At 39.3% G+C, this 49,635-nt stretch carries 43 protein-coding genes, 1 pseudogene, 1 CRISPR repeat array and 1 riboswitch; of the genes and pseudogenes, 31 read left to right on the top strand and 13 right to left on the bottom strand.

Translation table 11 applies throughout. From position 1 onward, the window contains the following. Position 1: 1 nt before the first annotated feature. Together FB379_RS18840 and FB379_RS15810 are read right to left on the bottom strand one after the other, a co-directional pair. Positions 2–1,099 carry an EndoU domain-containing protein gene (locus FB379_RS18840; protein ID WP_242009349.1) on the bottom strand — a complete coding sequence of 366 codons (1,098 nt, stop codon included), beginning with the start codon at positions 1,097–1,099 and terminating at the stop codon, positions 2–4. 99 nt (positions 1,100–1,198) lie between these two features. Continuing rightward, positions 1,199–1,708 (bottom strand): hypothetical protein, encoded by a 510-nt coding sequence (locus tag FB379_RS15810; protein WP_144598376.1) that lies wholly within the window; start codon positions 1,706–1,708, stop codon positions 1,199–1,201. 555 nt (positions 1,709–2,263) lie between these two features. Further along, positions 2,264–2,620: a CRISPR direct-repeat array (repeat unit 30 nt; unit sequence GTTTTTATCTTAACTATAAGGAATTGAAAC). A gap of 82 nt (positions 2,621–2,702) precedes the next feature. On the opposite strand from FB379_RS15810, the gene FB379_RS15805 reads away from it, so the two are divergent. The 10 genes and pseudogenes from FB379_RS15805 (at position 2,703) to FB379_RS15760 (ending at position 13,494) form a co-directional block, all read left to right on the top strand. Next, on the top strand, positions 2,703–2,903 hold the full coding sequence (locus FB379_RS15805; RefSeq protein WP_144598375.1) for a hypothetical protein: 201 nt from the start codon (positions 2,703–2,705) through the stop codon (positions 2,901–2,903). A 607-nt stretch (positions 2,904–3,510) separates the two neighbouring features. Continuing rightward, entirely contained in the window at positions 3,511–5,193 is a 1,683-nt protein-coding gene (locus FB379_RS15800; protein ID WP_144598374.1) for an AraC family transcriptional regulator, read from the top strand. Positions 5,194–5,256: 63 nt separating this feature from the next. Continuing rightward, on the top strand, positions 5,257–6,249 hold the full coding sequence (locus tag FB379_RS15795; protein WP_082830327.1) for an ABC transporter substrate-binding protein: 993 nt from the start codon (positions 5,257–5,259) through the stop codon (positions 6,247–6,249). Between the two features lie 20 nt (positions 6,250–6,269). Further along, a complete protein-coding gene (locus FB379_RS15790; protein WP_144598373.1) occupies positions 6,270–7,277 on the top strand; it encodes a FecCD family ABC transporter permease in 1,008 nt (335 codons plus the stop codon). Then, positions 7,270–8,295, top strand: a complete 1,026-nt coding sequence (locus FB379_RS15785) for a FecCD family ABC transporter permease (protein WP_063388261.1) — start codon at positions 7,270–7,272, stop codon at positions 8,293–8,295. Before FB379_RS15790 ends, FB379_RS15785 begins: the two co-directional genes overlap by 8 nt. 349 nt (positions 8,296–8,644) lie before the next feature. After that, a complete protein-coding gene (locus tag FB379_RS15780) occupies positions 8,645–9,511 on the top strand; it encodes an alpha/beta hydrolase (RefSeq protein WP_066248444.1) in 867 nt (288 codons plus the stop codon). Positions 9,512–9,800: 289 nt separating this feature from the next. Continuing rightward, a pseudogene (locus FB379_RS19385) lies at positions 9,801–10,466 on the top strand (ABC transporter substrate-binding protein). 488 nt (positions 10,467–10,954) lie between these two features. Next, the gene (locus FB379_RS15770; RefSeq protein WP_144598372.1) at positions 10,955–12,469 is read left to right on the top strand and encodes a cobyric acid synthase; all 1,515 of its coding nucleotides are present in this window, start codon (positions 10,955–10,957) and stop codon (positions 12,467–12,469) included. A gap of 115 nt (positions 12,470–12,584) precedes the next feature. Next, a complete protein-coding gene (locus FB379_RS15765; protein WP_063388252.1) occupies positions 12,585–12,881 on the top strand; it encodes a 4a-hydroxytetrahydrobiopterin dehydratase in 297 nt (98 codons plus the stop codon). Between the two features lie 427 nt (positions 12,882–13,308). Further along, the gene (locus FB379_RS15760) at positions 13,309–13,494 is read left to right on the top strand and encodes a helix-turn-helix domain-containing protein (protein ID WP_063388251.1); all 186 of its coding nucleotides are present in this window, start codon (positions 13,309–13,311) and stop codon (positions 13,492–13,494) included. Between the two features lie 270 nt (positions 13,495–13,764). Here the strand turns inward: FB379_RS15760 and ade are convergent, their stop codons facing one another. The 4 genes from ade to FB379_RS15740 form a co-directional block, all read right to left on the bottom strand. Beyond that, the gene (gene ade, locus FB379_RS15755; protein ID WP_144598371.1) at positions 13,765–15,507 is read right to left on the bottom strand and encodes an adenine deaminase; all 1,743 of its coding nucleotides are present in this window, start codon (positions 15,505–15,507) and stop codon (positions 13,765–13,767) included. Positions 15,508–15,556: 49 nt separating this feature from the next. Beyond that, positions 15,557–15,658: riboswitch (purine riboswitch) on the bottom strand. 128 nt (positions 15,659–15,786) lie between these two features. Further along, positions 15,787–16,326: a chromate efflux transporter ChrA gene (locus FB379_RS15750; RefSeq protein ID WP_144598370.1), complete on the bottom strand. Its 540-nt coding sequence runs from the start codon at positions 16,324–16,326 to the stop codon at positions 15,787–15,789. Beyond that, positions 16,323–16,889, bottom strand: a complete 567-nt coding sequence (locus FB379_RS15745; RefSeq protein ID WP_063388248.1) for a chromate efflux transporter ChrB — start codon at positions 16,887–16,889, stop codon at positions 16,323–16,325. Before FB379_RS15745 ends, FB379_RS15750 begins: the two co-directional genes overlap by 4 nt. Before the next feature lie 18 nt (positions 16,890–16,907). Continuing rightward, positions 16,908–17,384, bottom strand: a complete 477-nt coding sequence (locus tag FB379_RS15740) for a chromate efflux transcriptional regulator ChrS (RefSeq protein ID WP_063388247.1) — start codon at positions 17,382–17,384, stop codon at positions 16,908–16,910. A 220-nt stretch (positions 17,385–17,604) separates the two neighbouring features. Here FB379_RS15740 and FB379_RS15735 point away from each other — a divergent pair, with 220 nt between their 5' ends. The 3 genes from FB379_RS15735 (at position 17,605) to FB379_RS15725 (ending at position 22,524) form a co-directional block, all read left to right on the top strand. Then, positions 17,605–18,840, top strand: a complete 1,236-nt coding sequence (locus FB379_RS15735; protein WP_144598369.1) for an MFS transporter — start codon at positions 17,605–17,607, stop codon at positions 18,838–18,840. Continuing rightward, a complete protein-coding gene (ggt, locus tag FB379_RS15730) occupies positions 18,837–20,417 on the top strand; it encodes a gamma-glutamyltransferase (RefSeq protein ID WP_144598368.1) in 1,581 nt (526 codons plus the stop codon). The genes FB379_RS15735 and ggt overlap by 4 nt, the downstream gene beginning before the upstream one ends. Before the next feature lie 1,303 nt (positions 20,418–21,720). Then, entirely contained in the window at positions 21,721–22,524 is an 804-nt protein-coding gene (locus FB379_RS15725) for a DNA-methyltransferase (RefSeq protein WP_144598367.1), read from the top strand. 89 nt (positions 22,525–22,613) lie between these two features. Here the strand turns inward: FB379_RS15725 and FB379_RS15720 are convergent, their stop codons facing one another. The 5 genes from FB379_RS15720 to FB379_RS15700 are packed head-to-tail and all read right to left on the bottom strand — an operon-like array spanning position 22,614 to position 26,785. Then, entirely contained in the window at positions 22,614–23,840 is a 1,227-nt protein-coding gene (locus FB379_RS15720; protein WP_144598366.1) for an ABC transporter permease, read from the bottom strand. Continuing rightward, positions 23,833–24,768 carry an ABC transporter ATP-binding protein gene (locus tag FB379_RS15715; protein ID WP_144598365.1) on the bottom strand — a complete coding sequence of 312 codons (936 nt, stop codon included), beginning with the start codon at positions 24,766–24,768 and terminating at the stop codon, positions 23,833–23,835. Before FB379_RS15715 ends, FB379_RS15720 begins: the two co-directional genes overlap by 8 nt. Before the next feature lie 2 nt (positions 24,769–24,770). Continuing rightward, entirely contained in the window at positions 24,771–25,646 is an 876-nt protein-coding gene (locus FB379_RS15710) for an ABC transporter ATP-binding protein (RefSeq protein WP_144598364.1), read from the bottom strand. Next, positions 25,646–26,044, bottom strand: a complete 399-nt coding sequence (locus tag FB379_RS15705) for a GntR family transcriptional regulator (protein ID WP_144598363.1) — start codon at positions 26,042–26,044, stop codon at positions 25,646–25,648. The genes FB379_RS15710 and FB379_RS15705 overlap by 1 nt, the downstream gene beginning before the upstream one ends. Positions 26,045–26,059: 15 nt before the next feature. Then, on the bottom strand, positions 26,060–26,785 hold the full coding sequence (locus FB379_RS15700) for a hypothetical protein (RefSeq protein ID WP_144598362.1): 726 nt from the start codon (positions 26,783–26,785) through the stop codon (positions 26,060–26,062). Positions 26,786–27,219: 434 nt separating this feature from the next. Between FB379_RS15700 and FB379_RS15695 the strand changes: the two genes are divergently transcribed. The 12 genes from FB379_RS15695 (at position 27,220) to FB379_RS15640 (ending at position 41,034) form a co-directional block, all read left to right on the top strand. Beyond that, a complete protein-coding gene (locus tag FB379_RS15695) occupies positions 27,220–28,407 on the top strand; it encodes a glycosyl hydrolase family 18 protein (protein ID WP_144598361.1) in 1,188 nt (395 codons plus the stop codon). Positions 28,408–29,370: 963 nt separating this feature from the next. Further along, positions 29,371–29,553, top strand: a complete 183-nt coding sequence (locus FB379_RS19050; RefSeq protein ID WP_144598360.1) for a DUF255 domain-containing protein — start codon at positions 29,371–29,373, stop codon at positions 29,551–29,553. Between the two features lie 70 nt (positions 29,554–29,623). Beyond that, positions 29,624–31,504, top strand: a complete 1,881-nt coding sequence (locus FB379_RS15685; RefSeq protein WP_144598359.1) for a thioredoxin domain-containing protein — start codon at positions 29,624–29,626, stop codon at positions 31,502–31,504. Positions 31,505–32,171: 667 nt separating this feature from the next. Continuing rightward, entirely contained in the window at positions 32,172–33,677 is a 1,506-nt protein-coding gene (locus FB379_RS15680) for a 4-hydroxyphenylacetate 3-hydroxylase family protein (protein WP_144598358.1), read from the top strand. Positions 33,678–33,697: 20 nt separating this feature from the next. After that, on the top strand, positions 33,698–34,183 hold the full coding sequence (locus FB379_RS15675; protein WP_063389616.1) for a flavin reductase family protein: 486 nt from the start codon (positions 33,698–33,700) through the stop codon (positions 34,181–34,183). Positions 34,184–34,200: 17 nt separating this feature from the next. Beyond that, a complete protein-coding gene (locus FB379_RS15670; RefSeq protein WP_144598357.1) occupies positions 34,201–35,061 on the top strand; it encodes an FAD synthetase family protein in 861 nt (286 codons plus the stop codon). A 29-nt stretch (positions 35,062–35,090) separates the two neighbouring features. Next, a complete protein-coding gene (locus FB379_RS15665; protein ID WP_199757352.1) occupies positions 35,091–35,516 on the top strand; it encodes a GlcG/HbpS family heme-binding protein in 426 nt (141 codons plus the stop codon). A gap of 61 nt (positions 35,517–35,577) precedes the next feature. Next, positions 35,578–36,492 carry a catechol 2,3-dioxygenase gene (locus tag FB379_RS15660; protein WP_063389734.1) on the top strand — a complete coding sequence of 305 codons (915 nt, stop codon included), beginning with the start codon at positions 35,578–35,580 and terminating at the stop codon, positions 36,490–36,492. A 480-nt stretch (positions 36,493–36,972) separates the two neighbouring features. Beyond that, positions 36,973–37,830 (top strand): alpha/beta fold hydrolase, encoded by an 858-nt coding sequence (locus FB379_RS15655; RefSeq protein ID WP_144598356.1) that lies wholly within the window; start codon positions 36,973–36,975, stop codon positions 37,828–37,830. Between the two features lie 459 nt (positions 37,831–38,289). After that, the gene (locus FB379_RS15650; RefSeq protein WP_277874811.1) at positions 38,290–38,535 is read left to right on the top strand and encodes a 4-oxalocrotonate tautomerase; all 246 of its coding nucleotides are present in this window, start codon (positions 38,290–38,292) and stop codon (positions 38,533–38,535) included. 319 nt (positions 38,536–38,854) lie between these two features. Beyond that, entirely contained in the window at positions 38,855–39,124 is a 270-nt protein-coding gene (locus FB379_RS15645; RefSeq protein ID WP_063389622.1) for a 2Fe-2S iron-sulfur cluster-binding protein, read from the top strand. Positions 39,125–39,141: 17 nt separating this feature from the next. Continuing rightward, the gene (locus FB379_RS15640; RefSeq protein WP_144598355.1) at positions 39,142–41,034 is read left to right on the top strand and encodes a XylR N-terminal domain-containing protein; all 1,893 of its coding nucleotides are present in this window, start codon (positions 39,142–39,144) and stop codon (positions 41,032–41,034) included. A 538-nt stretch (positions 41,035–41,572) separates the two neighbouring features. Here the strand turns inward: FB379_RS15640 and FB379_RS15635 are convergent. Further along, entirely contained in the window at positions 41,573–42,274 is a 702-nt protein-coding gene (locus FB379_RS15635; protein ID WP_082829469.1) for a Crp/Fnr family transcriptional regulator, read from the bottom strand. Positions 42,275–42,448: 174 nt separating this feature from the next. Here FB379_RS15635 and FB379_RS19045 point away from each other — a divergent pair, with 174 nt between their 5' ends. The 5 genes from FB379_RS19045 (at position 42,449) to FB379_RS15605 (ending at position 47,166) form a co-directional block, all read left to right on the top strand. Then, the gene (locus FB379_RS19045) at positions 42,449–43,234 is read left to right on the top strand and encodes a hypothetical protein (RefSeq protein ID WP_277874810.1); all 786 of its coding nucleotides are present in this window, start codon (positions 42,449–42,451) and stop codon (positions 43,232–43,234) included. A gap of 231 nt (positions 43,235–43,465) precedes the next feature. Continuing rightward, on the top strand, positions 43,466–44,155 hold the full coding sequence (gene yknW, locus FB379_RS15620) for a YknW family membrane protein (protein ID WP_158640210.1): 690 nt from the start codon (positions 43,466–43,468) through the stop codon (positions 44,153–44,155). 7 nt (positions 44,156–44,162) lie between these two features. After that, a complete protein-coding gene (locus FB379_RS15615) occupies positions 44,163–45,290 on the top strand; it encodes an efflux RND transporter periplasmic adaptor subunit (RefSeq protein ID WP_130157970.1) in 1,128 nt (375 codons plus the stop codon). Beyond that, positions 45,287–45,976 carry an ABC transporter ATP-binding protein gene (locus FB379_RS15610; protein WP_130157972.1) on the top strand — a complete coding sequence of 230 codons (690 nt, stop codon included), beginning with the start codon at positions 45,287–45,289 and terminating at the stop codon, positions 45,974–45,976. The genes FB379_RS15615 and FB379_RS15610 overlap by 4 nt, the downstream gene beginning before the upstream one ends. Next, positions 45,973–47,166: an ABC transporter permease gene (locus FB379_RS15605; protein WP_144598353.1), complete on the top strand. Its 1,194-nt coding sequence runs from the start codon at positions 45,973–45,975 to the stop codon at positions 47,164–47,166. The genes FB379_RS15610 and FB379_RS15605 overlap by 4 nt, the downstream gene beginning before the upstream one ends. Before the next feature lie 103 nt (positions 47,167–47,269). Here the strand turns inward: FB379_RS15605 and FB379_RS15600 are convergent, their stop codons facing one another. Further along, the gene (locus tag FB379_RS15600; protein WP_063389628.1) at positions 47,270–48,439 is read right to left on the bottom strand and encodes an FtsW/RodA/SpoVE family cell cycle protein; all 1,170 of its coding nucleotides are present in this window, start codon (positions 48,437–48,439) and stop codon (positions 47,270–47,272) included. A 213-nt stretch (positions 48,440–48,652) separates the two neighbouring features. Here FB379_RS15600 and FB379_RS15595 point away from each other — a divergent pair, with 213 nt between their 5' ends. Further along, positions 48,653–49,507, top strand: coding sequence for a DUF4349 domain-containing protein (locus tag FB379_RS15595; RefSeq protein WP_158640209.1), 855 nt, complete (start codon positions 48,653–48,655; stop codon positions 49,505–49,507). Positions 49,508–49,635: the final 128 nt, after the last annotated feature.

Genomic DNA, 49,635 nt, shown 5'->3' with positions numbered 1-49,635 from the left:
TTTAGCACACTCTTTCAGAAAAGGGGAGAAGAACATCCCGAAGGAATTTGCAAAAAAGAAGGCTTTTTATGCGGAGATAAAATGATAATTTACAGGAATCTAATCTCATTTGTATTCTCATACCATTAGGTAATGTACCCTCATACAAGTTATCCTTAATTAATCTCTTATTTTGATAAACCTGTTTGATAGCATCGACTACTTGAACTCTATTCCAATCTTTAGGGAAGAATGTTGATGGTACTCTTTTTCCCTTTCCTTCTATTTCTACTATTGCGCGATACACACCATACTGATTAGGAGGATCAGTCACCTCAATGATTTTTCCACCCATCATACTCTCATGGTGATACCCTACAGCATTACGTTTCTTATTAACTTCTCCGTGGAATATATGCTTAATAGCACCTTTAGAGAATATACTATCATTACCTGTACCCTTAGTGCCAAGTTCAACGCCATCGTTTCCTACTTTACCTACACCTGAATTTACCTCTGTCTTCTCACTTAGATAAGCTCGAACTTTATTCTCCAATCCATTGGTGTTTTCGAGCGGAACCTTAACGTTCTCAATCCCTTCCATGGCCAATCCCATTTGCCGGTCAGGGATTGAATTTTTCAGATTGGTCAGGGCGTTGTCTACGAACCGGGCGGTTTTCAGTGCACTGTTTGCGCTTTTGTTTTTCAAATGGTGCGGGATTTCTTTTGCCAAGCTTTTAGCATTTCTGATGCGGGGGAATATGCCTTTTTCCGCACGAACCACCATATCCCGGACAAATGATTTGGACTGCAAGCCCGTTTTCGTCGCTAATAATTTTAAATCACTGGCTTCTCTTAGATGGGAGAAACGGGCGGCGCTGCTGAATGTGGAAAGCCCCTTTACGCCAGGGACGATATCCAATGGAGAAAGGACACCACGGAATACTCGTTCGTCTGTTTTCAACTCTCTCCCTGAAATCCAGTCTTTTCCGGAAACGGCTGAGCTTAATTCTAGTGTACCATAAGCTGCCCCCAATGCCATCCCTGCTGGCGGACAAATGAAGGAAGTGCCTACTATGACAGCAAGTGCTGTTATTTGCCCCCAAAACTCTTTGTTCATCTGCCCGTCTTTGATCGATTCATACTGGAAAGCTCGAGAATTCAATGCTTTCTGTATATATTCTTGTTTCGAAAAATTTGCTTTAGGGTTCAGTTCTTTCTATAAAGCGTATTCCCGTTCCATCAGCCTAGCATAGTAGTTGCTGCCAATGAACAGATCTTCCAGTCCGACCTCGGCTTTCGGCACATCGATTGTTTGTTGTGTGCCGTATGCTCCGGGAGCGACAACTGTTTTTTTGGCGCCAATGTGGTTTTTCGTTTTGATCTTTGATATGGATAAGTTGTGCATCGCTTCCACAAAAGCATCGATCTCTTGATAAAACGGATCATCTATGGTGCGGTCAACAATCTCTCCGACACGGCTGCTAAAGCGGTGCAAGACGAGATAATCTTCATATAATTGTTGATATTGTTTTTTTCGGTCTGTGTGGGTGAAAGAGATGACACCATCTGTGTCATATTTGGCGATGTCTGCTTGAACGTCTTTGAGAAGATCGTTCAGATCTTTTAATTTATCAATCATGCCTTTGCCCCATACACCGAGACCGACCAGATCGCCAATGCCTTTCTTGGTCTTTTCCCATTCAGAAGGGATATACTTGACATCCACTGCCTTCATGCCTCCGATTGAAACGAAATGGATTCCAACATGTGGAACAGCTTTCTGTTTCATTATAAGAGAAAATATGAAACTTTTGGTAAACAGAAAGAAAAAAAGGGAATTTTAAGTAAAAAATACCAATCATTTATCAGATCATGTTCTTATTTTAGGTCATAGGAACCGATCGAATAGACCTAAACCAATTTTTCCTGAATGAAATGTTAAATATGGTCTCAATCTTGCTTCAAATGAATGAGAAGGATAAACCTAGAATATAAAATGAGCCGGATGTTTACTTTATTAAAACAGATGGATCAGGTAAAATGATTGATAAAACATGGATTTCATTGTCGGCAGGCAAACTTTGAAATCTGTTTTAAACGGAAATAAAAAAGAGTCGTCGACCCCCAATCGTGCAAAAATCCCCGGGGATCGACGACTCTTTTAAATCTTCATTGAGCCCAAGCAAATCAAAGATTTGATAAAATTTCCTCCTTTCGTTAAAATAAAAATAACCAGTCAAGCATTAAAAATGAAATGCTTATTTAACTACGTTTTTTGGGGGTTTTTATCTTAACTATAAGGAATTGAAACATGCATCAGCTTATCCAAGAGAAGTCTTCTTCCAATGTTTTTATCTTAACTATAAGGAATTGAAACAAAACTAAGTCACCATTTACAAGTTCCAAAGTTTTCGTTTTTATCTTAACTATAAGGAATTGAAACTCAAATGTGTTTAAATATTCTAGTTTGATTTCTGGGTTTTTATCTTAACTATAAGGAATTGAAACGTTAAGGACTCCTTTATTTCTTTTATTTTCATAGTGTTTTTATCTTACCTATGAGGAATTGAAACCTTGGTTATGAAAGCCAAAATGGATATTACTACCAGTTTTTATCTTAACTATGAGGAATTAAGCCCCTGTATCTAAGAAAATATGCTAGACTACTAAAAGGTGAAGCTATGAAAGAGCGCTAGACGAATACCAAAGGAGCGCAAGAAATGACGTGTAAAGAACCTAAATTTGCAAAAAGTCCTTTCTTCGTTGATGAACCGGGTAACTGGCACCTAAAGCCTGGAGCGCCGGAAGACATAGTAAAAGAGTTTAATGAATACATGGAAGCCCAAAAAATATGTGTAGAAGCTCCGAAGTTAGACGAAGCAGAGTTAGAAAAAATCCTTTCAGAGCTAAAAAAACTTTGAACGACTCTTTTTTCTACTGGCTGCTTCCCGTACAAGTATCAATAGGGTCTTGAGGCAGTTGTGATGGAAACGCACAGAATTTCACATTCAGCGCTGTAAAGCAGCTGGTTTAATCTTAACGAAGCTTTGGCATTGTCAGGGAAACACATCATTTATATCGGTGTGTATTCTTTCATAATACATTAACAAATCCTTCGGGTAAAAAATGTTAAAGTGGAGCGAATAATTGCAAAAATATGAGTGATGAAAACCGTAATGATTGCAAGGACCAATTAGTAACAAATTGGCAAAAGAACCTAATCTGTGAATCAACGCCACAACGCGTTGATTCTTTTTTTCGCGCTTTTCGATATGAAACAAATTTGTATTTAGCGTTTCCTAAATCGAATTCTTGAGTCCAAAGTGATAAACATTAAGCTAAAGAACTGTCTCGTCATTTAACTTTTAAAAAAGAGAAGAATTTGGTATGATTATAAACAATAATGATAATCATTATCATTTATAATCTTTGTGTTAAAATATTTTCCTTGCTGTTCCTCCAATATTTGAAAAGAAATGAACATGCTAGTTGACATAAAGATACAACTAATTAGGAAGGTGGAAGCTGATGAGTGGACATAGTTTTGTTGTAAATGAGGCTTCGAATAATTTATCTTTAGATGACTTGTCTTTTAGACTTCGAAATATTGAGTTATTAAAACGGAATGGAAATTTGCAAATTGAGCAGCAGCTAACCTTCTCATATGTTCTTATCATAGTGGTGAACGGACATGGACAATTGACGCTGGGCACAACCGAGTATAGGATTCAACAAAATCATGTGTATGCGTGTATACCTGGAGAGACTTATGGAGGTGAAATACAGGCTCTCGATGAAACAGAAATCTACCTGTTGAAGTTTGAGGTGTTCCGATCAACCGATCAAAGGTATGAATGCATGGTAAATGAGAAAGATGGACGTTTATTTTCTCTGCAAGGTGAAATTCAAGTGTTCCCTTTTGATCAACTCACCTCATTGTGCAAATCGATCTTTCAATATTGGGATAGTGATGACGAGCTGGAACGCTTCCGCAGTCAGTTTACTTTCCAAAAATTGCTCTATATTATTTTGAAAAGCCGATCTTTTTTACATAACGGATCGTGTGCAGCGCTTGAACTGGCAAAGGACTATATGGACCATTATTATTATGAAAATTTGTCCATCGAGCAATTGGCAGCAATCGCAAAAATCAGTCCGAAATATTTTGTCGATTTATTTAAAAAAACGTACGGAATTAGTGCTATCGACTATTTGACAGAGCTGCGGATCAATAAAGCAAAACAGCTTATGGCACAGTCTCATGCCAAGCTAAAAGATATTGCCCATCAAATCGGCTACAACGATGAATTTTATTTTAGCCGCAAATTCAAGAAGCAGGTTGGAGTTACACCAACACATTATATGAAAAGACGACGCCGTAAAATAGCTGCTTATCGCTCTCCCATTACCGGTCAATTGCTGGCTCTTAAAATCATCCCGTATGCTGCGCCGCTTCATCCGAAATGGACCGCTTATTATTATAAGGAGTATCGTACAGATATTTCTGTCCATCTCAATGCTTATCGGAATGGGCAAAAATGGGAGTCCAACATCGAAAAGCTGCTTCAAGCAAAACCTGAAGTAGTCATAAGTACGGATGATCTAGATGAAATGGAGAAAGAAAAATTATCTCGGGTTGCTCCAATTTATTATATTCCGTGGCAGGAGAAAAATTGGCGGGAACAGCTGCTGCTGACAGCTGAATTTTTAGGTGAAACGCAAGAAGCTGAGGACTGGCTTAAAAATTATGACAGAAAAGTAAAGCATGCACGAGAATGGGTGAAAAATAAAGTGAAGGACGATACTTTCCTCATTTTACGAATTTCCAAACAGAATATGTATGTTCATTGCAATCGGAGTATTTCAGATATTTTATTTCATGATTTGCAGCTGGCATCTGCGTATAATTGCAATCAATTAGCCCGCGATGAACGAATGACAATAGATCAGTTAATTGAATTAGATCCTGATCGGCTTCTCTTGTTAATTCGCCAAGAAGAAGAAACGTTAGCTTATTGGAAAACTTTGCAATATTCGTTGCCATGGCAAGAATTGAGCGCAGTTCGAAATAATCGCGTTTATTTCATTTCCTCAGATCCATGGCTGGAGTATTCTGCCAGCGCGCACGAACGAATAATTGACGAAATGGTAAGTCTTTTTTCTGGAAATCGTCCAAAAAGAATTCTGGATACTGTCCATGGTCATATATAAGAAAGACTTTTTATAATTAAAAATGATAATTATTATCAATTGGATGATAGGAGGACATTCTATATTATGAAAAGAAAACTGCTTTACTATGGACTTATCACGCTAATTATTCTTTTATTGGCGGCTTGCGGCGGTAATAAGGAACAAACCAGCAGCACAGGGGGAGATTCAAGCAGTAAAACGGAGCAGAAGAAGGAAGCTGAGTCAAGTGAAACGAGAACGATCAATTATCTCGGCAAAGAATATACGGTTCCTAAAAACGTAGAAAAAATTGTAATCACCGGCAGTATGGAAACGATGGAGGATGCGCTCGTATTGGGCGTTGAGCCTGCTGGAGGCATCACGGTTGGGGGAAAGTTCCCGGAAATGTTCAAGGATATTACAGCTTCAACCGTTTCGATTGGAGAGAAGGCACAGCCAAACATTGAATCGATCCTGAAGCTGAAACCGGATGTTATTTTCGCAACGACAAAGTTTAAACCAGATGTTATTGAAAAATTAGAGAAAATTGCTGTCACGATCCCGGTTTCCCATATATCAACAAATTGGGAAAATAACCTGCGATTATTGGCTGAACTTACTGGGAAACAGGATCTAGCAGAAAAAGTTTTAAAGGAATATCAAGATGACCTCGAAAAGGCGAAAGCACAAATAGGCGAGAAGTTCAAAGATAAAAAAGTAGCTATCGTTCGTATTAGAAGCGGTAATATTATGATCTATTCGAAAGATATATTTTTCAACCCTTCATTATACGAAGATTTAGGATTTACCGTACCGGAAGAAATCCAAAATGCCAAAGCGCAGGAAGTGATTTCGTTAGAAAAATTTAGCGAAATGAATCCAGATTATCTCTTTGTCCAATTTTCAGAGGATGAGAACCAAGAGAATCCAAAAGCACTAGAGGAATTGCAAAAGAATCCGATCTGGAAAAGCATTAATGCGGTTAAAAACGACAAAGTATTCGTAAACGTTGTGGATCCGTTGGCACAAGGCGGTACAGCATGGAGTAAAATTCAATTCTTAAAAGCAGCGACTGAAAAATTGGCAAATGAATGATGCAGGGCGGGAATCATAATATGCGCTTAAAGATTCCTATATCCATTCTCATTTTATGTTCTTCACCTATTGCGTTTGTGCTCATAGTTCTATTATCTATACTTTATGGAGCGAAAGATATAAATTTCGAAACGGTTTGGGAGGCATTCTTTCATTTTGATCCGGAAAATGTAAATCACCAAATTGTAATACATTCCCGTTTGCCAAGAGCGATTGGAGCACTTTTAATCGGAATTTTCTTGGCCATATCTGGATCGATCATGCAGGGAATGACGAGGAACTATCTTGCCTCCCCTTCGATTTTGGGAGTTTCTGACGGATCGGTTTTCGCTATTACACTTTGCATGATTTTGATGCCGGATGCATCATCTTTGAGCATGATAATATTTTCACTACTCGGTTCAGCCATTGCTGTTGGCTTCGTCTTCGGCGTGGCGTCGCTTATGCCAAACGGAATGTCACCCGTTCGAATGGCGATCATCGGAACTATTATTGGAACGTTTCTCAGCAGTATTTCCGCTGCCTTGTCAACGTATTTTCAAGTATCGCAAAACATCAGTTTTTGGTATAATGCCCGGCTGCATCAGATGGATCCCTTTCTAATAAAACTTGCGATTCCTTTTGCAATTGTCGGGATCATAATGGCTCTTTATATTTCCAAATCGCTCACAATTCTTTCTTTAGGTGAAGAAGTTTCTGTGAGTTTAGGACAGAAAACGGTGTTGGTCAAAGCGTTAGCAATGGCCAGCACCGTCATTTTGACTGGTATTTCTGTTGCCCTGGCAGGAAATATTGGATTTGTTGGTTTAATCATTCCGCACATAACCCGATTTTTAATTGGAATCGATTATAGGTGGGTTATTCCTTGCGCCGGAGTACTTGGAGGTATTTTTTTAGCACTGTCCGATATTTTAAGCAGATTTTTGAATTACCCGTTTGAGACTCCTATTGGAGTTGTCACTTCCCTAATCGGAGTTCCTTTCTTCCTCTATTTAATTTACAAGAGAGGAGGAGGAACATATGCATAAACAAATGGCGAGACGATTTTGGACAGTGATGCTGATCAGTATAGTCTTTATTTTTGCTGCAATATATGTCAGCTTAACAAACGGTGAATTTGATATTAAAGTTATCGATATAGTAAAGACTTTGCTGCGGGTTGATCCCAATTCTGAGCATGATTTGGTCATATTTGAATTTCGCTTGCCCCGTATTTTAATAGCTTCATTGATTGGATTTGGTTTCGCAGTGGCGGGTGCAACCTTACAGGGGATCAGCAGAAATGGACTTGCAGACCCTGGCGTTTTAGGAATCAATTCAGGGGCAGGAGCCGCTATCGTTATTTTTATGCTCTTTTTTGAAGGACAAATAACGGGAAGCGGATGGCTGTCAACTTTGGCAATGCCGCTGTTTGGTTGGATAGGCGGACTGGCTTCAGCACTATTGATTTATTTATTCTCATGGCGAAATGGAAAACTAGATTCCGAACGTGCGATTTTGGTTGGAATTGCAATAGGATTTGGGTTTGGGGCCTTGTCTATGTTTTTATCCTTGAAAATGAACCCTCAGGATTTTGAAATGGCGACAGTTTGGTTGAATGGAAGTATATGGAATGCTAATTGGAAATACATTGTCTCTATTTTGCCTTGGCTCGTCATATTAGTTCCTATTATTATAAAAAAATCGTATATACTCGACTTGCTTCAATTAGGAGAAGATAGAGCAATAGGACTGGGAATTCGTACGGAAAAAGAAAAAAATGTGTTCCTTTTATGCAGTATCGGAATTGTGAGCGCTTGTGTCTCTGTGGCAGGAAACATTGTATTTGTCGGTTTGATAGCACCGCACATCGCCAAGCGTTTGGTCGGAATCCATCATTTTTGGCTAATTCCCGTCAGCGGAACGGTCGGCATGCTTATGGTCATTGTCTCCGATTATATTGCCAGAACTGTTTTTTCTCCAGCTGAATTGCCAGTCGGGATTGTCATTTCCATCATCGGTGTTCCTTATTTCATTTATTTATTATTTAAAGATAGTAAAAAATGAAACGTGGAATTGTGTAAATGATTCTTAAGTTCAAAGGTCATCCTGCATCATCTTACCTAATTATTTTCATATAGATGAGAATCATCGTTCGGCACCATTTTGGCATTACTAAGCGATGTCTTAAATACTAGGTAAAGTCTTATGAACCATAGAAGGTGATCCATTCAAAAAAATCGGCTACCCATCAGGTTGTTTTAATGAAGGAAGAGCCCGTTTGCCCATCAGAAAATAGAGTACCAGTTGCGAATACATATGTTTGTCGGCTTTGGAAAAGAGATTGAAATGTTCATTTGGAGGGTTGTAATTTTTGCCCCGATGATATCAATCAATGATATGGAGGCGTTTAACCATGCATAGGAAAAAAGATAAACAAGCTGATGTGATGGACAAAGATACTGCTGGCCGAGAAGTTAGCATTCCGAGTACTGAACAATTTTTAATACGTTCAAAAGAAAATCGGCAATACAAAATTTTGCTTGGTATACCTGATGTGCCTCCTCCTCCTTCAGGCTTTCCAGTTATTTATTTCTTGGATGCTAATGCTATATTCGGAACAATGTTTGAGGCAGTCCGTATCCAATCAAGGCGGCCCGAAAGGACAGGAATCGTTCCAGCACTAGTAGTCGGCATCGGTTACCATATCGAAAAACCGTTTTCTCCTGAACGCTACTATGATTTTACACTGACTCCGCCAGCTTCGGAATTGTATTCGAGACGAGAGGGGACAGACAGACCAGAATATGGCGGAGCGGAACAGTTTTTGCAATTTATTGATGGGGAGCTTAAACCGCTGATCGAAAGCAGGTTCAAAATTGATAAAGACAGACAAGCGATTTTTGGTCATTCACTCGGGGGCCTCTTCGTATTACAAACATTGTTTACAAAGCCGTACGCCTTCAATACGTATATCGCAGGCAGCCCGTCCATTCATTGGAATAAATCGCTTCTACTTGATGCAGAGCAAAAATTTATCTCTAGTTTAGAAAATGATAAGCATCATATACGATTATTAATCACTGTAGGAGAATTGGAAAAATTCCATAAAAGCGGTATGAATGCGAACGCTAAAGAGCTTGCAGAACGACTATTACGACTCGATCAAAACAATTTTCACGTGGAATTTAAAGAATTTGAGGATGAAGGCCATGTGTCCGTGCTGCCGGCGTTGATTAACCGTGCTGTGAGGTTTGCACTAAGCGAAAAGCAGGGCACATAATCTGTCAAGGCTCTTATCATGCTTAATAAAGAGAGCGAACTTTTTTCAAAAAATTGAACTGAACCCAAAAAGTTAGACACGGAAATTTAGGCAACTGTTTGGGCATGAATTCGGTATTAAACCGGACTCATGCCTTTTAATTTTGCCTTATATGTGATTCAAAATGGATTTTTTGGAAGAAACTCATCAATTTTTGGGGTAGGAATGTCGAGAAATAAATGGATATTTCAAAAATATGTGATCTTGAATTATTTTTGTTCGAAATAATATTTACAAAAATAGCGAATATATGTATGATAGGAAAATAAAAATAGTAATCATTACGATTTATGAAGGTGAGAAAATGTTTCGATATTTTAAAAGCATATTAATACTTTTAACAACAATTTTTTTGCTTGTCGGATGCTCACAGTGGCTTGCGAAAGAATGGGAAAGTAAAGATGGGAAAAACTGGACGTTTAAAATTAGAGAGGGTGTTACATTCCATAATGGGTAAAAAGTTGATGCTCAAGCGGTGAAGGCCTCGTTAGAAAGAGCAATTAACGATAGTCCATCTGTTCAAGCGGCATTAAAAATAAGCAAAATGGAAGCCGATGGTCAATTGTTAACGATTTAAACGGAAGAAGTATTCCCGCAATTTCCTTCAGAGCTCGTACATCCAAATACAGCGATCGTCGATGTTGATGAAAAAGATATTGATAAAAAGCCAATCGGTACGGGGCCATTTAAAATTTCTTCTTTTGAGCCTGGGGTAGAGCTGAAGGTCGAACGATTTGAAAAATATTGGGATGGCAAAGCAAAGCTTGAAAAAGCAACATTTACTTTCAACGAGGATGCCAATGCACGGCAAATGGCGCTTCAATCAGAAGATGCGGACATTATTTTTAGACCGCCGGTAGAAAATCTTGAAAAATTAAAAGAAGAAAATGTAAAAATAGAATCTGTTCCAACATAGCAATTATTTTTGATCATCTCGTGCATCATGATACTAGCGGAAAATGAAGGATGTTATAATACTTCAGTCATCATCAATTTTTGAAAAGGGAGCATGAATGAGTTGGAAATAAATCATCGTTGTTGAAACAGTAGAATCCAACCAAAAAGTTACCGTGTAAAAATGTTGGAAAAGAATCATCATTGTTGGAACGGCAAGCAATGTCGGGAAATTGGCATCATGTGGGCGAGTTAAAAATGTGCGACAAAAAAGCAAGCAAGAGACCGACTTTCCCGTGGAATGTACGTGATGATTCGTCAAAGATCTGCTGCCAAAAATTTGCCTGAATTGATCGGCGTGATCAATGAAAAAAATAGCCACCGTGTTTTTTTTCGAAGATAAAGGATTTACATGCAGTCCTGATTTATTGGCCCGCCTTTTCATACGGCGGTGCTTCATACTCGGAATTTGCGAAACATTTGTGAATGATTGTGAGAGGAGAAAAACAGATGAATAAAGCATTGCCCATCATGATTCAAGGTACGCATTCCGATGCGGGAAAAAGCGTGATTGCGACAGGTTTTTGCCGAATTTTTGCGCAGGACGGATATCGAACGGCGCCGTTTAAATCACAAAATATGTCACTCAATTCGTATATTACCGTTGACGGCAAGGAAATCGGCCGCGCCCAAGGAGTGCAGGCGGAGGCGGCAAGAACGGTCGCAACGGCGGATATGAACCCGATTTTGATCAAGCCTGTGAGCGATCACACTTCACAAATTGTTGTGAACGGTAAGCCGTATCAAAATTATAAGGCAGCAGCGTATCGGCAGGAATTTTTTGAACTTGGTTTGCAGGTGATTAAAGAAGCGTATCATCATTTGGCAAGTACATATGAGCGAATCGTTATAGAAGGAGCGGGGAGCCCTGCGGAAATTAACTTAAATGATCGCGAGCTTGTCAATATGCGCATTGCCCGGTTAACAAACGCTCCTGTCATTCTTGTCGGCGACATTGACAGAGGCGGTGTATTTGCGAGTTTAGTAGGAACATTGCAGCTGCTTGAGCCTGAAGATCGCGATCGCGTAATTGGGGTAGTGATTAACAAGTTTCGCGGGGATATTTCCTTGCTGGAGCCGGGACTTCGCTGGTTTGAAGAGTATACAGGCAAACCGGTTTTAGGGGTCGTACCATATATTTCTAATTTAAACATTGAGGCGGAAGACGCCGTCATATTAGATACGTTTCCACGTACAAATGAGAAAACTAGCGAGATTGATATTGCTGTTATTCATGTTCCTCACATTTCGAACTTTACCGATGTTGACCCGTTTCTATATGAAAAGGATTGCCATGTTCGCTATGTAAAGGAGGCAAATGAACTCAGAGAACCGGATGTTGTCATTTTGCCGGGAACGAAAAATACAATTGAGGACTTATTGCTTTTGCGAAAATCCGGCTTTGCGGATGCGATAGAAAAGCTTTATCGTGCGAAAAAATCAGTCATTGTCGGCATATGCGGCGGTTATCAAATGCTCGGAAGGGAGATTTCAGACCCTTATCACGTAGAAACATCGATAGGGAGCGCAAACGGATTCGGTTTTTTCCCGATTCGCACCGCCATGATGAAAGAGAAAAGGACGACTCTTACAACAGGGATGGCCCACTTGGCTGATTGTAATGTGCCGGTGGAAGGCTATGAAATTCATATGGGAACAACTTCTTATGAAGGGGACGTATCGCCATTTATTACGACGGAAGAAGGAGTTGACGGCTGCATAAGCCAAGACAGCCTCCTAATTGGAACGTATTTTCATGGCATATTTCATAACGATGAGTTTCGGACGGCATTTTTGAATTTGATAAGAAAAAGAAAAGGTCTTCCGGCGATTTATGAGCGGCCATCAATGAAAAACATTCGTGAAGAAGCATTTGACCGGCTTGCCGATTGTCTCCGGAAGCATGTGGACATCGAGTGTATTTATCGGGAAATGGAACGGTTTCAAAGCAAATCTTTTTTCTAAGAAAATAAACGGAAATCTGATATGTTTGTTCGCCTCTTTATATTCATATGGCAATCTTTTTTGCACTGTGATTTTAGCTGTCTGTTTTTTTATAAAAATCCGGGAGGAAACGGTCATGCGGTTAACAGATGAAGAAGTGCAATCTCTTTTACAAGAGATGGAAGATTGGAAGCTTCTTGAAGAGCGATGGATTGCAAGAAAGTACCTCTTTCAAGACGATTTGCAAGAAATCGAATTCGTGCGGCAAATTTCGGACATTTCTGAAGAAGTAAACCATCATCCCTTCATTTCTATTGACTATAAGTTCATCACGGTAAAAATTTCGTCTCAGAGAGCGAAAGGACTCACAAAGCTTGATTTCGAATTGGCGAAAAAATATGATGAAGCTTATGAAAAAATAAAAGCAGGGTAAGAACGGAAAAAAGTGGATTATATGTGAAGCGGATGACGTGAAGAAAGCCGCATTTTCCGCCGCACCATAAGTTACGATATAAGGGACTTCTTTCCTCTTGAGAAGGAGAGCGGTTTTCAAAAAAATGATGCGATTTAAAAGGCATCCTGTTTTTCTCGAATAGATGGGCAGCTGAAATGATGCGGAGCTGCAAGAAGCGTGTATATGGTCTTTTTGGGGAAAATCTGCATTTATGGATAAAAAAAATGACGAAATTTTGCACACACAAAGCAGGCAACAAGGATGTTAGTTGATGTTGGTGAAGGAAAACTTTTAAGTGATCGGATCATGTCATAGCACCATTCAAAATATCAATTGACAATGTTGAAGGAAAACAACCTGCCGAATTTAATCGTATGACCATGACCGAAGCGCTGCAAAAATCCTTTTGATTTACCGCGAAGCTTCGAAAGAATTATTTATACACCGCAGCACACTTGAATATCGCATTGAACGTGTTGAAGAAATACTCAATGTTGATTTAAATCATGCAGATATGCGCTTTGAGCTCATGATGGCATACAAGCTGTATAATTTGTTTGATTTTGACCGGAGCGAGCTGGCAAAAAGGTGAATTCTATTGATCGAGCAAAGGATTTTAGAACGGGATAAAGTCCGGCGGAAAAAACGGTTAAGCTATCGGGCAAGCGTGTAAAAAACATCTCCTGCGAATTTATGAATGAATCATTTCTGACACGTATTGGAAAGCTTTAGCATGCTTAAAGAATTTAAACTCTAAGCAAAAAAAGGCAAATGAAACTCCGGCAGAAGAGCCAATCTCCCTTGCCGGAGTTTTCTTTTTTTATGTGTTTTGCTGCCCATACAATCATTTTCTACACGATATTTAAACGCCGTGCTCGGATGCAACTTCTATGTGCTGAAACGTTGTGACGTCAAATAATCCTAAATCTGTAATTTTGAGCTCTGGAATGACAGGCAAACTTAAAAAAGAGAGCGTGAGGAAGAGATTGAAATGCCGATGTTTGCTCACTTTGTGCAAGCTGCTGTTCAATTCATCGAGTTGATGGGCGACGATTGGATATGCTTGATCTGACATCAATCCGCCGATCACAAGCGGCAAAGAGGCGAGCGTTTTTCCATCATTCACAACTACTAGCCCACCGCCGATTCTCTTTATCTCTTGAATGGAGCAGATCATATCCTCATCGTTTGTGCCGGCAACGATCACATTATGGGAATCGTGGGCGACGGTTGTGGCGACTGCACCGCCGATTAAGCCTAATCCTTTTACAATGGCAAGGCCAATGTTTCCAGTATTTTTATGGCGTTCGAGTACAGCCAGTTTTGCCAAATCTTTTTCAATGGAAGGGATGAAGCAAACACCGTCGCTCGGTACTTCCATCATTCTTTTAACCGTTTCTATTTGATTCGGAATAATTTCTATTACATGCGCTTTTTGGTTATTTTTCACGTGTATGGCCAACCGTTCTTTTGTAACCTCGTTTATGTTTAGATTGACAGAATTTCTTGATAAAACGGAAGGTGTTGGTTGGTCTATAGATCCTATATATTGACCGTTTTCCGCAATCACTTTTCCGGCTTTCAAAACTTTTTCAATCGTAAAAGCTTTGAAATTATCTACTATGACAAGATCTGCTCTATATCCAGGTGCGATCGCTCCTTTTTGCGATAGTCCGAAACATTGGGCGGCATTAATCGTCGCCATTTGAATCGCTATGAGAGGATCAAGTCCATGCTCGACGGCTAGACGAATATTGTAGTCAATGCTTCCCTCGGCAATTAAGTCGTCTAAATGCTTGTCATCCGTACAAAATAGACAGCGGTGGCTATTTTTTTCATTGACCACGCCGATTAGTTCTGGCAAATTTTTTGCAGCAGATCCTTGACGGATCATGACGTACATTCCGCGAGCAAGGCGGTCTTTTGCTTGCTCTTTTGTCACACATTCATGATCTGTTTGAATGCCGGCCGCTCTGTAAACATTGACTCCTTCAATGCCAAGACCTGCGCCGTGTCCGTCGATCTTATATGCTGATGCCGTTAAAAGCTTGTCAATGATGCGGTCATCTAAATTTTGAACACCTGGGAAATCCATCACTTCCGCAAGCCCGAGCACCCGAGGATGCTTGTAAAAAGGTGCAAGTTCATCATCATTTAACACAGCGCCGGCATTTTCAAACGAAGTCGCCGGAACGCAGGAAGGCAGCATGCAATACACATCTAAATCTAAGCCTTCTGAATCCTCCAGCATAAAAGATATACCTTTCGTCCCGGCGACATTCGCAATTTCATGCGGATCTATAATAACGGTTGTCACACCGTGGGGCAGAACTGCTTTGGAGAACTCCTTCGGTGTCACCATCGAAGATTCAATATGGACATGAGAGTCGATGAAACCTGGAACGATGAATTTATTCTCGGCATCAATGATGTTTACCCCATCATATTCTCCGATTCCAGCAATCACTCCGTCCGCAATGGCGATGTCTCCATGCAAAATTTCTAAATTGAAAACATCGGCAATTTTTCCGTTTTTAATCACAATGTCTGCCGGAATTTGTTTGCTAGCCACTTGGATTCTTTTCTTTAAAATGTTTTTGTCCATTCTCACTTTTCCCTTCTGTAGTAAACTCGCGCGTTGAGTTTGACAGGGAGAGTTGTGTATCGTCTCTCGTAGTCAAACTATTTACGGTAGTTTGGTAGAAACGTTTGGACCGTATTTCCAAACTTATACGAGAAAATCATTCGTATTTTTAAAAAGAGATTATACGACTCTAATTGAAACAAAGCAAGATAGTTGGCGCATTTCTTGACAGAAAAATTTTCTCAGGTATTGCGAAAAGCTGAGAATCACAGTTTCTCTGGTGCTCCAAACAGACCGATTTTAAAAATTGGGCAGAACAACTCCTCCATAAACAAAGGAAATCATAATGAGAATGGCAGGGTGAACCTTCCATTTTTCTAAGGCAAAGAACGATACAGCAGCAATGATGAGCGATTGGATAATTCCGAGCGAATGGACAGAGTCTTCTATCATTTCCCATGTTAAAAGCAGCATCATGACCGCAATAACAGGCTGTACAAGCAAGGTCATTCCTTTCACAACTAAAGATTCCCGGTTGCGTTGAATCAGTTTTAACAACAGAATCAAAGCGAAAGCTGACGGAAATACGGTCGCAAACAAGGCGATGAAAGCCCCCCACCATCCGTACACATCATAACCGACATAGGCGGCGATCTTCGTCGCAATAGGGCCCGGCAAAGAATTTCCCAGTGCGAGCATATTGGAAAATTCTGCATTTGTCAGCCATTTGTAATGATTGACAATCTCCTCATACATAAGCGGAATGGAAGCGGGTCCTCCTCCATAACCGAGTATGTTGGCCAAAAAGAAACCGATGAATAAGCTGATCCAAATTTTCATGCAGACATCTCCTTACTTCTGCTCTTCCGTTTTAAATGGAAAGCTCCATATGTTAAAAACATTAGAATTACAATAGCTGGATGAATCGAAATCACTTGCAGCAGGCAAAACGAAACAATCATCAGCAGGACGCCAAGCCATTTTCCCAATCCTTTCACGGCCTTTGCGGAAAATTCGTAAGCCAACTGCCCAAGCATGGCGGCGATCACCGGCATAACAGCAGAAATCATACCGTGGATAACAGGTGAATCGCTTAAAGCTGTGACCATTTTGAATAATAGAATCATGGCCAAACATGTAGGCAAAATATGAGCTGCTACGCAAATAAAAGCGCCTAATGCCCCTTTTTGTTTATATCCTAAGTAAGCGGCCATTTTTGTCGCGATCGGACCGGGCAGGGTATTGGCAATCGCCAATATTTCTGCAAATTCTTCATCTTTTACCCAACGGTATCTGGAAACTGCTTCATAACGGAAAAGCGGTATGACGGAAGGACCGCCTCCGAATCCAAAAATTCCGGTTCTCAGCATAGCCATGATAAGACTTTTATAAGAAGTTTGCATATTTCTCCCCCTCATCCTTTATAATTTCATTCCCATGCGGCTCTTGTATCGTTTAATGAGAATTTGACAGTCAACGCTGACGACACCGCGCATCGGATACAATTTTTTTGTTAAAAAATTTTCCATTTCTTGATTATTTTTAAAGATTCCATGCATATGGAGCTTGCTTGGTCCAGTCATATGGTACAAGCTTGTAACGGCATGCTCCTCCGCCAATTGTTCTGCCACTTCCTCTAAATATTGCGGTTCCACTTCAACGTTGAAAAAGGCGGAAACATGAATGCCGATTTTCGTCGGATTGATAACCGTCGTAAATTTCTCGATAATTCCTTTTTCAATTAAGTTGTTTATTCTCGCCTGAACGGCAACTCGAGACAAACCGATTTCTTTTCCGAGATCGGTATACGATATCCGGCTGTTTTCATGCAGCTTCTCTAAAATTTGTTTATCAATATGGTCTATGTCTAAATTCGGAATGTTGTATTCGAATGCCATTCATACCACCCTTTATTTCGTTATGTAGTTAATTTTCTAATTATAATTTCCTTTAGTATACAAAATATGTTTTATGATTTCTATAAAAAAATGAAAATATTTATTTGTTTACGAAACGAAAAAAACTTTGTTAAAAAAATTTACAAATTCAAGGAACTTTCCTCAGCAGCTTTCTATAATGAAATCAAATTTTTAAAAAAAGTTGAGAGGGGTGAAGAAAATGAAACGCACACATCCAGCCATCGTTATTTTCTTGTTTTTTCTAGGATGGGTATTTATGTATGCGGATCGAAATATTTTGTCGCCAGTGTTGGGAGAAATAGGAGAGCAGTGGAATTTAAACAATAGTCAATTAGGTTTGATGTCCACTGTATTTTTTATTGCCTATTCGATCATGCAAATTCCAACAGGATTTTTGGCTGATCGGTTTGGAAGAGTGAAAGTTTTAGTAATTGGTTATATATTATTTGGCATTACCACTTTTTTGAGCGGATTGGCATCTTCATTTGCATTGTTTTTGCTGATGCGCGCTTTAACAGGTATTGGAGAAGGCACTTATTACGGTTCGCAATACGGAATTTCTTCCAACATTACCCCTAAAAAATACAGAGGGATCGTTTCTGCAGTGATCAATAGCGGAATGGCTTTCGGCATTTCTCTTGGTTTTATTGCTGCTAGCTATTTCACATATACCTTAAACAAAGGATGGCAATTTTCATTTTATCTATTTGCCATTCCAACTATTATTGTTGCCATTTTGATAGGAATATGTGTACGAGATCAATCCAGCCATGAAAAAAAACAAGAAGTTCCTCATATGAAAAATAGCCAAAACTTAAAACGGTTGTTTACAAAAAATCATCTTTTCGTTTACATTCTCATCTTCTGCTCTTTATATGGATTCTTCGGAATGCTTACTTGGTTGCCTTATTATTTGCAGACGGTAAAAGGGGTAGAAGGCTCGCAAACAGGGATCATATCTTCTTTAGTGCCTTGGGCTTCGATTCCGGGGGCTATTTTCTTTGGATATGTTTCAGATAAAGTAAAAAATAAAAAGCCGCTGATCATCTTTTTAGCTTTTGCTGGAGCTGTTTGCCAATTTGTCATCCCTTATGCGGAAAATTATTCTTTGCTGCTAGCAGGATTAGTTTTTTACGGACTGCTAGGAAAATTGGCGCTCGATCCCGTATTAATATCTTATATGGCTGAAATTACGCCGTCATCCATGTACTCCAAAGTGTATGGTTTTTTCAATTTCAGCGGAATGCTTTCTTCAATTTTTGCACCTTATATTACGGGCTATTTTGCCGATATCACCGGCAAGCTTGAAATCGGCTTTTATTTGTCAGGTGTTTTGCTAATCATCGGTGCTGTTTTATTTCTATTTACGGAAGGTTCAAATCGCATGACCCATTTCGTTCAATACTACAAACCGGGGGAGGAACAAGTAAAATGAGCCAATCAATGATCGGAACGAAAAGTATGGTTGTCAGTCCGCATTATTTAGCATCGGCAGCCGGTTGCCGCATACTGCAAAAAGGGGGCAACGCCTTCGATGCAGCGGTAGCGGTCAGCGCCTGCTTAGCGGTTGTTTATCCGCACATGACAGGGATCGGAGGAGACTCTTTTTGGCTGTTTTACAGCAGAAAGGATCAAGCAGTTCGTGCGTATAACGGCAGCGGCCGGTCAGGCTATAACGCCACGCCTGAAAAATACGAAGGTTTACCCGCCATTCCGTATCGAGGCATTCAAAGTGTTATCACCGTGCCGGGAATGGTTGACAGTTGGGATGCCATCATAAAAGAATACGGAAGACTTTCATTGGCGGAGGTTTTAGAGCCTGCTATCGAATATGCGGAAAATGGATTCCCTTTTTCAAAGGATCAATATGTCAACACGCAAAAAAATGTTCAAATTCTGCGAGAATTTCCGGAAACATCATCGATTTTCCTGCCTCATCATCGAATTCCGAGCATAAATGAAAAATTTATTCAGAAGCAATTGGCGGATACATTGAAAGAGTTAGCGAACAAAGGAAGAGATCATTTTTACAAAGGCAGTTTAACAAAACGCATTGTATCAAGCCTTCGAGAAAAAGGCGGGATTTTAATAGAGGATGATTTTGCGGATCATCACGGAGATTGGGTCGAACCGCTGAGCGGAACTTACCGCGGTTATACCATGTATCAGGTTCCGCCCAATTCACAAGGCTTTGCCGGGCTAATGGCGCTAAATATTTTAGAAAACTTTGATTTTAAAACGATTCCGCACGGTTCTTTTCAGTATTATCACCTTTTGACAGAATCATTGAAAAAAAGCTTTCAAGACCGAAACAAAGTATTGACAGATCCCGAATTCTACCAGATTCCGCTTGATAAATTGTTAAGCAAAACATATGCGAAAAAGCTGGCCGAATCGATCAGTCTGACAAATGCAAGCGAAGTGAAGACTCAACCTGTCGGAAACGACACTGCCCATGCGGCTGTCGTGGATGAAGAGGGGAATGCGGTTTCCTTTATACAAAGTCTTTATTTTGAATTCGGTTCATGTGTTGTTGCTGGTGACACAGGGATTTTAATGCAAAACAGAGGATCGTTCTTTTCTCTTGATCGGTCGCATGTCAATTGCTTGGCGCCGAGAAAAAGAACGTTCCACACGCTGATGCCTGCAATGGCTTTTAAAGATGGAAAGCCGCATATTTTATACGGAACACAAGGAGGAGAAGGGCAGCCGCAAACACAAACAGCTATCATTACAAGAATGATTGATTATCGAATGAGCCCTGCAGAAGCAATATATGAGCCAAGGTTTGTGTGGGGAAGAACGTGGGGAGAAGAGACGGAAGAATTGAAGATGGAAGGCCGCATCTCAAAAGAAGTGATCGAATCGATGATCAAAGCTGGCCATCTTGTGAAAGTTGTTGAACCTATTGATAAAATAATGGGGCATGCCAACGCCATATTAATTGATGAACAAAGCTTTTTACATGGCGGGGTTGATCCAAGAGGAGACGGTGCGGCAATCGGTTGGTAACGGCGAATTCATAAAAAGCGGGGATTATGCTATCCGTTGTTTCATATATTGGAGAAGGGTTTACGGAAAGTATCCAGCTAGGGCAAAGCCTGCAGAATTCATTATTGGAATTCTACAGGCTTTTATCATTTGAAGAGGTTCTCACATCGGTTTATCCAACCCTGGAAATAAATTAGGAGAAGTTACAGCCAAAAGAAAGGTTTTAGTAGAAATATATAGGGAAGCTAAAACACCAACGATTGCAACAAGCTGTTTCGTGGACTAAATCTTTCATCAAACCTCCTTAACAAAACTTACGTTGATTTCCAGCTGCTTTTCGTCAAAAACAAACAGCAAAATGAAATTTTATATTCCGCAATACTGGTCCATATAATTGCTACCAAATAGCCAAAAATGCCATGATGACCATTTTAATCTCCTTCACCATCTACACAGGCAATCATATTAGAACATTTTTTATGTATTTTTACTTATCAAATTTGTATTTGATTATTTACAAGTAATAATAAGGGGTATAACTAATATATAAAAAGAAAATTTTTAACAGCGCTCATTACGTTTGTTATTTCTACTTTTATCATAGCGATTTTATTTCGCCAGTAGCATGTCTTTCTGACCAACAAACAGGATCTTCTTTTCACGATCTTCTCATGATATCTTTATACGTAAGCGTTGGGCTGTTCTTTTATGGATACCCATATCGATAGCAATTGATTTCATTACCAAAAGGTTTTTCGCATTTGCTTTACATATAATCTTCGGAATATTGCCTGCTATCATATTATGGATTTTTGCAGTTTTTTCTTTAGCTATTTCCGTTTTCTTCGTTGACGAAGTCATTAAATATGGAATAAATAGGGGCTTAATGGTTGAATCCTCATGAAACAGAATGAAACACCGGGAAAGTTATTCTTCAGTTTAGGACTGTAGCCAATTGAGCAACATACATCTGAAAGTGAGTGCTGAAAATGTTTCAAAATAACAAAAAAACCGGAGAGCTTTGGAGTGCATGATAAATACCTTGGCTGTAGTATGGAAAACTTTGATTGGACGAGCAAACTGGACAGAGATCAAGAAGGAAATAACGTCCCCAGAGGATTATGCGGAGAAGGTCATAAGCATAATCAGATAATCTGCACGCGATAACGCCCAAATACGAAAATTAAAATAAATAGGCAAGACAACAATCCACTGAAAGTCGCTGCGCCAAATGCTAGATACGAGCTAAATCGGTTGAGAATGTACGTTCTTCTATAGTATGATAAAATAGTTATCTCGTTTATTTTTAAAAGGGTGTTTGGATATGGACACAGAAACTGCATCTGTGAGAACGTTTAAATATGGAAACAATCTCGAAGTAAAAATTGAACTAAATGATTGCATATCCTTTTTAAAGTCTTTAAAAGATGAAAGCATCGACTTGATTGTAACAGACCCTGCTTATTCTGGAATGAATAACAAGCTGAAGCTCGGGAAGGGCAGAATCGTCGGTGAATATAAGCAAAAGGGAACGGAAAATGGGAAATGGTTTGCGGAATTTGAAGACAGTGAAGAAAACTATCATCTCTTTTTACAAGAGTGCAAGAGGGTGCTGAAAAAAGATACAGGGCACATTTACATCATGTTTGATTCTTTTTCTTTATTAAGCTTAGGGCATTTAATGAGAGAGTACTTTGACGTAAAAAACATCATCACTTGGGATAAAATCAATATGGGAATGGGGCATTATTTTAGAAGAAGGCACGAATATATTATTTTTGCTACGAACGGAAACAACCGCAAAATTAGAAACCGGTCTTTTCCGGATGTATGGCGGTTTAAACGAATTCACCATTCGAAATATCCGACTCAAAAACCGGTTGAGCTGTTCCAAGCGATGATTTATGCAAGTGCCGAAGAGGGATTTACGGTTTGCGACCCGTTTTTAGGGAGCGGATCGTCAGCTATTGCAGCCATAAAAAACAACTGCCGCTTTTTAGGATGCGATATCGCAAGCAATGCTTTTACAGCCAATGTAGAAAGAATTCATCACTATCTTAAAACAAAAGAAGACATCTATCAGCCCAAGCCTTGCCATATCGAAGGCGAACCGGTATTTTGGGAATAAAGATCGATCATAACTACGCAGCTTGCAAATGTTATTCATCTTCACCAAACCATAAAAAAATCGGCGTTTAGCCGATTTTTTTATTTTGATCATTGTCTGATCCAAGTCCATATTTCTTTTGGCGTGGCATTTTTTCCGTACATTAAGATGCCGACTTTAAATATTTTTCCAGCTAGTTTCATAAAGATCCAAACACTTATTATTAAGATTGCAAGTGATATGACAATTTCCGCCCATGGCCATTCCTCTAATATCGACAAACGAAGAATCAAAACAGCGGGTGATGTGAATGGAAGATAGGTGCCGATTTGCGCCCATAGCCCGCTTGGATCTGTCAGCACAGGTCCGACAAAAACAAATGACAAAAATGGCAGCAGGATAACTAATCCTTGAAAGTTGCCGGTGGTATATATATCTGCCATTGTGGCGCCGATGCCGACAAAAATTGACGAAAACAGCAAGTAGCCTAAAAGGGCAATCCCGATGAAAAGAAAAAGATGAGGAACGAACAAATAGTGAAATATCGGAACATCAATTTTCCATAAAACGATTGGAATGATAAAAATGAAAAATACAACAACTTGTAACATTCCTAATAGGAAATAACCAATAATTTTACCTTGCATGAGGTCTTTTGGCGTGACCGATGAAAGAATGATTTCCGCAATTTTATCTTTCTTTTCCTGCGAGGCGCTTTGAAAAATCATCATGCCGCTAAAAACAATGGATAGTAAAATGATGCTGGCAAAGGCCCCTGGTACAATGCGTTCTAAAATTTTTTCCGTTTCTCTTCCTCCGCCTTCAGTTTTTGAGATTTCACTAACGGTCGATTGTTCAAAGACGATTCCTTTCGAAATGGCTGCTAATTGATTTTTCGATAAACCAAGCTGCTCCAGCTGCAAAGCTTTTAACGGCTCTGCCAGCAGCTGAATTTGATTGGCAAACATCGGGCTAATCACATCGCTTGTGTAAACAGGGACAACGCCATCCGTTAATGACTGTTCACCGATAAACAAATAGGCTGTATTCTCTCTATTTTTTAGCAAATCTTCTATCTTATCTTCCGCGATGCCAGTTTTCTGAAGCTTGAATGGAAGGGTGTGAAGCTGTACTGCTTCCTGCAAGGCTGGCAAAATATTCAGCTTATCATTGACATAAACAGTTGTTACACTTTGATCCTCATCTGAATTGGCAAGATTTCCGAGCAGGAAAAAAGCTAAAAAGAGAATAGGCGTTATAAACAAGCTGATGATAAATGATTTGTTTTTTAAATTCCGCTTTATTTCCCATTTTGCTATTTTTATAGTATTACTCATAATTTTCACCAGCTTCCTGTAATAAATTTTGATCTGTGGCAACATCAATAAAGATTTCATGCAGGGAAATGCGGTCAAGCGATAATTCTTGAATTATCATATATTCCGGAAGGTTTTTTAACCATTTGGCAGGTTGAATGTCTTTTGTTAAATAAAGAGTTGATACATCTTCATTTTGTTCTATTCGTTGAACACCAGAAATTTGTTCTAGTACGGCGCGGTCATTTTTTCCGCGGATGACACATTTGAAATTCGCATATGTTTTCTTTACTTCCTCTATCGATCCATAAACCACCTTGCGGCCGCGATGGATCATAAATAATCTGTCACACATCTCTTCTACTATATTCATTTGATGGGAAGATAGAAGAATCGCTGTGCCGTTATTAGCTAAGCTTCTTATTTCTTTTTTAAATAACTCCTGGCTCACAGGGTCTATTCCGGAAAACGGTTCGTCTAAGATGAGCAGTTCAGGCTCATGCAGGATCGAAGCGATAAACTGTACTTTTTGTCCCATCCCTTTTGATAGTTCATCAATTGATGACTGTTCTTTTCCTTCTAAGCCAAATTTTTTTAAATAGACTTTAGCCCGCTCTTTTGCTTTTTTTAATGGGTAGCTTTTTAAATCTGCTAAATAAAGGAGAATATCCATTACTTTGACATTTTTATATAAACCGCGTTCTTCCGGCAAATAGCCAATTTTATGGCGCGGGATCATATTTTTTTGGCTATTGTGGAATGTAATGCTTCCTTCATCTGGATACATAATCCCCATAATGTTGCGAATGATCGTTGATTTTCCAGCCCCGTTCGGTCCTAATACCGCCATAATTTCCCCTTTTTTCACTTCAAACGATATATTTTGGATAATCGGATGATGTTTGAATGATTTTCCTAATTTTTCGACTGTTAAAACCGTTTCGTTCATATTTATGTTCCTTTCTGATAAATTGGTTGATTGAGCATAATCGTGATAATCTCTTCCAACTCTAACGATTCTGCTTTGATCCAATCGTATTGATGCTCTATTAAATACTGTTCTGTATTTTCTTGTTGTTGAGTGATGACAATTTGCTTTCCTTTTCTTCCAATTTCACCCGGTATCGGTTTATTTGGCAGAGGCTGCTGCAAAAAGTAACGTTTATATCTGCTGGCTAATTCTTCTTTTTCAAATTTTCCAAGCAATTGTCCGTTTTTCAGTACAATTAGATAATCAGCAAGCTTTCGAATATCATCTGTTTGATGGCTGGCAATGATCATCAGCTTTTCGCTTCTTTCCATCCATTCTACGAGAATATCCATCAGCATTTGTTTTGAAGGGATATCCATATGAGCGGTTGGTTCATCAAGAATCAAAATGTCGGTATCGCAGGCTAAAGTTAAAGCGATGCTTAATTTCTTTTGAACACCTTGTGATAAATTTCGATATAGCTTTCTTAAAGGGATATCGAACATTTGTACAAGCTGGTCGAAATATTTCTGATCCCATGTTGAATACCAATGGGAAGTGAGCTTCATCAATTCCAATCCGGTAAAGGAATTGCATCCAATCAACGTCTGCGGCAGGTACGAGATGTGCTGCTTCCAGCTTTCATCACGATTTTGTATTGATTGACCAAATAAGCGGATCTGCCCCTCATCTTTTTTCGCAAGATTCATCAGCATTTTCATTAATGTACTTTTACCAGCTCCGTTTTTCCCAATGAGTGCATGAATCGTTTCAGGCTCAAATGAAAGATCAATTGGCCCTAATTGAAAATCATCGATCGTTTTTCTTAACTGCATGATTTCTAACCAAGGCTGCATTAAGAACCCTCCTTTTCTCGCAATTCAACCATTACTTGTTGAAAGATTTGCTCAATCTCTGCAAACGTATAGTCATGGCGGAGCGCCGTTTGTACCGCGGTTTGAATAGCTTTGTACACCGTTTCTGTCTTTACTTTTTCTTTTTTAGTATCGTCTATGTCAGCTACAAACGTTCCTTTCCCTTGTGTTGTCTGGATAAACCCTTCATATTCAAGATTTTGGTAGGCGCGTCTAGTCGTAATCACACTAATTTCAAGGTCTTTTGAAAGGGCGCGGATCGAAGGCAGCGGCGAACCAGCAGGAAGCTGACCGCTTGCAATCAGCGCTTTAATTTGTTCTTCCAATTGATAATAAATAGGCTCCGGAGAATCTTTTGCTATCTGAATAGGAAGCTCCATTCAACTTCCTCCTTCTTAAAATAAATAATCCATTTTTTCAATTTTTTTGGACATATATTTTTGCGAGTAGAGCACGCCTATAGCAGCGAAAAGAACTGACGCAATAATACTTACTAGAGGCCATTTTTCCGCCATGAGCATCGTCAAAGGCACAAAGCCGTTTCCATATAAAACGTTAAATATCGTAAAGATAAACATGAATCCAAAAAATAAAGCGAATATATAAAGGACAAAATTCACCGTCGAAAGCCGGTAGCCGACATCACTAGCTGGAAACGAAGCTCCTAAATGAATGCCGATACCAATCCAAATCATGATAAATGCGAAATATTCCTTTAAGTCCAACGCTGCTCTAAGATCAGGAGAAAACGCATAGGTAAGAATAGATATTCCTAAATAGTAAGGAACGGCAAAAGCGAAAAAAATAATAAATCTGCTCTTAATGAGCACATCCTTTTGGATCGGCAGCTGCCTAAGTGTAATAAAAAAAGGAGATGCCCAAAAGTCGCCGCCTATTTTTTGATGATTAAATTCTTTCGGTTTGATCCATGCAGTTCCAAAACCAAATACAATAAAGAAAAAAATATCTAGCATAACGGTGCTTCTTTCCATATTTTTCGGAATGACAGTGGCGAAAAACATCGAAAACATGATGGCCATCAAGGCAAGCATTGCAAACCCTGATTTCAATTTTTTTAATTCAAACTTTGCTAGCCAAAACGCTTCCTTCCAATCGTTCATATTGATCTCCTCCAAGTGAACTGTTTTACTGTGTATATCTATATACACACTATATAACATTTTGTTAAATTTGACCAGTCTTTTTTGAAAAAATGTATGGATAGGCATCAACAACATTCGTTCTAAAAATTTTTAAGTAACTCCAAACGGTATGTAGAAGGACTGCAAAAAAAAAATTGCAACTTCTGGAGCTCAGGATGTAAATAAAAAAATTCGAAGCAGCTGATGAAAAAAATGTACGGAGAAACACGCAGCAAAATGGAACTGTAAAAAGGTCAACAGCAGATGAAAAATTCCTATGTAATTTTGCGACAGTCTTTTTTAAATACTTTTTCCAGCGCATATTTGCTGAATCTATGGACAGAAGTGAAAAACTCGGGAATATTCATCCTCTTGTTTAGGAAGTATAAGAAAAAACAAGAGGAGATGTTGTGATGAGAAAATTTGTCATTTTGCTCTGCCTTTCGCTCGCTCTTTCTGGATGCGGAAATGGAAATGATAAAAAGCAGGGCGCTTCTTATGATCAACAGCAAGGAACGACAACTCAGAATGAAGGAGATAGCTCGCTCATTAGGATACAGCATAGCCAATCTCCAGCAAAACGAATCCAAAAGGTAAACCCTGATCAGACGGCCCGCGACAAAAGACCTATTAACTCAATTGGATTTCTTGAGCCGATCACTCCGCAGCAATCCGTTTCTGACTTAAAAGGTGTCAGCCAGCATTTATCATATGTAGCTTTTTTCAGTTACCGAGTGAACGCCGATGGAAGTCTTGTTCCAATTGAAGACAGTGAAGCACTCGCAGCTGCTAAAAAATCCGGTGCGATTCCGATGATGGTCATCACCAATTTTACAGAAGGAAATTTTTCACCGGATATTGCTCATCGGATCTTTACAGATAAAACAGCCTTTAAAAGTTTGATCAATGGCGTTATTCAGACGATGAAAGCAAAAGGATATAAAGCTTTAAATATCGATTTTGAACATATTCGGGAAAAGGATCGTGAGCTGTATAACGGCTTTCTCGAAACGATTTTGCCGCAGGTTCGTAAAGCCGGTTTTACGGTTTCAACTGCATTGGCCCCAAAAACGAGTGATGAACAAAGAGGACCATGGCACGGAGCCCATGATTATAAGAGACATGGAGAGTTAGCAGATTTTGTTATTTTGATGACGTATGAATGGGGATGGTCCGGCGGTCCGCCAATGGCGGTGTCACCGATTCCGCAAGTTCGCAAAGTACTGGATTATGCCGTTTCCGTCATTCCGCGAAACAAAATTGTGATGGGCGCCCCTTTGTATGGGTACGATTGGACTTTACCATACAAAAAAGGCGGAAAATTTGCCAAACGAATCGCTCCGGCGGAAGCAGCAGACCTAGCGGCGAAAGAAGGAGTTGAAATTCAGTATGACAACGAGGCGCAGGCACCTTGGTTTCGCTACACCGATGATCAAAACAAAACACATGAGGTCTGGTTTGAAAATGAACAAAGCATGCAGGCAAAGTTTAATCTCGTAAAAGAATACGGACTGAATGGAGTGGCATATTGGGTGCTTGGCGAGCCTTTCCCTCAAAATTGGACTTTGCTTGAAGAGGAGTTTATTATTCAAAGACACTAAGCGGAGAAAAAATGGCATTAGCCCGCAACATTCTGAAAGAAGAAGGCGTCAACTGTTTGCAGATCAAAATCGAAGTCATACAAAATCAGTAGAGAAAAACAGCTCGTTTTTCTCTACTTGATTTATTTTAGGGACTTGTTCGGAAACCATTTATGAAAATTAAGCCGTTTTTTTGCTTATTTATGATAATGATCATTTCACCAAATAACAAACAAACATATTGCTTTCATTATTTACCTGATCTATTTCACTTGTTCCATCATAAAACCGTTTTTATTCATAAACTGAGCAGGTTGTGCAAAAATGCACATGATCATATTCCCACCCTGCATAATTGTGCACAAAAGTGCTATAGTTTAATAAAACATATGAAGTCAGCAGTAAACGCTGGCTTTTTTGTTGGATGATATTGTGATGAAACGTTGCTAAAAATATATTGGTTCAAATGAATATAACTGTTGGTGATTTTATAATCACTAATTTAAGGACATTAAGTGAATGATTTTATATTTGCTAATAAAATATCCATAAAAATAATATGGTACCGTCAAGAATTTTGTGTAATGTAAGTTAGATAGGGTATCTCTGAAATGGATTTAGAATAGAGAGGTATATTTCCTCCACACAGGAGACTGAATATTCAGTCTCCTGTGTGGAAAGGGAGAATCCACTTATTTTATTTATTTACAATATTTAGTTAACAATAACGTTCTTCAAACATTCTATGTATATGTTGCCAACAGGGGTTAACTAACATTTGTTGAATTGACTTATGATGAAGAAATGAATGTATAATTTTATTTACCTGAAGTTACTTTGTTAAGTATATTTTGCGGAAAATAACTGGTAAAATATAGATGGACGTTTCTTTCTAGCAAATACTTTTATACGGTCTTATGGACAACCGTTCATGCGAAGATGGAAGAAGCGTTCTAATATTTGATAAAAGGAAGTGTTACATTAATGAAGGAATATCTCGAACGTGAACGTTATAACGAAAAATACAATTGGTTAGTCTTGTCAAAAAGTCCTTACTTGAAGCAACATGAAACAAATCCTGTGAATTGGTTGGAATGGTCACCTGAAGCTTTCCAAAAAGCAAAAAGAGAAGGAAAGCCTGTACTTGTGTCTATCGGCTATTCCTAGCCCTGTAATGGGCTAATATATTAATAATTAAAAGGTGGATATAAAGTTTACATGTCACTGGTGCCATGTCATGGCTCATGAAAGCTTTGAAGATGAAGAAGTTGCAAAGATATTAAATGAACGGTTTGTCGCTATAAAAGTAGATCGTGAGGAGCGACCAGATATTGATTCCATATATATGAGGGTATGCCAGATTCTCACGGGGCAAGGCGGATGGCCGCTCAATGTATTTATCACACCGGATCAAAAACCTTTTTATGCAGGCACTTATTTTCCTAAGCAAAGCCGTTTTGGCCGTCCGGGATTTATCGATGTGTTGCAGCAGCTTTCGGAAATTTATCAAAAAGAGCATGAAAAAATTGAAAAGACAGCAGCACGCATAACGGAAGTTTTAAATAAAAATGCCAGTCGAAATAAGAAAGGTGAGCTGAAGCAAAGCGTTCTTCATGAAACGTTTCATCAGCTTTCAAGCAATTTTGACACAATTTATGGAGGGTTTGGTCAGGCACCGAAGTTCCCCATTCCTCACATGCTCATGTTTTTAATGAAATATCACGAATGGACTAAACATGAAAATGCTCTTTATTTTGTGAATAAAACGCTTGTGCAAATGGCAAAGGGAGGGATTTGGGATCATATCGGCTTCGGATTTGCCAGATATTCGACAGATGCCATGTGGCTCGTTCCGCATTTTGAAAAAATGCTGTACGATAATGCCCTTTTGCTTTATACATTCTCCGAGGCCTATCAAGTGACCCAAAACCCTCAATTTAAAACAATTGCAGAACAAATTATTGAATTTGTCCGACGGGACATGCGGAATGAATCAGGGTCTTTTTATTCTGCCATTGATGCAGATTCTGAGGGGGAGGAAGGGAAATTTTACGTATGGACAAAACAGGAAGTGGTAGAGATTCTCGGGCAGGAACTAGGCGAACAGTTTTGTCATATTTACGATATAACTGAAGAAGGGAACTTTGAAGGAAAAAATATCCCGAATCTCATTCATACGAATGAAGAAAAAGCGGCAATTACCTATCAAATGGGGCTGGAAGAGCTGAAAGAGCAATTGGAGCAGGCGAGACAAAAGCTTTTTGAAAAACGAATTGAAAGACCGTTTCCCCATGTTGATGATAAAGTGCTGACCGCGTGGAATGCTCTCATGATTGCTGCACTAGCAAAAGCAGGAGCTGTTTTTGATCAGGAAGCATATATCGAAATGGCAAAAAAGGCGCTGGATTTTATTGAAAATCATTTAATTGTAGACGGAAGAGTTATGGTGCGCTATCGCGATGGCGAAGTAAAACAACAGGCGTTCATTGATGATTATGCATACCTTCTTTGGGCCTATATCGAAATGTATGAAGCAACATTTAATTTAACTTATTTGCATAAAGGTAAACAGCTTGCTGATAAAATGATTGATCTTTTTTGGGATCAAGAAAATGGCGGATTTTTCTTCACAGGTCATGACAGTGAAGCAATGCTTGTCAAGGAGAAGGAAATTTATGATGGTGCGCTCCCTTCAGGAAACAGCGTTGCGGCCTTCGCGCTTTTGAAATTGAGCAGGCTGACCGGCAATTTGGATTTACACGAAAGCGTTCAGCAAATGTATTCTATTTTTAAAGAGGAAGTGGAGAAATACCCAAGCGGTCATACGTTTTTCTTGCAAAGCCTTTTGATGGAACAGCTGCCGCAAAAAGAGGTTGTCATTATTGGTCCGAAAGATTGCAGCAAAAGGAAAAGATTATTGAATCGTATTCAACAGGCGTATACAATGGAACTTTCAGTGTTAGTTGCTGAAGATCCAAATCAATTTGCACAAATTGCGGAATTTGCGAAAAATTATCGCATGATCAATAATGAAACAACTATTTATATATGTGAAAACTTTGCCTGCCAACAGCCGACAACAGATGTAGAGGAAGTTATAAATACATTGAACTTATAATGAAAATGTACGATACTATTATCCCCGACAGGCAGACAGTAAAAAACGATGCATTTAATACGATGTTCTGAAAGTCTGCCTCGGACTGGGGTTTTTATGTGAAAGGACAATCCTGAAAACGGGGAGTCGTTCGTTTGCAGTTTAAAGAGCACTTTCTGATCGGTGACTTGATCCGATTGCTGACGATTCGGCTTCTGACAGCGCAGAAGAAACGCTGATCTTATCGGCGGTGCCGCAAACATATTGGAATAAAGAGCAATGCCCAGATAGCACAAGGGATTCAGAAAGTTCACATTGCTAGGTCATTGAAAGATCAGCGGGAAATGTGATTACAACATTTCAGTACATTAGACAGGGATATGTATGAGCATTATATGATAAAAAACGCCTGGAGACTATTCACCGGAAGCAATCGAAGCCAAGATATGTATGAATATTATTTGAGAAGACTGTCTCACGCTCAAATCGCCAGCTTGTTGCCATTTTGACGCAATGCTGGTGTTTGGCAATGAGGCAGTCTTTTTTGTGTATTTTCAACAACAATTGTTTAGTTTTCAATGATTTTTAAACAAACGCTGTCATTGTCTGAAAATTCAAATCAATTATATGATAGAACCGTAGAGGAAATACCAGTTCATTATATTTTCATTTAGGAAGGTGATAAAAGATGATGAATGGTAAGGAATATTTAGAAAGTTTAAGAGATAACAGGGTTGTTTATTTAAATGGAGAAAAGATTGATGATGTTACAACACATTCTGCCTACGAAAACTCTGCTCGCTCCATAGCAAGAATGTATGATGCTCTTCATGATGAACAGATGGGAAAAATTTTAACGACGACTACTGAAGAAGGCTATCAAACTCACAAATTTTTTAAAGAACCAAAAAATGCTCAAGATCTTTTAGAAGCAAGAGATGCGATTGCACAATGGGCCAAGCTGAGCTATGGCTTTATGGGGCGCACCCCTGATTATAAAGCTTCTTTCACAGCACATTTGAAAGCGTTTGCGGATTATTACGAAGGTTTTGAGGACAATGCGCGACATTGGTACAAAAAAACAACAAAAGAAGTTCCGTTTATTAACCATACGATTATTAATCCGCAGGTCGACCGTTCAAAACCTCTTCATGAAAATAAAGATGTTTATGTTCGCGCTGTAAAAGAGCGGGATGACGGTATTATTGTAAACGGTGCCAAAATGGTGGGAACGGCAGCTGCACTAACTCATTATAACTTCGTCTCTAACTATGGAGCTCAAGATTTAGGAGATGGTGATCAAAGCCATGCACTCGTCTTCTTTGTACCGATGAATGCGCCTGGCGTAAAAATGATCAGCCGTCAATCGTATGAACAAATCGCAAAAACATTAGGTTCTCCGTTTGATTATCCGCTTTCCAGCCGTTTTGATGAAAACGATGCAGTCATTGTATTAGATAATGTATTTATTCCTTGGGAGAACGTACTTGCCTACAAAAATGTAAACGTAGTAAACGGGTTTTTTGTTGAAACGGGATTTGTAAACCGCTTTACATTCCAAGGTTGTACGCGTTTTGCCGTCAAGCTTGACTTTATGGTCGGCTTATTAATGAAAGCGACAGAGGCGGCAGGTACGAAGCAGTTTCGTGGGGTTCAGGCAAATATCGGTGAGGTTATTGCCCTTCGCAATATGTTTTGGGCTCTTTCTACCGCAATGGCAGCCAATTGTGAAACGAAAAATGGCGTTGCACTTCCGAACCTTCAGTACGGCGCTGCTTACCGTGTGCTCGCTCCAATGGTATGGCCGCGCGTCAAACAAATTTTTGAACAAATCGTTGCGGGGGGCCTCATTCAATTGCCTTCCAGTGCCAGCGACTTTTTAAATCCGGAGCTGCGACCGTATCTCGATCGTTATTATCGCGGTTCAGGCATTGATGCAAAAGAGCGGGTGAAATTGATGAAAATGATTTGGGATGCGATCGGAACGGAATTTGGCGGACGTCATGAGCTTTATGAAATCAACTATGCGGGCAACCATGAGAACATTCGTCTAGAGACGTTAAAAATTGCTGATGCAACTGGAGATTCCGACCGATTTAAAGAGTTTGTCGATTCCGCTTTGGATGATTACGATCTAAACGGTTGGCTCAATGATACTTGGGTATCTCCACAAAAAGAACTTGTGCAGAAATAAAAGGAAAGGAGGTGTTGGATATGGACGATCGCTTGTTTCGCAATGCGATGGGGAAATTTGCTACAGGGGTGACGGTCATTTCAACGGAGCATAACGGAGATATTCATGGAATGACAGCAAATGCCTTTATGTCCATTTCCTTAAATCCGAAGCTTGTGTTAATTTCCATTGGAGAAAAAGCGAAAATGCTGGAAAAAATTCAACAATCAAAAAAATATGCCGTTAACATCTTGTCGCACGATCAACAAGTGCTTTCGATGAATTTTGCCGGGCAGTTGGAAAAACCAGTCGATGTACAATTTGAACAGCTGGGGGGGCTGCCGGTCATTAAAGATGCTCTTGCGCAAATTTCCTGCCAAGTTGTTAATGAGGTTCAAGCAGGTGATCATGTCCTTTTCATCGGGGAAGTGACGGATATAAACATGACAGAGCAAGATCCGCTTCTGTTTTTCAGCGGAAAATACCATCAGCTTGCTCAAAGCGAACAAGCGACGGCGTCGAGCTAAAAAAAGGGGGCATTTCATTGAAAACAATCATCATTGATCATCAAAATGATCTAGATCTTATTGCCTCTTGCCCTGTCGTTGCTGCACTAGGGTTTTTTGACGGCGTTCATCTCGGACATCAAAAAGTCATTCAGACCGCTAAAAACTTGGCGGAAAAAATGGGGGTAAAAACAGCGGTTATCAGCTTTTTTCCGCACCCTAAAGACATAATCGGCAAAACGGGAAAACGTGTCCAATATTTGCTCCCGCCTGCCGAAAAAGCAAAAAAGTTTTCCCATTTAGAGATTGATTACTTTTATTTAATACGATTTACATCGGAATTTGCAAGACTTGAGCCGAAGGAATTTGTCCAGAAATATTTAGTTCCGCTGCAAATCAAGCATGTAGCAGCTGGATATGACTTCACGTACGGCCGAAAAGGAAAAGGAAGTTTAGATACGATGGAGGAAGACAGCGGATACTCAATCACTGTCACGAAAGTAGAAAATGTCAAACGAAACGATGAAAAAATTAGTTCTACGTTGATTCGAAATAAGATTCAATCAGGATTGATGGAAGAACTTCCTGATTACTTGGGAGAATTTTACGAAACAAAAGGAAAAATGATCCATACTGATGCAAAAGATGAATTGATTTTGGATCGGTACTATATGCTTCCTCCAAAAGGATGCTACGACGTGGCAATTGATATAGGAAAAGGGTGGTTTGAGGGACGCGTGCTTGTTACTAAGCAGAAAAAAATCTATTGGCTTGGTCCATCCATATCTTCTGTGTGGAGTATTTCTCGAGTCAAAGTAAAATGGATTGCCAGAAGTTTCGATTTCACATTAGAGATCGAAGAAAAGGAAGAGAAAAATCTAGTATTTACAAAAGGATAGCGGTGTTGACTTTAGGAAAGGGGGAAGAAATGTTGGCGTTTTTACAGCAAAAAAGCATCAGCAGTGACTTGGCGAAAAAAATGATTGACAAAGCGGTACAAAAGGCTGAAGAACTTGGAGTGAAAGTGAACATTGCTATTGTGGATCAAGGCGGAAATTTGAAATCGTTTTTCCGGATGGACGAGGCGCCTCTTTTAAGCATACAAATTGCTCAAAATAAAGCCTATACGGCAGCGGCATTCGGGATTCCGACCCATCAATGGTATGACATGATCAAAGATGAGCCGAGCTTGCGCCTTGGGATTGTCCATACAGAAAAGCTTGTCGTTTTTGGAGGAGGGTACCCGATTTATGACGGAAACGATTTAGCTGGAGGAATCGGGGTCAGCGGCGGCTCAGAAGAAGAAGACAGATTGTGCTGCGAGGCTGCGTTATCTTTATTGGAAACGGTTTAATGGAAAGAGCTGATGATCAAATTCATTAAAATAAGATTTTTCAATGAAAGGGAGGATTCAAATGAGCGAAATTTTAAGATTAGGGCGATTGGAGCTTCGGGTGTTGGATTTAGAAGAATCTGTAAAATATTACACAAATGTCATTGGGCTTGAAGTGACAGGACGCGAGGAAAATCGAGTATATTTAAAAGCTTGGGACGAATATGACCATCACAGCATCATTTTGCAAAAATCCGATACAGCTGGAATGGATCATATGGCATTTAAGGTAAAAGATATTTACGAGCTGGAAAAATTAGAATATAAAATTGAGCAATTTGGCTGCAAACTTTCCCGAATTTCCAAAGGTACTAGATTAGCAGAAGGAGAAGCGGTTCGTTTTCAGCTTCCAACAGGCCATCATATGGAGCTGTATACGGAAATAGAACAAGTAGGGACAAAAACTGGGAATCTAAACCCAGATCCATGGCCGGATGGACTAAAAGGAATTGCTCCGCATCGATTGGATCACGCTCTTTTAACAGGCGATGATTTAAAAACAGCAACCCGCTTCTTTACGGAAGTGCTCGGTTTTAGACAAACCGAGAAAATCGTTACGGTAGATGGAGAAGATTTAGTCGGAAGCTTTATGTCAGTGACGAACAAAGGTCACGATCTTGCATTCGTGAAAGGACCGGATGCGAAATTTCATCATGCAGGATTTTATGTCGATAACTGGTATGAAGTATTAAAGGCAGCAGATATTTTAACCAAAAATAATGTTCAAGCAGAAGTGACGCCAACAAGACACGGCATTACACGAGGCCTTACCGTTTACTTTTTTGATCCATCCGGCAATAGAAATGAAGCATACACAAGCGGTTATATGAGCTATGCAGACTTTCCGACCATTACTTGGACGGAAGATAAAATTGGAACAGGTATTTTCTATCATCGAAGAGAACTCATTGAATCATTCTCTAAAGCACTAACATAAAAATACAAAGATCAAGAATATTCTTGTTAAAGGGGTTCGATCATCTCTTCTGATTCGGGAAACACGTAAGGAGATGTTTGCAGCCCCTTCGCTATTTATTTTGCATTCTTAAAAAAGAAATGCTTCAGATGGCTGACCGAAAATCGCTTGAAGTCGATGTTTGGGGTCAGCTTCTTTTTATACGGACATGCGAATTCATAATTTACGGATTGTTCTTTTGATGCGGTTTCCATGCCTATTAATAGTACGTTTCATTTTGATACATCTAAAGGAACATGTTTTTAGGAATACAAACGTATGAAAAAGTTTGTTATTTTTTCCTTTTGTTTCTTATTATGAAACAATGGAGTTGTATAAACAATAAATACCGTTTACGATTGGGATAATTAGTATTTTCTAAAAATTGCGTCAATTAATTTCGTGTCAGGAGTACGTGTTGGAAAATGATTCGATAATAGAGTCGAGAGGGGAGGAATTGGTTTGCAAGAAGCGACAAGTGCCCGTGTCAAAACCGGAGACTATGAAACTTATTTTTACCGCACCGGCATCGGAAATAATGAAGCGATTCTTTTTATCCATGGGTCCGGTCCTGGAGCAACTGCTTGGTCTAATTGGCAATATGCGCTCCCTTTTTTCAAGGAAAAGGGATTTGATTGTATCGCGCCAGACTTAATCGGTTTTGGAATGTCGGAACATCCGTCTTCACCTCCGAAAGGCATCCGGTCATGGATGAGGTTATGGGTGGATCAGCTTAAAGACCTTTTGGATGAATTGGAAGTGAAAAACGTTCATTTAGTGGGAAATTCTTTAGGCGGGGCTGTTGCTCTTCATTTATTGGCCGAGGCGCCTGATCGAATTGATCGCGTTGTGTTGATGGGCTCGGCGGGTGCTCCGTTTCGATTGACTCCAGAACTTGACCGTGTTTGGGGGTTTTATGAGGATCCATCCGCAGAGGCAATGGCGCAGATCATTCGCTGGTTTGCATATGATGAAAGCTTTATTAAAGACAATCTTAACAGTATTAGTAAAATGCGCTTTGAGGCCGCAATGAATTCTGCCGTGCGCCGTTCCTATGAAGCAATGTTTCCTCCGCTTCGCCAGCGGATAGTAGATGATCTTGTTTTGCCAAGCGCCACTTTGCGCCGCATACAACAACAAGTTTTACTCGTTCACGGGCTGAATGATCCGATCGTTCCTGTTGAGACAAGTTATTATTTTGCCAAACATCTTCCGCGGGTAAAAATGATGATTTACGGACAATGCAGCCATTGGACGCAAGTGGAATATCGAGACAGCTTTCATTCTTTGCTTTTGCATTTTTTTCACAATGAAATATAAGAATATTTTTATGTTTTTATCAAAAACAAGGTTATGATTCGCTTTTTCAAAGCCAGACAGCATTGCGAATATGCCTAGTACAACACAACAGTTACGGTTGTTGTACATTTCAATCATTGACGCTTTACCTAGAAAGACAGCCTGCACTAAAAGCGATTTGAAATTTTTTGCAGCCGGCATCGCATTTTCTCACTTTAGCGGCTGTCTTCCCGCATCATGTTAAAAGAACGATTTACGAAAAATGTTGGATCAGATGTATGCTTCATCTTTATAGTTTTTTAAAGGAATGGTGCCATTATTTCGACGGTTGCGGTGCTAGTGTGTCAGGGTCCATTATTTGAACAATAACAAACTTTCTCGTGACCAGGAATCAGTGCAATGGTAGAAATCGTCTAAGCGAGAGTTAGCCGATGCAATAGCAAAACGTTTTCTCCATAAGCCTGAACTTCTTTCGTTCGGTTGAAGCCTTTTTATCTTTGGAAAGGAGAGTCAAAACGTATGCCTTTCATTCAAGTTCACTTGTTAGAAGGTCGTTCTCCGGAAAAAAAGGAGACACTTATCTATGAATTAACGGAGACGGTGTGCAAAGTATTGGATGCGCCGAAAGAAAATGTCCGCATCATGATTCAAGAAATGCCTCTAGAACATTGGGGAATTGCTGGAGAATCTGTGAAAAAACGAAGAGAGCATGAAAAAGAGGGATGAAATCGGCAGATACAAAAGTAGAAAGTTAATTGTTTATGAATGGGGAACATGTTGCGTGATTAAGAACTCCGTTCGACGCTTTCAAGAACTGCGGCATTGGTCGTGAAGAAGAAAACATACCTTAAGCAAAAATATTTATTATGCTTATAGGTGTCGGATAGCCATGATGTTATGTTCATCAACGATGCGATCAATGCTATGGCATTTTTGTTTCTTTTCGCCAGCGCTAGTAAAAGCAGGTGCAAAATGGCGCATAACGTTATGCTGTAGAGCATGCTTGAATAATAGAAAAAATTATCATGTTGGGAGGGAGATAATAATGGTATATCAAATTCATATAGGCGGAGAAATTTTTTCTTGCGGAGAGAGCGTTGATTTATTAAAAGCTGCGAGATCTCATCAAGTAAAAATTCCTTATGGATGTGCAAATGGAGGTTGCGGAATGTGCAAAGTCAAAATCCAAAAGGGAGAATACAAAATTGGATTGTGTTCGAAAGGAGCTCTTTCGGATGAGGAGCGGCAACAAGGTTATGTATTGGCTTGCAAAACGTATCCGCTCAGCCACTTGATTGGTGATCTTGTTGAATAAAGCTAAGGTGGTAACATATGAACAAAAAAAGATCGGCATTAGATCAGCTGGAATTAAATTTTGATAACGGTTACATTTATATGGGGAAGTCCCGCTCGATGATTGTGGCGACAAATGCGCTCGGATTATTGCGCAGAGATTTAATTCGCGACATGGGATTTGAACGGATGAAAGGTTTTTTGTTTCGGTATGGATGGAATCTAGGTAGACAAGACGCGAAAGAATTGATGAATCATGCAAACTGTACAGTAGAGGAGTACATTCAAGATGGCCCAAAGCTGCATACGATGAAAGGTCATGTGAAAGCGAGATGTACTTTTTTAGAAGTCAGAAGGGAAAATGGAAAATATCAAGTCAGAATGGAAGGATATTGGTGTCATTCCTATGAAGCAGAAGAACATGTGCGCCATTTTGAGACATCATCCATCCCAGTTTGCTTTACCCTTTCTGGTTATGCCAGCGGCTTCGTTTCAGAAATTGTCGGAGAAAAGACGATTTTCAAAGAAATTGCTTGTCAAGGTATGGGAAAAGAAGAATGCCATTGGATCGGCCAAACGGTGGATCGATGGGGAGAAGAAGCGGAACAAGAGCTGTGCTATCTTGAAGAGTCCCCAATCGTAGAAGAGCTGGCGGCAACATACGAAAAACTTTTAGAAGAACGGAATAATTTAAAATTTGTGACGGATGTTCATAAGAAGCTCACTGAGGAAATCATTAAAGGAAACAATTTAGACTCCGTAGTTCGTCAAGTGTTTCAATCGACGAATATCCCAGTTTTAATTGAGAACCTGCACCTTCATCCGATGGCCTATGCTGGGATTACTTCCAATGAATTAGAACAATATAAAAACGAACTTATTGACTATGTAGGAAAAAATCCTTTTTGCCAGCCTCAAGCCATCGTCACATCAACACAACTTCTTCATTTGCGCCATCATGATCGCCTGATGACACCAATATTTTTGCAAAACAAAATTGTAGGATATTGTTCGTTTGTTTATCGCGATTTGCATCAATATAACGCCTCAATTTCTCCTATGATTTTAGAGCGGCTGGCCTCTGTCAGCTCGGTATGCTTGCTCAATGAAAAAGCAAAGCTAGAATCGTATGAACGGATTAAAGGATTTTTTTTAGAGGAAATCATTAATGCGGGACAACAAAGCAATGATCACGACTTAATCATGAAAGCTAGTTTAATAGGAGTGGATTTATCCAAGCCTTTTTATATCTGTGTGCTGGATTGCCGGTTTCAAGAAGATGATTTATCGAAAGAGCTGGAAATGCAAAAAGAAGTTTTAAGTTTTCTTTCCGCTTACAGCAATGATCAAAAACAAAACATGTTGATTGGCCAGCGTGCAAAACATCTTATTTTGCTGGTTACAGCAGATCAAGTTGCCAAAACAGGTATACAAACATGGTTGTCAAAAATCGTTGATTTACTATCTTCACAATTCTCTACTATTAAATTTTACGGGGGAATCAGCTCCAAAGCAAACAATGTGTCAAATGCCGGGGAAGCATATAAAGAAGCACTTACAGCAGTCAGGGTATCATCGAAACACCAACAAATCATTTCGTTTGAATCGTTAGGAGTTGTTGGTGTGCTGATTAATGAAAAGAATGAACAAGAGGTAAAAAAAATGGCCAAAGCTTGCCTTGGAAACTTAAAACTGGATGATCCAAAAAATATCGAGTTCCTGCGAACATTGTACATCTTTCTAGTCAATGGCGGTAACTTGGAACAGACAGCGGCAGATTTGGCGTTATCCATCAGCGGATTGCGTTACAGGGTGAGCAAAATCGAAAGCATTATTCAGCAGGAACTGCGAAATCCTATGATTCATCATCAACTTCTTTTATCGATCCAGTCATTAATGATGATTGGAGAGATCGATATCGGCATTAAATAATGAAGGCACTAAAGGTACGGACATTTTCCTGCATGGGAATGGCACCGGTTGTGATTTGTATTCATAATAAAAGTTTCATATGGAAATTCTAAAATTTGCAGGAATCAAGTGCAAATTTTGAGTTAAATTCCATTTGGTATCCCCTACTCAGGTAGACAAAAAAAACAGATGCATTTCATATGATGTGTAAAGAGTCTGCCTGGGATGGGGGTTTTTAATGGCAAAGAAAAAACAAAACCTCAAATCAGGAACCTTTCATTTGAAGGAAAAGATTAAAGACACTTATATGAAGCACACCCCGAAACGATCGAACAGGTTCTCATTTTTTTAGCCTTAGCCGCTTTAAAAAATGCCTGTCCTGCGACCGAATCATTGTCCCGGCATAGTATTCCCTATTTTCATTGTTTTACTTGACAGAATATATGCACGACTAGATCTTTGTTAAATGAAAAATAAATAAAGAAAACTGGCGATTTGCCAGTTTAAAGTTCCGGCTCCATCTCTGAAAGACAAGGCGCATATAAGATGTTTTTACAATTTAATCAATTCGGCAGTAGGAAACGGGGCAATTTTCACAATTGATTTCATCTTTTAAATATTGAAGATCGTGAATGGTGATTTTTTTATTTTGAAAAGAAATTACGCCTTTTTTCCGCAAATTGCTCAACATTCGATTGATGCTTTCTCTAGTTGCTCCGCAAAAATTCGCAAGCTCCTGATTGGTCATGTCGATATTGATGAGAATGCCATTTTCAGTTTCTACTCCATAGGTGTTCGCCATTCGTATGAGTGTGGAGTATAAGGCACCTTTCTTCCCGTTTAAAATCAAATCGCGGAATTTTGTTTGAGTAATTTGATATTGCTCGCTCATCCATTTTAGGAACGAAAGGCTAAGATGCGGATTTTCAAACAGTTTGCATTCTAATCGTTCTTTTTTTATGAAATAAATAGAACTGTTTTCCAAAACTTTTGCGTTAAATATGTGCTTCGGGTCATTTGAAAAAATAGAAAATTCACCAATAAGGTCGCCTTTTTTGCAGATCTTTAGCGCCAATTCTCTTCCATCTGAAGTTGTTTTGCTTATTTGCACCAAGCCGGATTGGATGCAATATAATTCATGAACCTCCATGCCTTCTTGAAAAAGATATGTCCCTTCCCTCACGTTTATGATTCCGTCGAAATATTCATGCAAAGCACTCAATGGATCGGTTAAGAATGGATCCGCCACTTGTTTGACCATTATAAAACCTCCTTTCAAGAAGGAAACCATCTATATACCAATATTTTACCAGAACCTAGGAATCTTGATTGTGAAAAAATGGTGAATTGTGATGTAAAGCACATTTTTTTATGAATAAAAATTAGGTGATTACAAAAAAATAAAATGAATTTAAATGATAAGGAGGGAAAAAGAGTGCCGCAACGCATTCAATCGTATGTAAATCAAGCACAGCAAGCATTGCAGCAGATTCAACAAATTGCCAAAGTACTGAAACAGCAAGAACAGCAAAACGCTAATCAAGCATTTAGCTCAAATCAATTTACAGCACAACAGACACAAGCATTTGGACAAAAGGAACAAAATGCGGTGCAAAATTTGCAGCAAATTGAAAATTTGGCTCAGTCGCTTCATAGTCAAGCACAGCAGCTGCAAAATTATCAACCGAAAAACCAGTATCAAGCAGTATACCAAGCTCAACAACCGCAAAATCAATATCAAAGTCAGCAATCATCCGGCTTCAGCTTCAATCCGTTAAGCGGACAAGCGAGCCAAACAAACGTTAATGAAGTGCGCCAGCAAAATCAGCAATCAGCACAGCAAATACCGAACCAGTATCAATCGCAGCAATCATCCGGCTTCAGCTTTAATCCGTTAAGCGGACAAGCGAGCCAAACGAACATCAATGAAGTGCGCCAGCAAAATCAGCAATCAGCACAGCAAATACCGAACCAATATCAAACGCAGCAAGCATCCGGCTTCAGCTTCAATCCGTTAAGCGGACAAGCGAGCCAAACAAACGTCAATGAAGTGCGCCAGCAAAATCAGCAATCAGCACAGCAAATACCGAATCAGTATCAAACGCAGCAATCATCAGGCTTCAGCTTTAATCCGTTAAGCGGACAAGCGAGCCAAACGAATGTCAATGAAGTGCGTCAGCAAAACCAGCAATCAGCACAGCAAACCCAAGCTCCGTTTTAAAAAAACGCGGCAAGCAGGAGCAAATTAGAGCTAAACAACATGCGGACAAAATGATAACCAAAGAGTTAATAACCTGTAAAAGACCGTAGAATGTATTTCTGCGGTCTTTTCATCATGTTAAGGGAAGTTTTTCAAAATATTTGTAAGAAATTCAAAAAATGTGAAACTTCATTCTTATCAATCTCGTAAAATAAATTGAAAATAATCATTATAATGGAGGAGATGACTTTAATGAGTGAGCAACTGAACATTCAGCATTCAAATGAAAAAGTGGATAAACCGTCGTTGTTAGGGATTGTGACAAGTCCGATTGAGACGCTTGAGCGGATCAAACAACAGCCAAAAGTATTGCTTCCATTAATTGTTGTCATTATTATTTCATCTTTGGCAGCTTACCTTTCAGTGTTATCAGTCGACTATAGCATCGTGGAAGAGGAATTAGGTGCAGAAGGAGCAGCTTACGTCGGCGCATTTACAAAAGTTGGTGCACTTGTGTTTGGTATCATTGGCGGACTTATTACACTATTGATTTCGGCACTAATTCTTTTTGCCATTGTAAAAATTGCCGGAAAACAAATTCGTTTTAAACAAATGTTTTCAATGACCGTTTTTATTTCTCTTGTTACTTCAATAGGAACACTGTTAAATGCGATTATTTTATATTTTGTCGGTGGAGGAGACACCCCTAATCAAGTATTTACTAGTTTAAACAGTATTGTAGGAGCTGAAGGGGCGCTTGGATCATTTTTGTCATCTATCGAAATTTTTGGAATTTGGGGAACAATATTGACCGCTTTTGGGCTTCATCATGTAGGTCAACTGTCAAAAGGTGCATCATGGACTATTTCAATCGTTTTATTCATTCTTGGCAGTCTGCTATTGACATTATCTGGAGCAACACAATCATTAGTGGGGGCATAGTAATAGTATGAGAAAGAAAGTTTTGATCGGTGTAGGAGTAGCAGTTATCATCGCTTTATTTGTTGGGATCAGTATTTTTCGTGCTGCATCGAAAGAAAATCCGACTGTAGAAACAGTCAAATTGGAGCAAAAAGAAATTACCGGGAATGTTATGATTCCCGGTACTCTTCAATTAATGAATGAACAAAAAATTTATTATGATGCTGAAAGAGGAAAGATCAAAAAAATCCTTGTCAAAGAAGGGGACAAAATAAAAAAAGGAGCACCTCTCGTCATTTATGAAAACGAACAATTAGAGCTTGAAAAGGAACAGGCCAAGCTTTCGATTGAACAAAGCTATATCAAACTAGATCAAATCAATGAGCAGTTGGATGATCTGAAGAAAAAAGAAGAAGAATTGAAGAAACAAGTCGGTAAAGAAGAAGCAGAAAAGCAAATAGAAAATGAAAAAAATCAACTGCAAATGGATAAGAAAATGACGAATCTTGAGCTTAAACAACAGAAGATTCAACTGGAAACAGTAGAAAAGAAGATTTTAGAACTTGAAGTGAAAAGCGAAGTTGATGGAATTGTGATTACCGTAGATGAAGACGCAGCAGTAGCAATGGGCGAAAATGTGAAGCCGATCATACATATTGGCAGTTTGAACAAAATGAAAGTGGAAGGGGTCATTTCTGAATACGATTCTTTAAAAATTAAAGAAGGTCAGCCTGTAGTTTTAAAATCTGATGTGGTGCCTGATGCAAAATGGAAAGGAAAAGTATTGAAAATTGGCATTTTGCCTCAACAAGGCAGTGAGATGGCGGCGGAAACAGGAAACGAGGCTGTCCAGTATCCAGTGGAAGTTCTTGTCCAAGATCAGAACATCCCGGTGAAGCCTGGCTTTAAATTGATTATGGAAATTGAAACGGAAAGAAAAAAAGCGAATGTCATTCCTCTTACCGCTGTTAAACAAGATGATGATCAACAATATGTTTATGTAGTGAAAAACGGAAAAATAACAAGAAAAGAAATTAAAACTGGTACTTCAACCGATGAATATATTGAGGTGACGAGCGGTTTAACAAAAGATGATGAAATTGTTCGTGAACCATCTGATGAAATCAAAGCAGGCGTGGAAGTGACAATCAAATGATCAAGCTGGAAGATGTGACGAAATCTTATAGAAACGGTAAAGAAACAATGGATGTGCTCAAAAACATCAATTTAGAAATCCGGCAGGGGGATTTTGTGGCCATTATGGGGCCGTCCGGTTCCGGCAAATCAACTCTCATGAATATTATTGGCTGTTTGGACCGCCCGACATCAGGTGCTTACTATTTTGAAGGGAAGGATATATCGTCTCTTGATGATCAAGAATTGGCCAAAATACGCAACAAGAAAATCGGTTTTGTTTTTCAGCAGTTTCATCTTCTGCCGCGGTTGAGCGCCTTAAAAAATGTAGAGCTGCCAATGATTTACGCCGGCATTGGAAAAAAACAGCGGGATGAACTCGCTAAGCAGGCTTTAATAAAGGTTGGACTCGGCGATAGAATCCAGCATATGCCAAACGAATTATCGGGGGGCCAAAAACAACGGGTGGCAATAGCTCGAGCCATTGTGAATAATCCAAAGCTCATTTTGGCAGATGAACCGACTGGTGCATTGGATACGAAAACAAGCGAAGCAATTATGGAACAATTTACAATGCTAAATAAAGAAGGGACAACCATCATTGTCGTAACGCATGAACATGAAGTGGCTCAATTTGCTAAGCGTACGATTGTAGTAAGAGATGGAGAAATTTTACAAGAAGATTTGGGACGGGGGAGCACATTATGAATTTGATGGAAAATTTTCGGATGGCGTTTTCCTCCATTCTTGCCCATAAGCTCCGTTCAATTTTGACAATGCTAGGAATAATTATCGGAGTCGGATCTGTTATTTTAGTTGTAGCAATCGGCCAAGGGGGCGAACAAGCCTTAAAAGCCCAAATTGCAGGCAGCAGCAATACGATAGAAGTGTATTATCAACCAAGTGAAGAAGAGTTGAAAGCAAATCCGAACGCAATGTTAGTGGATCCGTTTACCCAAGAAGATGTTGAAGCGTTGAAAGGGATCCCTGAAGTTAAACAGGTTGTTGCTTCCACGACAAGTTCTTATCAAATAAGGTATAAAGAAGAAACAATCGATACCACGGTCTATGGGATCAATGCTGCATATATGGATGTCAATCAATTAAACATTAATAAAGGCCGACTGTTTACGGAAGCGGATTTTTTAGGCGGCAGACGTGTAGCGATTATTAGCGACCAACTAGCAAAAGATTTATTTAAAAAACAAAATCCGATTGGCGAGGTCGTTTGGGTATCGAATCAGCCGTTCGAAATTATCGGCATACTTGAAAAACCGACAGGAATTTTTGCCTTTGGCATGTCGGAAATTTACACTCCATGGACGGCTTATCGAAATGCTTTCGGTCAAACGAATTATACGCAAGTAACGCTTGAAGCAGTTAGTGCAGACGAAATCAAAGCTGCAGGGGAAAAAGCTGAGCAATTGCTAAACGACATGCATCAAACAGAAGATTCGTATCAAGTGGTGAATTTTGAAGAAATTGCAGAATCCATCGGCCAAATTACCCGTATTATGACCATGATTATCGGAAGCATAGCCGGAATTTCCCTCGTAGTTGGCGGCATCGGTGTCATGAACATCATGCTCGTCTCCGTCACCGAGAGAACGAGAGAAATCGGCATTCGCAAAGCTCTTGGTGCAACAAGGAGACAAATTTTGCTGCAATTTTTAATTGAATCGATGACATTAACATTAATTGGGGGAACTTTAGGGATTTTATTAGGTGCAGGAATTGCATCCATCATTTCCATTTTTGCCGGTTGGCCATCATTAGTATCATGGCAGGTTGTCGTCGGCGGACTTTTATTCTCAATGTTTATTGGGATTCTCTTTGGACTATTGCCGGCAAACAAGGCGGCAAGATTGGATCCAATCGAATCGTTAAGATATGAGTGATACAGAAAGCTGCTGCCTTTGCCTTCCATAGGCGAGAAAAATTCATGCTAATACAATTTGTTTCTTAAACAAAACAAAAAAGGTGTCCAACTTTATTGGACACCTATTCTTTTGAAAACATAGATACACGATGGTGCCATCGGATACTGAAAATCAATCCGATCGCCATCATGCTGCCAATAAGGGAGCTTCCTCCATAGCTGATAAAAGGAAGCGGTATACCTGTGATCGGCAGAAGGCCAATCGTCATGCCGACATTTTGAAATACATGGAAGACAAACAAGCTGATGACGCCAGTACAAAGATAGCTGTTAAACGGTTCAGTTGTTTCAATTGACACTTTAATGATGTGATAGATTAATAAGAAAAATAAACTAATGACAATACTAGTGCCGATAAATCCAAATTGCTCCCCAATCACACTGAATATAAAGTCGGTGTGGTTTTCAGGGATATATACTTGTCCATGCCCAACCCCTTTTCCGAAAATTTGGCCAGATCCGATAGCTTTTAGAGAATTGAGCAAATGATAGCCTTCAGCGCTTTTATATCCTTCGGGATTTAACCATGCATAAATCCGGCCGAACTGATATTGCTTGACACCTAAATATTTGGCAAGAAATTCAGGCATTCGCAATACAAGATAAAAAATTGTTGCAGCAAAGAGGGTTACGATGAGAAACCCTAATGTAAGAATCCGCCAAGATATGCCTGAAACAAGAATAAGGCCGGCTAAAATGGCAAACATGACAAGCGCAGTCCCAAAGTCAGGCTGCAGTATAACGAACAATACCGGTACTGCTGTCGTCACACCCATTTTACATAACAAAATGAGATCGGTTTGAATGGTTCGATGCAAATACTTTTGATGATGCTTGCAAATAATATGGCTCAAAGCAATGATTAAGAAAACTTTCATGATTTCTGAAGGCTGAAACGAAAAACCGGGAAGAGTAAACCATGCTTTAGCGCCATTTATTTCTTTGGCAATTTTTTCTGGTGAAATCATTAACAAAAATAGAAGAAATATCCCAAAACCGTATAAATACCATGTCATTTTTTGAATTTGTTCTGAATCGAACAGCATGACAACTCCGGCAATAAGACAGCTGGCTGCATAGAAGGCAATTTGCTTAAAAATAAAGTTTACCGCATATTGCCCTGAAGTCATTTGCGCTCCGTAAATGGCCACGCAGCTCGCGCAAAATAGTAGAAATATAATAAATGCTAATTGATAATCAAACCGCGATTGCGCCTTTTTGTTAGAATCCATGAAGCCCACCAACTTTATGAAAATGATTTTTTTAGAAGAGTAGAATTTCCTTATGTTAGACGAATGGTAAAAGCGAAAGGTTTCAAGCGCAAGTACGTTTATTATAGTAGCACACTTTCATTTGTTTGCACACATTTTATTCATCTATTTAAGATACCTTTGCTTCATTATTTCGTCTAATCCATAAACTGTAATTAACTGGAGATGATGAAAATGAAGAAAGTCTTGATTGGTTTGTTGCTGCTCTTCTTGGTCGCCTGCAGCAATTCAGAACAAAAATCATCCGTAGAAAGTGCTAAAATGGATCAGACCATGATAGAGAAAAAAATTGAAAAAAAAGGAGAAATGGAAACAGTTGAAGCGAAATCAGCTGCCAGCACATACTCAAACGAACGAAAAGTTATGTACACTGCGAATATAACGGCAGAAGTGGTAAGCTATGATGAAACGATTGCAAACTTAACAAAGAAGGCCGAAAGCAGAGGGGGCTATATCATTCAATCAAATGCAGTGGAACAGGATGGAAAGATCGAGGCATATGTAACGTTCCGCATTCCTCAAAATGAACTTCAACGATTTATAGAGGAAGTGAAAAAGGCAAGCAAATCAGTCAAATCGGAGCAAATGACTGGTGAAGATCAAACAGAAGAATATGTCGATTTAAACTCTCGATTGAAATCGAAGCAAGCGGTTGAAGCTCGGCTCCTTAAATTTATGGAATCGGCTGAGAAAACAGAAGACTTGTTGAAAATTTCGGAAGATTTGGCAGCTGTCCAAGAAGAAATCGAACAATTAAAGGGCAGAATAAAATATATTGAAAATAGAACAGACTATGCAACAGTTGAACTGCAATTAACAGAAATAAAATCTCATGAAAATTTTTCAAAGGATTTTAATACGTGGGAAAAAACGAAAGAACAATTTTTGACAAGCATTCATTGGATTGTTCAGGCGGCATCTTGGATTGTTGTGATCGTTGTAGGGAATTTACCAATTGTTTTATTGGCGCTTATTATATTTTTCTTCGTCTATCGAACATTTAAAAAGAAACAGGAGAAAACTGAGTAATCTTTTTTACTTGTGGATCGGCTGTTAAAATGATAAAGGGGCTGTCCGATAAGTCCCTAAAATGAAGCAAGTGGAGAAAAACAATTCGTTTCTCTCCACTTGCTTTTATATTTTTTCGATTTTTATCT

This window comes from Aeribacillus composti (genome assembly GCF_007827555.1).
Taxonomy (GTDB): domain Bacteria; phylum Bacillota; class Bacilli; order Bacillales; family Aeribacillaceae; genus Aeribacillus; species Aeribacillus composti.
This window is presented reverse-complemented; position numbering and strand designations above follow the sequence as displayed.

Excerpts from the sequence above, each read along its gene's own strand:
- FB379_RS18840 (WP_242009349.1), bottom strand. The coding sequence starts at position 1,099 with ATGAACAAAGAGTTTTGGGGGCAAATAACAGCACTTGCTGTCATAGTA.
- FB379_RS15805 (WP_144598375.1), top strand. The coding sequence starts at position 2,703 with ATGACGTGTAAAGAACCTAAATTTGCAAAAAGTCCTTTCTTCGTTGAT.
- FB379_RS15800 (WP_144598374.1), top strand. The coding sequence starts at position 3,511 with ATGAGTGGACATAGTTTTGTTGTAAATGAGGCTTCGAATAATTTATCT.
- FB379_RS15790 (WP_144598373.1), top strand. The coding sequence starts at position 6,270 with ATGCGCTTAAAGATTCCTATATCCATTCTCATTTTATGTTCTTCACCT.
- FB379_RS15785 (WP_063388261.1), top strand. The coding sequence starts at position 7,270 with ATGCATAAACAAATGGCGAGACGATTTTGGACAGTGATGCTGATCAGT.
- FB379_RS15780 (WP_066248444.1), top strand. The coding sequence starts at position 8,645 with ATGCATAGGAAAAAAGATAAACAAGCTGATGTGATGGACAAAGATACT.
- FB379_RS15770 (WP_144598372.1), top strand. The coding sequence starts at position 10,955 with ATGAATAAAGCATTGCCCATCATGATTCAAGGTACGCATTCCGATGCG.
- FB379_RS15765 (WP_063388252.1), top strand. The coding sequence starts at position 12,585 with ATGCGGTTAACAGATGAAGAAGTGCAATCTCTTTTACAAGAGATGGAA.
- ade (WP_144598371.1), bottom strand. The coding sequence starts at position 15,507 with ATGGACAAAAACATTTTAAAGAAAAGAATCCAAGTGGCTAGCAAACAA.
- FB379_RS15750 (WP_144598370.1), bottom strand. The coding sequence starts at position 16,326 with ATGAAAATTTGGATCAGCTTATTCATCGGTTTCTTTTTGGCCAACATA.
- FB379_RS15745 (WP_063388248.1), bottom strand. The coding sequence starts at position 16,889 with ATGCAAACTTCTTATAAAAGTCTTATCATGGCTATGCTGAGAACCGGA.
- FB379_RS15740 (WP_063388247.1), bottom strand. The coding sequence starts at position 17,384 with ATGGCATTCGAATACAACATTCCGAATTTAGACATAGACCATATTGAT.
- FB379_RS15735 (WP_144598369.1), top strand. The coding sequence starts at position 17,605 with ATGAAACGCACACATCCAGCCATCGTTATTTTCTTGTTTTTTCTAGGA.
- ggt (WP_144598368.1), top strand. The coding sequence starts at position 18,837 with ATGAGCCAATCAATGATCGGAACGAAAAGTATGGTTGTCAGTCCGCAT.
- FB379_RS15725 (WP_144598367.1), top strand. The coding sequence starts at position 21,721 with ATGGACACAGAAACTGCATCTGTGAGAACGTTTAAATATGGAAACAAT.
- FB379_RS15720 (WP_144598366.1), bottom strand. The coding sequence starts at position 23,840 with ATGAGTAATACTATAAAAATAGCAAAATGGGAAATAAAGCGGAATTTA.
- FB379_RS15715 (WP_144598365.1), bottom strand. The coding sequence starts at position 24,768 with ATGAACGAAACGGTTTTAACAGTCGAAAAATTAGGAAAATCATTCAAA.
- FB379_RS15710 (WP_144598364.1), bottom strand. The coding sequence starts at position 25,646 with ATGCAGCCTTGGTTAGAAATCATGCAGTTAAGAAAAACGATCGATGAT.
- FB379_RS15705 (WP_144598363.1), bottom strand. The coding sequence starts at position 26,044 with ATGGAGCTTCCTATTCAGATAGCAAAAGATTCTCCGGAGCCTATTTAT.
- FB379_RS15700 (WP_144598362.1), bottom strand. The coding sequence starts at position 26,785 with ATGAACGATTGGAAGGAAGCGTTTTGGCTAGCAAAGTTTGAATTAAAA.
- FB379_RS15695 (WP_144598361.1), top strand. The coding sequence starts at position 27,220 with ATGAGAAAATTTGTCATTTTGCTCTGCCTTTCGCTCGCTCTTTCTGGA.
- FB379_RS19050 (WP_144598360.1), top strand. The coding sequence starts at position 29,371 with ATGAAGGAATATCTCGAACGTGAACGTTATAACGAAAAATACAATTGG.
- FB379_RS15685 (WP_144598359.1), top strand. The coding sequence starts at position 29,624 with ATGGCTCATGAAAGCTTTGAAGATGAAGAAGTTGCAAAGATATTAAAT.
- FB379_RS15680 (WP_144598358.1), top strand. The coding sequence starts at position 32,172 with ATGATGAATGGTAAGGAATATTTAGAAAGTTTAAGAGATAACAGGGTT.
- FB379_RS15675 (WP_063389616.1), top strand. The coding sequence starts at position 33,698 with ATGGACGATCGCTTGTTTCGCAATGCGATGGGGAAATTTGCTACAGGG.
- FB379_RS15665 (WP_199757352.1), top strand. The coding sequence starts at position 35,091 with ATGTTGGCGTTTTTACAGCAAAAAAGCATCAGCAGTGACTTGGCGAAA.
- FB379_RS15660 (WP_063389734.1), top strand. The coding sequence starts at position 35,578 with ATGAGCGAAATTTTAAGATTAGGGCGATTGGAGCTTCGGGTGTTGGAT.
- FB379_RS15645 (WP_063389622.1), top strand. The coding sequence starts at position 38,855 with ATGGTATATCAAATTCATATAGGCGGAGAAATTTTTTCTTGCGGAGAG.
- FB379_RS15640 (WP_144598355.1), top strand. The coding sequence starts at position 39,142 with ATGAACAAAAAAAGATCGGCATTAGATCAGCTGGAATTAAATTTTGAT.
- FB379_RS15635 (WP_082829469.1), bottom strand. The coding sequence starts at position 42,274 with ATGGTCAAACAAGTGGCGGATCCATTCTTAACCGATCCATTGAGTGCT.
- yknW (WP_158640210.1), top strand. The coding sequence starts at position 43,466 with ATGAGTGAGCAACTGAACATTCAGCATTCAAATGAAAAAGTGGATAAA.
- FB379_RS15615 (WP_130157970.1), top strand. The coding sequence starts at position 44,163 with ATGAGAAAGAAAGTTTTGATCGGTGTAGGAGTAGCAGTTATCATCGCT.
- FB379_RS15610 (WP_130157972.1), top strand. The coding sequence starts at position 45,287 with ATGATCAAGCTGGAAGATGTGACGAAATCTTATAGAAACGGTAAAGAA.
- FB379_RS15605 (WP_144598353.1), top strand. The coding sequence starts at position 45,973 with ATGAATTTGATGGAAAATTTTCGGATGGCGTTTTCCTCCATTCTTGCC.
- FB379_RS15600 (WP_063389628.1), bottom strand. The coding sequence starts at position 48,439 with ATGGATTCTAACAAAAAGGCGCAATCGCGGTTTGATTATCAATTAGCA.
- FB379_RS15595 (WP_158640209.1), top strand. The coding sequence starts at position 48,653 with ATGAAGAAAGTCTTGATTGGTTTGTTGCTGCTCTTCTTGGTCGCCTGC.